At 52.3% G+C, this 56,654-nt stretch carries 49 protein-coding genes and 1 pseudogene; 12 read left to right on the forward strand and 38 right to left on the reverse strand.

Features of this window, described 5'->3' with window-relative positions; genetic code table 11:
* Positions 1-988: 988 nt before the first annotated feature.
* A pseudogene (locus tag ABD892_RS24050) lies at positions 989-1,150 on the forward strand (IS3 family transposase); the annotation flags it as partial.
* Between the two features lie 130 nt (positions 1,151-1,280).
* Here the strand turns inward: ABD892_RS24050 and rplT are convergent.
* The 5 genes from rplT to ABD892_RS24075 form a co-directional block, all read right to left on the reverse strand.
* Positions 1,281-1,637 carry a 50S ribosomal protein L20 gene (gene rplT, locus ABD892_RS24055; RefSeq protein WP_345198805.1) on the reverse strand — a complete coding sequence of 119 codons (357 nt, stop codon included), beginning with the start codon at positions 1,635-1,637 and terminating at the stop codon, positions 1,281-1,283.
* 42 nt (positions 1,638-1,679) lie between these two features.
* Complete coding sequence (gene rpmI / locus ABD892_RS24060) at positions 1,680-1,871, reverse strand: 50S ribosomal protein L35 (protein ID WP_211824155.1); 192 nt, start codon at positions 1,869-1,871, stop codon at positions 1,680-1,682.
* A 142-nt stretch (positions 1,872-2,013) separates the two neighbouring features.
* Entirely contained in the window at positions 2,014-2,565 is a 552-nt protein-coding gene (gene infC, locus ABD892_RS24065; protein ID WP_425559350.1) for a translation initiation factor IF-3, read from the reverse strand.
* Positions 2,566-2,574: 9 nt separating this feature from the next.
* On the reverse strand, positions 2,575-4,509 hold the full coding sequence (gene thrS, locus ABD892_RS24070) for a threonine--tRNA ligase (protein ID WP_345198807.1): 1,935 nt from the start codon (positions 4,507-4,509) through the stop codon (positions 2,575-2,577).
* 264 nt (positions 4,510-4,773) lie between these two features.
* Positions 4,774-5,709, reverse strand: a complete 936-nt coding sequence (locus tag ABD892_RS24075; RefSeq protein ID WP_345198808.1) for a substrate-binding domain-containing protein — start codon at positions 5,707-5,709, stop codon at positions 4,774-4,776.
* Positions 5,710-5,977: 268 nt separating this feature from the next.
* Here ABD892_RS24075 and mnmH point away from each other — a divergent pair, with 268 nt between their 5' ends.
* Positions 5,978-7,093: a tRNA 2-selenouridine(34) synthase MnmH gene (mnmH, locus tag ABD892_RS24080; RefSeq protein ID WP_345198809.1), complete on the forward strand. Its 1,116-nt coding sequence runs from the start codon at positions 5,978-5,980 to the stop codon at positions 7,091-7,093.
* 73 nt (positions 7,094-7,166) lie between these two features.
* Here mnmH and ABD892_RS24085 read toward each other — a convergent pair whose 3' ends face one another.
* The 3 genes from ABD892_RS24085 to ABD892_RS24095 form a co-directional block, all read right to left on the reverse strand.
* Positions 7,167-7,499: a DMT family transporter gene (locus tag ABD892_RS24085; RefSeq protein ID WP_345198811.1), complete on the reverse strand. Its 333-nt coding sequence runs from the start codon at positions 7,497-7,499 to the stop codon at positions 7,167-7,169.
* Positions 7,499-7,909, reverse strand: coding sequence for a DMT family transporter (locus ABD892_RS24090; RefSeq protein WP_345198812.1), 411 nt, complete (start codon positions 7,907-7,909; stop codon positions 7,499-7,501). The genes ABD892_RS24085 and ABD892_RS24090 overlap by 1 nt, the downstream gene beginning before the upstream one ends.
* Before the next feature lie 275 nt (positions 7,910-8,184).
* Positions 8,185-10,593, reverse strand: a complete 2,409-nt coding sequence (locus ABD892_RS24095) for a CRTAC1 family protein (RefSeq protein WP_345198813.1) — start codon at positions 10,591-10,593, stop codon at positions 8,185-8,187.
* 153 nt (positions 10,594-10,746) lie between these two features.
* Here ABD892_RS24095 and ABD892_RS24100 point away from each other — a divergent pair, with 153 nt between their 5' ends.
* The 3 genes from ABD892_RS24100 (at position 10,747) to ABD892_RS24110 (ending at position 13,768) form a co-directional block, all read left to right on the forward strand.
* Entirely contained in the window at positions 10,747-11,898 is a 1,152-nt protein-coding gene (locus ABD892_RS24100; RefSeq protein WP_345198814.1) for a MalY/PatB family protein, read from the forward strand.
* 80 nt (positions 11,899-11,978) lie between these two features.
* Complete coding sequence (tsaA, locus tag ABD892_RS24105) at positions 11,979-12,722, forward strand: tRNA (N6-threonylcarbamoyladenosine(37)-N6)-methyltransferase TrmO (RefSeq protein ID WP_345198815.1); 744 nt, start codon at positions 11,979-11,981, stop codon at positions 12,720-12,722.
* Positions 12,723-12,856: 134 nt separating this feature from the next.
* Positions 12,857-13,768: a hypothetical protein gene (locus tag ABD892_RS24110; protein ID WP_345198817.1), complete on the forward strand. Its 912-nt coding sequence runs from the start codon at positions 12,857-12,859 to the stop codon at positions 13,766-13,768.
* 14 nt (positions 13,769-13,782) lie between these two features.
* On the opposite strand, the gene ABD892_RS24115 is transcribed toward ABD892_RS24110, so the two are convergent.
* The 6 genes from ABD892_RS24115 to rbsD all read right to left on the reverse strand — a co-directional run bounded on the left by ABD892_RS24115 (position 13,783) and on the right by rbsD (position 19,787).
* Complete coding sequence (locus ABD892_RS24115) at positions 13,783-14,799, reverse strand: substrate-binding domain-containing protein (protein WP_345198819.1); 1,017 nt, start codon at positions 14,797-14,799, stop codon at positions 13,783-13,785.
* Between the two features lies 1 nt (position 14,800).
* Positions 14,801-15,730 carry a ribokinase gene (gene rbsK / locus ABD892_RS24120; RefSeq protein WP_345198820.1) on the reverse strand — a complete coding sequence of 310 codons (930 nt, stop codon included), beginning with the start codon at positions 15,728-15,730 and terminating at the stop codon, positions 14,801-14,803.
* Between the two features lie 80 nt (positions 15,731-15,810).
* A complete protein-coding gene (rbsB, locus tag ABD892_RS24125) occupies positions 15,811-16,722 on the reverse strand; it encodes a ribose ABC transporter substrate-binding protein RbsB (protein WP_345198822.1) in 912 nt (303 codons plus the stop codon).
* Between the two features lie 106 nt (positions 16,723-16,828).
* A complete protein-coding gene (rbsC, locus tag ABD892_RS24130; protein ID WP_345198823.1) occupies positions 16,829-17,839 on the reverse strand; it encodes a ribose ABC transporter permease in 1,011 nt (336 codons plus the stop codon).
* A 14-nt stretch (positions 17,840-17,853) separates the two neighbouring features.
* Positions 17,854-19,368, reverse strand: a complete 1,515-nt coding sequence (rbsA, locus tag ABD892_RS24135; protein ID WP_345198824.1) for a ribose ABC transporter ATP-binding protein RbsA — start codon at positions 19,366-19,368, stop codon at positions 17,854-17,856.
* Positions 19,368-19,787 carry a D-ribose pyranase gene (gene rbsD, locus ABD892_RS24140; protein ID WP_345198826.1) on the reverse strand — a complete coding sequence of 140 codons (420 nt, stop codon included), beginning with the start codon at positions 19,785-19,787 and terminating at the stop codon, positions 19,368-19,370. The genes rbsA and rbsD overlap by 1 nt, the downstream gene beginning before the upstream one ends.
* Before the next feature lie 164 nt (positions 19,788-19,951).
* Between rbsD and ABD892_RS24145 the strand changes: the two genes are divergently transcribed.
* The 4 genes from ABD892_RS24145 (at position 19,952) to ABD892_RS24160 (ending at position 22,713) form a co-directional block, all read left to right on the forward strand.
* Entirely contained in the window at positions 19,952-20,254 is a 303-nt protein-coding gene (locus ABD892_RS24145; protein ID WP_345198827.1) for a YheU family protein, read from the forward strand.
* Between the two features lie 2 nt (positions 20,255-20,256).
* Positions 20,257-20,679, forward strand: a complete 423-nt coding sequence (locus tag ABD892_RS24150) for a cereblon family protein (RefSeq protein WP_345198829.1) — start codon at positions 20,257-20,259, stop codon at positions 20,677-20,679.
* 173 nt (positions 20,680-20,852) lie between these two features.
* Positions 20,853-21,989, forward strand: a complete 1,137-nt coding sequence (gene iadA / locus ABD892_RS24155) for a beta-aspartyl-peptidase (protein ID WP_345198830.1) — start codon at positions 20,853-20,855, stop codon at positions 21,987-21,989.
* Positions 21,990-22,176: 187 nt separating this feature from the next.
* Complete coding sequence (locus ABD892_RS24160) at positions 22,177-22,713, forward strand: hypothetical protein (RefSeq protein WP_345198831.1); 537 nt, start codon at positions 22,177-22,179, stop codon at positions 22,711-22,713.
* Positions 22,714-22,786: 73 nt separating this feature from the next.
* On the opposite strand, the gene ABD892_RS24165 is transcribed toward ABD892_RS24160, so the two are convergent.
* The 23 genes from ABD892_RS24165 to ABD892_RS24275 form a co-directional block, all read right to left on the reverse strand.
* Entirely contained in the window at positions 22,787-23,365 is a 579-nt protein-coding gene (locus tag ABD892_RS24165) for a transglycosylase SLT domain-containing protein (RefSeq protein ID WP_345198832.1), read from the reverse strand.
* Positions 23,362-25,398, reverse strand: a complete 2,037-nt coding sequence (gene ligA, locus ABD892_RS24170) for an NAD-dependent DNA ligase LigA (protein ID WP_345198833.1) — start codon at positions 25,396-25,398, stop codon at positions 23,362-23,364. The genes ABD892_RS24165 and ligA overlap by 4 nt, the downstream gene beginning before the upstream one ends.
* Positions 25,399-25,511: 113 nt before the next feature.
* On the reverse strand, positions 25,512-26,588 hold the full coding sequence (zipA, locus tag ABD892_RS24175; protein WP_345198834.1) for a cell division protein ZipA: 1,077 nt from the start codon (positions 26,586-26,588) through the stop codon (positions 25,512-25,514).
* Between the two features lie 242 nt (positions 26,589-26,830).
* Entirely contained in the window at positions 26,831-30,343 is a 3,513-nt protein-coding gene (smc, locus tag ABD892_RS24180) for a chromosome segregation protein SMC (RefSeq protein ID WP_345198835.1), read from the reverse strand.
* Between the two features lie 345 nt (positions 30,344-30,688).
* Entirely contained in the window at positions 30,689-31,756 is a 1,068-nt protein-coding gene (rfaF, locus tag ABD892_RS24185) for an ADP-heptose--LPS heptosyltransferase RfaF (RefSeq protein WP_345198836.1), read from the reverse strand.
* A 44-nt stretch (positions 31,757-31,800) separates the two neighbouring features.
* The gene (gene ccmI, locus ABD892_RS24190; protein WP_345198837.1) at positions 31,801-33,018 is read right to left on the reverse strand and encodes a c-type cytochrome biogenesis protein CcmI; all 1,218 of its coding nucleotides are present in this window, start codon (positions 33,016-33,018) and stop codon (positions 31,801-31,803) included.
* The gene (locus ABD892_RS24195) at positions 33,015-33,497 is read right to left on the reverse strand and encodes a cytochrome c-type biogenesis protein (RefSeq protein ID WP_345198838.1); all 483 of its coding nucleotides are present in this window, start codon (positions 33,495-33,497) and stop codon (positions 33,015-33,017) included. The genes ccmI and ABD892_RS24195 overlap by 4 nt, the downstream gene beginning before the upstream one ends.
* Positions 33,494-34,036: a DsbE family thiol:disulfide interchange protein gene (locus tag ABD892_RS24200; protein ID WP_345198839.1), complete on the reverse strand. Its 543-nt coding sequence runs from the start codon at positions 34,034-34,036 to the stop codon at positions 33,494-33,496. The genes ABD892_RS24195 and ABD892_RS24200 overlap by 4 nt, the downstream gene beginning before the upstream one ends.
* Before the next feature lie 7 nt (positions 34,037-34,043).
* On the reverse strand, positions 34,044-36,035 hold the full coding sequence (locus ABD892_RS24205; RefSeq protein ID WP_345198840.1) for a heme lyase CcmF/NrfE family subunit: 1,992 nt from the start codon (positions 36,033-36,035) through the stop codon (positions 34,044-34,046).
* Positions 36,032-36,499, reverse strand: a complete 468-nt coding sequence (gene ccmE / locus ABD892_RS24210) for a cytochrome c maturation protein CcmE (RefSeq protein ID WP_345198841.1) — start codon at positions 36,497-36,499, stop codon at positions 36,032-36,034. Before ccmE ends, ABD892_RS24205 begins: the two co-directional genes overlap by 4 nt.
* Positions 36,496-36,672, reverse strand: a complete 177-nt coding sequence (ccmD, locus tag ABD892_RS24215) for a heme exporter protein CcmD (RefSeq protein WP_211824212.1) — start codon at positions 36,670-36,672, stop codon at positions 36,496-36,498. The genes ccmE and ccmD overlap by 4 nt, the downstream gene beginning before the upstream one ends.
* 55 nt (positions 36,673-36,727) lie before the next feature.
* Entirely contained in the window at positions 36,728-37,465 is a 738-nt protein-coding gene (locus tag ABD892_RS24220; RefSeq protein WP_345198843.1) for a heme ABC transporter permease, read from the reverse strand.
* A 128-nt stretch (positions 37,466-37,593) separates the two neighbouring features.
* The gene (gene ccmB, locus ABD892_RS24225) at positions 37,594-38,289 is read right to left on the reverse strand and encodes a heme exporter protein CcmB (RefSeq protein ID WP_425559347.1); all 696 of its coding nucleotides are present in this window, start codon (positions 38,287-38,289) and stop codon (positions 37,594-37,596) included.
* The gene (gene ccmA, locus ABD892_RS24230) at positions 38,289-38,972 is read right to left on the reverse strand and encodes a cytochrome c biogenesis heme-transporting ATPase CcmA (RefSeq protein WP_345198844.1); all 684 of its coding nucleotides are present in this window, start codon (positions 38,970-38,972) and stop codon (positions 38,289-38,291) included. The genes ccmB and ccmA overlap by 1 nt, the downstream gene beginning before the upstream one ends.
* Positions 38,973-39,133: 161 nt before the next feature.
* Positions 39,134-39,568 (reverse strand): rhodanese-like domain-containing protein, encoded by a 435-nt coding sequence (locus tag ABD892_RS24235; protein WP_345198845.1) that lies wholly within the window; start codon positions 39,566-39,568, stop codon positions 39,134-39,136.
* A gap of 93 nt (positions 39,569-39,661) precedes the next feature.
* A complete protein-coding gene (locus ABD892_RS24240) occupies positions 39,662-40,390 on the reverse strand; it encodes an RNA polymerase sigma factor FliA (protein WP_345198847.1) in 729 nt (242 codons plus the stop codon).
* 2 nt (positions 40,391-40,392) lie between these two features.
* Complete coding sequence (locus ABD892_RS24245) at positions 40,393-41,211, reverse strand: P-loop NTPase (RefSeq protein WP_345198848.1); 819 nt, start codon at positions 41,209-41,211, stop codon at positions 40,393-40,395.
* 350 nt (positions 41,212-41,561) lie between these two features.
* The gene (gene fliO, locus ABD892_RS24250) at positions 41,562-41,996 is read right to left on the reverse strand and encodes a flagellar biosynthetic protein FliO (protein WP_345198849.1); all 435 of its coding nucleotides are present in this window, start codon (positions 41,994-41,996) and stop codon (positions 41,562-41,564) included.
* A complete protein-coding gene (locus tag ABD892_RS24255) occupies positions 41,977-43,431 on the reverse strand; it encodes a sigma-54 dependent transcriptional regulator (protein WP_345198851.1) in 1,455 nt (484 codons plus the stop codon). Before ABD892_RS24255 ends, fliO begins: the two co-directional genes overlap by 20 nt.
* Before the next feature lie 292 nt (positions 43,432-43,723).
* Positions 43,724-44,974: an OprD family outer membrane porin gene (locus tag ABD892_RS24260; RefSeq protein ID WP_345198852.1), complete on the reverse strand. Its 1,251-nt coding sequence runs from the start codon at positions 44,972-44,974 to the stop codon at positions 43,724-43,726.
* 281 nt (positions 44,975-45,255) lie between these two features.
* Positions 45,256-46,377 (reverse strand): beta-ketoacyl-ACP synthase III, encoded by a 1,122-nt coding sequence (locus ABD892_RS24265; RefSeq protein ID WP_345198854.1) that lies wholly within the window; start codon positions 46,375-46,377, stop codon positions 45,256-45,258.
* A gap of 93 nt (positions 46,378-46,470) precedes the next feature.
* Positions 46,471-50,364 (reverse strand): ATP-dependent RNA helicase HrpA, encoded by a 3,894-nt coding sequence (hrpA, locus tag ABD892_RS24270; protein ID WP_345198856.1) that lies wholly within the window; start codon positions 50,362-50,364, stop codon positions 46,471-46,473.
* Between the two features lie 103 nt (positions 50,365-50,467).
* Positions 50,468-52,165 carry an AMP-binding protein gene (locus tag ABD892_RS24275; RefSeq protein ID WP_345198857.1) on the reverse strand — a complete coding sequence of 566 codons (1,698 nt, stop codon included), beginning with the start codon at positions 52,163-52,165 and terminating at the stop codon, positions 50,468-50,470.
* Between the two features lie 191 nt (positions 52,166-52,356).
* Between ABD892_RS24275 and ABD892_RS24280 the strand changes: the two genes are divergently transcribed.
* The gene (locus tag ABD892_RS24280) at positions 52,357-53,370 is read left to right on the forward strand and encodes an alpha/beta hydrolase (protein ID WP_345198858.1); all 1,014 of its coding nucleotides are present in this window, start codon (positions 52,357-52,359) and stop codon (positions 53,368-53,370) included.
* Entirely contained in the window at positions 53,291-53,800 is a 510-nt protein-coding gene (locus ABD892_RS24285; protein WP_345198859.1) for a MaoC family dehydratase, read from the forward strand. The genes ABD892_RS24280 and ABD892_RS24285 overlap by 80 nt, the downstream gene beginning before the upstream one ends.
* 22 nt (positions 53,801-53,822) lie before the next feature.
* Here the strand turns inward: ABD892_RS24285 and ABD892_RS24290 are convergent, their stop codons facing one another.
* A complete protein-coding gene (locus tag ABD892_RS24290) occupies positions 53,823-54,008 on the reverse strand; it encodes a Fe-S-cluster oxidoreductase (protein WP_425559349.1) in 186 nt (61 codons plus the stop codon).
* Between the two features lie 325 nt (positions 54,009-54,333).
* Between ABD892_RS24290 and ABD892_RS24295 the strand changes: the two genes are divergently transcribed.
* Positions 54,334-56,577, forward strand: coding sequence for a hypothetical protein (locus tag ABD892_RS24295; protein ID WP_345198861.1), 2,244 nt, complete (start codon positions 54,334-54,336; stop codon positions 56,575-56,577).
* The last annotated feature ends 77 nt before the right edge of the window (positions 56,578-56,654 follow it).

Consider the following 56,654-nt stretch of genomic DNA (forward strand, 5'->3'; position numbering starts at 1 on the left):
AAATCAGGCTCGCCAATACGTAAGGTGACGGGGGTGTTCAAGTAGACCAGAATCGGTGTTCAAGTAAACCAGAATATGCAAATACGTCTCTTGATGCTATCCATGGCCGACCTCTTCCATCAGCCCTGACAGATAGTGGTGGAATAAAGGGCTCAATATAGTCCCATTGGCTATCGGTAAGATCAGTAGACATAAACATACAAGCTCAAATTAACTTGCATTATAGGCGACCATATTAATCTTTTATGAGATGGCTTCTATCATTCGCCGAAATTCCAAGCCCTGAATCTGACATAGGAAACCAGTATCCCGTCAGCAACCAAGAAGTTGGGATTCCGGGAGTCCCAGCTCTACGCATGGCAATCCGCAGCACCAGGCTAGAATAACTACAGCTGAGGAGCATGAAATGCTAAAAAAGGCGACCACCAAACTTCGCGAAGAACCTAAAATAGAGCGATTCCGCTTTATGCTCAGGAACAGGAGTCGGCTTTCTCTGGTCAGGATGTCTTCTGTTCTACGAGTCTCGCGAAGTGTGTACAACCGCGGGAAGAATCCGTCATAAATCCAGTCATCGCGCTGCCAAACAGCAGCTCCGTGACGGGTTGATTCTAGGCGCTTTCCGGCAGATTAAGTCCCGTGCTGGTGCTCGCCGTATTCAGAAAGAACTCGTGGATGCTGGGAAGTCTTGCTGTATCAAAACCATTCAGGACAGCATAAAACGACAGAGCCTGGCTCCCAAAGCGGCTCTTACGATGGACAGCAAGCACACATTGCCTGTTGCGCCTAACTTGCTCAAGCGAGACTTTTCAGCCTTATCCACATGAAGAGTGATCCTCGAACTCACCTGTATGTTACGAAAAGAACTGCAGAAGGTCGTCGTACAAAACGGGAAATTCAGCGCTGCCTGAAACGGTATATCGATCGAGAAGTGCTCCCGATAATCCTGCAAGACCTGAAGTCCATTTCGTCAGCCTGACATAGGAGCGTCAACGCTTGCATAGAGAGTTTTTTCCACTCATTGAAAGTTGAGGCTATACATCATAAGCCAATGATGAATCGGGCACGGATGCGGAAGGTTGTGTTTGAATACATTAAAGTCGATTACAACCGAGCCCGCCGACACAGTTCATTGGGATATATAACTTCCTGAAATTCGAGTTGGCAAAAGCAGCTTATGCGGATGACCATTTTTACAGCTTTAGATCAGAAAGCTTATGACAATAAAAAAGGGAGAGCTGGCGGACTCTCCCTTTTTCGTGTGCTGACGTAACCGTGTGCCGTTAGGCCAGGGCGCCCTTGGCGCGCTCTACGATCTGAGTGAATGCACCCTTCTCGTGAACAGCCAGATCAGCCAGAACCTTACGGTCGATTTCGATGTTGGCCTTCTTCAGCCCCGCAATCATGCGGCTGTAGGTCAGACCGTTTGCACGGGCGCCGGCGTTGATACGGGCGATCCACAGTGCGCGGAACTGACGCTTGCGCTGACGACGGTCACGGTAGGCATACTGGCCAGCCTTGGTAACCGCCTGCTTGGCTACGCGAAATACTCGTGAACGAGCGCCGTAGTAACCTTTGGCCTGCTTCAGAACTTTCTTGTGACGACGACGGGCGACGACACCACGTTTAACACGTGCCATAGCTTAACTCTCCAAAAACCTTAAAACTGAACAAAAAGACAATTAGACGCGAAGCATCCGCTCAACCAGCGGCTTGTCCGCAGGGCACACCAGATTGGTGCCACGCAGCTGACGCTTACGCTTGGTGGTCATCTTGGTCAGGATGTGGCTCTTGAAGGCTGACTTACGCTTGAAACCGCTGGCGGTTTTCTTGAAGCGCTTGGCAGCTCCGCTTTTGGTCTTCATCTTAGGCATTGCTAAAACTCCGCATTTGGGCGATCGGTCACACTTCCGGGGAAGGGTTAACCCGATGCCGATTTGAGTAAAAAAACAAAGTTTTCCGGAAAAAGGAAACCTGCCCGACCGTGAGACCGGACAGGTTTACCGGTTTACCGAATTACTTTTTCTTTCGGGGTCCAAGGATCATGATCAGTTGACGGCCTTCCATCTTCGGACGCTGTTCCACGACACCCACTTCTTCCAGGTCCTTTTCAACCCGGTTGAGGAGTTCCATGCCCAGCTCCTGGTGAGCCATCTCCCGACCGCGGTATCGCAGCGATACCTTGGCCTTGTTGCCCTCTTCAAGGAAACGTATCAGGTTGCGCAGTTTTACCTGATAATCCCCTTCTTCAGTCCCTGGACGGAATTTAACTTCCTTCACCTGGGTCTGCTGCTGCTTCTTCTTGGCAATTGCTTTCTGTTTCTTTGTTTCGTACAGATGCTTGCCATAATCCATGATTTTACAGACCGGTGGCTCGCTGGTCGCGTTGATTTCCACCAGGTCCAGTCCAGCACTAACGGCCTGCTCAAGAGCGTCACGGAATGCGACTATGCCGACCTGCTGGCCATCAGCGCCTATCAGACGTACTTCTTTTGCACGAATATTCTGATTAATCGGTGCAGCAGGTGCCTGCCGCCGATCCCGTGGGTTAGGACGTTTAATTGCTATATCTCCTGTTTATGCGTCGGAAGCCGTCGCTACACGGCCACGTCTGGCAATCTCTGCCGCCAGCATTCCCTGGAATGCTTCGATCGTCATGGAACCGAGATCTTCCCCGGAGCGCGTACGGACGGCGACAGTGCCGGATTCTACTTCCTTATCCCCTACAACAACGAGATAAGGTACACGTTCAATCGTGTGCTGGCGGATTTTAAAGCCGATCTTCTCATTTCTCAAGTCCGCTTTTACCCGGAAACCCTGTTCTTTAAGGGTTTTTTCCAGCTCAGTGACATAACCGGCCTGTGCATCCGTGATGTTCAGTACCGCGACCTGCACGGGCGCCAGCCAAACCGGGAACCGGCCTTCATAGTGTTCAATCAAGATACCGATGAAGCGCTCAAAGGAACCCAGGATTGCACGGTGCAGCATGACAGGGGTCTTGCGCTCACCATCTTCATCGACGTACTCAGCGCCCAGTCGGCCCGGCATGGAGAAATCCACCTGCACGGTACCGCACTGCCAGACACGACCCAGGCAATCCTTCAGGGAGAACTCAATCTTAGGACCGTAGAACGCACCTTCACCGGGCAGTTCTTCCCAGGGCAAACCTTTCGCATCCAGCGCTTCGGCCAGTGCTTTTTCTGCCTTATCCCAGCTTTCATCGGAACCAACCCGTTTCTCCGGGCGGGTAGAAAGCTTGTAGATCAGGTTCTCAAAGCCAAAGTCATCGTAGACTTCATGCAGGAAGTCGATGAAATCAGACACTTCGTTCTGGATCTGGTCTTCAGTCACGAAGATATGCGCATCATCCTGAACAAAACCACGTACACGCATTATGCCGTGCAACGCACCGGACGGCTCATTACGGTGACAGGAACCGAATTCCGCCAGACGCAACGGCAGATCACGGTAGCTGCGCAGCCCCTGATTGAACACCTGCACGTGGCAGGGGCAGTTCATCGGCTTGATGGCAAAGTCGTGGTTTTCGGAACTCGTTGTGAACATATCGTCCTTGAACTTGTCCCAGTGCCCGGACTTTTCCCACAGACTGCGATCAACAACCTGCGGCGTCTTGATCTCCAGGTAACCGTGATCACGCTGCTTCTGGCGCATGTACTGCTCCAGCACCTGATAGATGGTCCAGCCGTTCGGATGCCAGAACACCATGCCCGGCGCTTCTTCCTGCAGGTGGAACAGATCCAGTTTCTTCGCCAGCTTACGGTGATCCCGTTTTTCCGCTTCTTCAATGCGCTTGATGTACGCCTTCAGGTCTTTCTTGTCACCCCAGGCAGTACCGTAGATACGGGTCAACATCTTGTTCTTATTGTCGCCCCGCCAATAAGCACCGGCCAGCTTGGTCAGTTTGAACGCTTTAAGGAAACGGGTGTTGGGCACGTGGGGACCACGGCACATATCCACGTATTCTTCATGGTGGTAGAGACCGACCTGCTCAACGGAATCATCCATCTCGTCGATGATTTCCATCTTGTAGGATTCACCACGCGCTTCAAAAATACGGCGGGCTTCTGCCTTCGGTGTCCACTTCTTGATCACGTCGTAGCTTTTGCTGATCAGATCCTGCATCCGCTTTTCCAGCACCTGCAGGTCTTCCGGCGTGAAAGGCTCATCGGTATCGATGTCGTAATAGAAACCTTCCTCAATCACAGGGCCGATCGCCATTTTAGCATTCGGGCGCAGCTGCTTGATCGCATGGCCAATCAGGTGGGCACAGGAATGGCGAATAATCTCCAGACCTTCCGGATCACGCGGGGTGATGATTGCGAGCTCAGCATCGTCGCTGATGGTTTCACAGGCATCCATCAACTGGCCGTTCACACGGCCGGCCAGGGTGGACTTGGCCAGGCCGGGACCGATATCGGCAGCCACGTCCATGATGGTCAGAGGATTATCGTATTGGCGCTTGCTACCGTCAGGAAGGGTAATTACGGGCATCAGGAGTCCTTACTGTTATCAGTGGCGACCCGTACCAAGGGCCGCATGAGGCTCAACGTTTTGCCTGCCGATATAATAACTGTTACCTGAAGCATCACACTCACAGGCCACAAAATAATAAAAACAATTCAATCAGACAGGCAGGCATTCAAAAGAAGTTGTTATACGGGCTGCAGATAAATTGTCAACCACAAACCCGCGAATCGGAAATAGTACCACGACCTTCTGCCATGTGCCCTGCAAAAAAAAACGGTTGGGGCACCGCTACCAGAAGTAACGCACCTTTCGGCTCATGCCCGGCGATGGATAGCGATCCATATTCTCAACGGTCACCAGTGCTACCGGCGTGTACTGGTTGCCCTTGCAATTACCCATGACTTTATTGATACCGTAGATACCCTGCTTCTCAGGGAACCATTCCACGGTCGCCAACAGCTGACCATTGCGCAACCAGGGGCGCGCTGACGCCAGGTTATCAAAACCCGTCACCACAATACGGTTTTGCCGACCTGCCGCCTCAATGGCCATCAGGGCACCAACCGCCATATTGTCTCCGGCGGCAGCGATTCCTTTCAGGTTCGGGTATTTTTTCAACCACCCAGCAACGATCGCTTCTGCCCGGTCCTGCTGCCAGCCCGCAGCCTCTATGGCGACCACTTTCAACCCTGCCGTTTTGAGGGCATGCCGAAACCCCGTCACTCGCTCAAAGGAACTGGTATCCCCCGGCCGTCCCGCCAGTATGGCCACCTGATCGCCCTTTGATAGACGACCAGCCAGTAATTCTGCCACGTCTTTTGCAGCCGCCCGGTTATCCGGACCCACCCAGGGAATGACCAGCTGCTTATTGCCCATCAACCGGGTATCCAGACGACTGCCGATATTGACGACACACACACCCTGCTTCCTGGCCTGGAGCAGTTCAGGCAATAATGCCTGACCATCGGCGGGCGCCAGAACGATACCCGACACATGGCCAGCCAGTAATTGCCGTAAGAAAGCGCGCTGCACGGCAACATCTCCTTCCTGCAAAGCACCACCGGCATTGAGACGAAAAGGTGGCTGGCCAGACTGCTGGTAAGTTCTCGCCGTATTTTCTACCGATTGGTAGAACTGACCATCCAGACCATGCAAAACCAACCCGATCACCGGTTGCGGTTCGACGTTTTTCCCTGCGGATGGCTGTCCATGATCGACAGCCATGGCTTCAGCGCTGCAATAAAGACATATAGCCAGCGTGTACCTGCTGATGAACCTCATCACTTTCTCACACCAGGCTTGCTCAGGAGCTTACAGTGTAGCCTGCAAATCAACAGACAAGCCGCTAACACGCGTTGACTGTCGTATTAAACCGTTGGAAGTCATGCCCCTGAACACGTGTTTTCTAAACTGCCGCTGCCTTTTGTCCGTATAGTGTATTATCCCGCTACTGATACAATGCCCACACCATGATCATTGCTGACCTGAATAAATGAGCCAAAAACGCCCGAACACTGACAATTACCTGGATATTTTCCTGAACGACCGCCCTCTCATGGACGTCCGTGCACCGGTGGAATTCAGCAAAGGTGCGTTTGCCCATTCAACCAACCTGCCATTGATCAATGACCGGGAACGGGAACAGGTTGGCATCCGCTACAAACACGAAGGACAGGCCGCCGCCATTGCCCTGGGCAATGAACTGGTATGCGGCAAGGAACGTGATGCACGAATAGAAGGTTGGATGCAGCATGTCCAGACTAATCCGGAGGGCTACCTCTATTGTTTCCGTGGCGGGTTGCGCTCGCATACCGTGCAGGCCTGGCTTCGGGAACAGGGTATCGACTATCCGCTGGTCACAGGCGGTTACAAAGCCCTGCGCCGATTCCTGATTGATGAAATGGAAAAGTCCATCAGTCAGTGTCGTTTTTTCATCCTGAGCGGTAAAACCGGCACAGGTAAAACAAGACTACTGATAACCCTTCCTGGCCATGTCGACCTGGAAGGCATAGCCAACCACCGGGGATCCAGCTTCGGACGCCGCATTGGTGGCCAGCCCAACCAGATTGATTTTGAAAACGCCCTCTCTGTCGCGCTGCTGAAAGAACGGCACTTCAGAACGGGCACAGTCATCCTGGAAGATGAAAGCAAGCTGATTGGCCGTTGCAGCCTCAGCCAGGAATTCCGGGAAAAGATGCAGCTCGCACCCATTCTGCTTTTGGAAGAAGATCTTGAGTACCGCGTGCAGATTACCCTTGAAGAATACGTAGAAGAAAATCTCAAAGAGAATATTGCGGCTTATGGGGAAGAAGGCTTCGAGCGTTATGCCGAGGCGCTACTGGCCAGCCTGGACAGGATTCGCAAGCGCCTGGGCGGTGCCCGGCACCAGGAGCTACGCGCCATCATGGAACAGGCGCTGACAGAACAGCGTAATGGTTCCATTGAGCGTCACAGGGAGTGGATTCGCACCCTGCTGGCAGACTATTACGACCCCATGTACGAGTATCAGCTAGACAACAAGCAAGGCGAAGTCGTACTGAAAGGCGATCGTCATACCATTCATGAGTGGGTGATGCAGAACCTGCCCCATCAAAACGCAGCCGCATAAGCGACGAAAGACGTACTGCGTCACTTGCGCAGTACGTCTCTACAGAACACCGTTCAGATCATTATCATCCGATCTAGATGGCCAGCTTCATGGCCACCAGCCCTCCCAGCGTAAACGCAATACCCAGCACTTTCACCGGGTGCAAGGTCTCATTGAAAAACAACCGACCAATGATCGCTGTTGCAATAATTCCGAGCCCACCCCAGACCGCATAGGCAACACTGAGATCAATATGGCGTATGGCGAGAGCCAAAAAACCAAACGCTGCAATCTGAACCACCATCACAGCTACTGCCAGCAGCTTGTGACGGAATCCGTCAGAAAGTTTGGTCATGACATTGCCCAATACATCACACGCTGAGGCTGCGACAACCAGCATCAAGGCAATAACAGGCACATTATTCATTATGCAGCCCCCTCCATGCGCATGGCTGACGTAGGCATGTCTCTGGAATGCCTACCCAATGAGCTACTGTTGTCGTCAGACGTTTCCGCCAACTTTTCCCCAAGGTTCATTAACACCAGTCCGGTCAGCAAACAGCCGATGGCAACCAGCTTCCATACTGAAAAGGTTTCGTGAAAGAACAGCCAGGAGATTCCACTGATCAACAACAGCCCAACCCCTTCCCACATGGTGTAAGCCAGCGCCAGGGGGATTTTTCGCACCGCCTGCGCCAAACAGTAATAAGAGAGTGAAATAAGAACCGCCATGGCGCCATAACCCAGCCAGGGATTCTGTTCCGCCGCAAGCTTCATAAACGAGGTGCTGGCCACTTCGGTCACAATCGCCGCCAGCAGCATAAGCCAGTAATACATGATGACACCTGCGTCACACAGTGGTTAATTGTTTTGAGCGAATAAAAGAAACGGCAGGTAAGCCTGCAAGGCTTATCCACCCGGTGAGCAGGCGGTGAGCTAAAGTTCTGAGCGCCAGTAGCGTTCAGCTTTGTGAAAGGCGAGAAGATTGTACATCCAACACATACTCAATCAGTGAATGGGTAACCCCATTGATGCAGAGCCTAACCGCTCCGATCAAACACTGCAATGGCGGGGAATACGGTAAAAACACCCGCCTTGATTGCCATGAAAGATCAACGTCGTTTACCCACCTGCAGAATAGCCGGAGGCTTAGCCCACAGCACCCGGTATTTGCCTGTGCGTTGTGAAACCTCGATTTCCTGGTTCGCATCGAGGTTTTCTATCACCGTTTCCTGCAGTTTCCGGTTAGGCCAGCGAATAACGATTTTATCCACCGCTGAGTGCTTGGCCAGCCCAAAGTGCAGCACGAGGGAATTCGTTGCACCAAACTGTCCGCCGGACTGCACTTCCTTCACCTGCAACATATCATCGGCATAGAGCGTTACCCTCGCACCGACCGCCATGGCATTGGTATCCGGCAGTTCCGCCTTCAGCTTGATTCTCAACCAGTGATTATCATTACCCTTGTTGCGCAATAACAGGCTGGGCCAGAGATCCCCGGGCGCTGCGCCACCATTATTGGTCGCCACATCCAGGAAACCATCATGGTCAAAATCGGTAAACGCGGAACCATGGCCTTTGCCAAACAGCGACAACATCTCAAACGGCGTAATGTTGGTGAAGGTATCGTCACCATTGTTTTCATAAAACAGGAAAGGCTCTGCCTGCTGCATGTAGGGCCCACCGGCGCCAAACAACAAATCTTCATAGCCGTCATTATTCCAGTCACCATGATTGGAACCCATCATGCCTAACGGGATAAACCGGGAAGATTCAGCAATATTGGTAAATGTGCCGTCACCGTTATTTTTGAAGATCGTGGTGGCTGAACGCCATTCCCGCTCAGAATACCCTTCATCCGCCAGTAAGTTGCTGCACGTGCAGATAGGACCAAATCCCCACTTCTCATCAGACGACACCACATACTGCCCGGCAAACAGATCCATATGGCCGTCATTGTTGTAATCGAACATAAAGGACATATAACCTTTCTGGCCTAACTGCTCGCCTAAACCGGCCTCTTCGCTGACATCAGTGAAGGTCCCATCCCGGTTATTGCGGTAGAGCCACTTCGCATCCCACCCCTGGGCCCAGATATCCGGCCAGCCATCATTGTCATAATCACCGAAACTGATGCCTACTGTCGCTTTTGTCCTGAGACCGGCACGGACAGTGGTGTTTTCATACGTACCATCGCCCCGATTCCGGTACAGACGATTCGGCCCCCAGTTATCGGCAATGACGATGTCGAGATAACCGTCGAGATCATAGTCTGACCAGGCCACCACCATACCGGAACCTTCGTTATGAGCGAGTCCTGATGACTTCGTGACATCTTTAAAGGTCAGGCTACCCATGTTTTTGAGTACCTGGGTCGGGCCGGGGCCATCGTAGTTGCAACAATGCCTGAACAGATCCGGTCGTCCATCGTTATCCATATCACCCGCACTGAAAATGATCGGGCTGCCAAGGTTGGCCACAAGGTCTTCTGCCGGTATCTTGCGAAAGGCTTTTCCCTGCAGGTTCTTATAAACTTGGGGCGGCATGTATTTGCGTTCCCAGACCAGCTCATCCCAGTTGTCATTATCCAGATCAATGAACGAGATGGACCCAGTGCCTCCCCAGCGATCAATACCCATCGCCTCCGTAACATCTTCAAACGGAAATGACTCCCAATCCCGGTAGGGAAAGAGGGAGCGAATAGAGGATTTTTCGAAAATACCGGAATCGGGTTCATCCAGAAAACGCCGTCCCTGTAATCCCAGTTCAATCAACATCACATGCCAGCGCGTATCCAACACTGAGTCGGTCAATAAACGGTTGGCACGTACGCCATAGGGATACGCTTCCCGATATTGTCCCAGCCGGAAATAGGCCTGACTGATAGCAAAAATGATTGAGCCGTTCTGTTCTGCTACCGGGCTGTACTGACCTGATGGTCCATACAATGCCAGTACTGTCTTGAACTCCCCAAGGTACATCAGCAACCAAACATAATTTTCCAGAGCCTTAACCTGATCAGTGTTGGGTAACTGTTCAATGTACGCTGCAATTTTCTTCTGCAGGACATCGCGCCGTGCATAGTAATCCGCCTCATGCATGAAGCAGATAATGCCCGGGAAAGGCTCATCCCGGACAACAATCTTACTGATGATCGTGCGGATATAATATGCATCAGCATTCCCCCCCTCGGCACTGGCCGCTTTACAGTCATCGTAGAGTTCCGTCGGGAAAAAATTCAGTGATTTCGGCGTCCTGGGGAGATCCGCAGTATTGACAGTGGCAACCGTACCAATCAGAAAAGGATCATCCCAGTCGTTATGATTGACCACAGGGGCAACTATCGATTCGGACGGATTGAGAAAACCATCACCCGACGACACGGTGGTACTACCCGACTCTACCTCGACATGCGCATGATCTTCATGCGCCCTGACTTCAGGAGTCACGCACAGCACTGATAACAGACAACCGACAATAAATAAAAGGCAGCGACGACCGGCCACAGGGTAATCATCCATGAACACACCTTATCCTTGGAGCATTGAGTATCAATGTTATTAAAGCAGTCTACGGGTAAAGGGGCATACCTATAACATTCGTGACCCTGTCCCCGCTGCAGGGTTAGAATCCCAGCCAACAACAAAACCGCCCGCATCAGGATCACGGCAATCATGACAACACTATTCGATCAGGTGGTGGATCGCACCCAGACCAACAGCTTGAAATGGGATCGTTACCATGGGCAGGATATCCTGCCCATGTGGGTGGCCGATATGGACTTTCGTTCACCACCGGAAATCATCGCGGCACTCCACGAACGTATTGAGCATGGCGTATTCGGCTACACCCATGCCAGTGAAACACTGATACAACGGGTGGTAGACCGGCTGCAGAACCTGTACGACTGGCGAATCGAACCGGACTGGCTGGTCTGGTTACCCGGTACAGTCTGCGGCCTGAACATTGCCGTACGCGCCGTCGCCGCAGAAGGTGAGACAGTAGCCACACCTGTACCGGTGTATTACCCCTTTCTACTGGCACCACCGCAAGGCGGTCGTCGCATGATCAGCGTTAACTGGCGCCAGGGAGATAATGGCTGGTACCTGGATCTGGATGAACTGGAAGGTCGGATTACCAGTGACACCCGCCTGTTCATGCTCTGCAACCCCCAGAACCCCAATGGCCGTGTCCTGACCCGGGAAGAATTGCAGGCTATTGAAGTGTTCTGTCGTCGACACGACCTGGTAGTCTGTTCCGACGAAATCCACTGCGACCTGATACTGGACCGGCAACGAGAGCACATCCCCTATGCCAGCCTGAGCGATTTCAGCTCGGAACGTTCCATCACACTGATGGCACCGTCCAAAACATTCAATATTGCCGGTCTGGCCTGCGCCTTTGCCGTGATTCCCGATCCTGAACTCCGTAAGCAGTTCAGCAAGACGAAAGCCGGTATCGTTCCTTCTGCCGACGGTATGATCACCGGGTATACGGCTGCAGAAGCGGCTTATACCCACGGCGAGCCCTGGCGCCTGGCGCTGCTGGATTACCTTCGCGACAATCACGACTACCTGATGCAAACCATCAACGAGATGCCAGGCCTGTCCATGCAACCGCTGGAAGCAACCTACCTGGCCTGGATCAACGTAGCCGAACTGGGACTGAAAGATCCGAAAGGATTCTTTGAGCAGCACGGCGTCGGTTTGTCGCCCGGTGCACAGTTCGGTGATCCCGACTACCTGCGCCTGAATTTCGGCTGCCCGAGAAGTCAACTGGAGCAAGCCCTGGAACGCATGCATGCGGCAGTGACGAAACACAGGTAGGACTGTCTCGTAGTGTCCCGGCCCTGCTTTCACAGTATGCTGGGATATTCTTTTGTATTCATGCTGGTAGCAGGATAGCCGTGCAACAACCTTCGTCTTCCCTTTACACCCTTGAACCCATTGGCATCATCCATTCCTGCTATCGGGAAAAATTTGGCATTCCGCGTCAACCCGGGCTTGCGACCGCTGCAACCGCCTGCATTGAACTGCTACCGCCGTTCAACCGACCAGAAGCGGTTCAGGGGCTGGAAGGCTTTTCCCATCTCTGGTTACAGTTCATTTTCCACCAGACACTGGCGGAAGGCTGGCGACCCACCATCCGTCCTCCACGGCTGGGGGGTGAAACCCGGGTCGGCGTTTTTGCCAGTCGCTCGACCCATCGCCCCAATGGCCTGGGACTCTCGGTCGTCAGGCTCAAGGGCATTGATACGCAAAACGGCAAGGTCATCCTTGAACTGGAAGGCAGCGATCTGCTCAATGGCACACCGATTGTCGATATCAAACCTTACCTGCCCTGGGCGGATGCCGTGGCTGAGGCTGAGTGCGGATTTGCACCTGAGCCACCGCAGATCCGGGAAGTCCGCTTTACACCGGAAGCCACACTCGACTGCGAGGCATACGAGAAGCTCACGGGTCGCCCCCTAGCAACGCTCGTCACACAAGTGCTTTCACAAGACCCACGTCCGGCCTACCTTCAGCGTCGACCGGGCCGCAACCACGGCATACAACTCTGGGACCAAAACATTCGCTGGCAGGCCAATGACGACCACTTCCTGGTTACGGCCATTGAATCCGTCGAGTTATTGCACGAAAGTACGGCATAATCTTTCGACCTGTGGCTGGATAAGGTACAGTTAGCGAAACCTGTCACTGACGAAGCAGATCGGTTGTGTCTAATCCTGACCGTCAGTGACTGACAATAATAAGAAACCTGTCTTGAGACAGGTCGGATTTGACTATGAAAGAAGCCATACTCTCAACCCTGCTCGTTGTCACTGCCGGACTCAGTGGCTGTGCCTCGGTTAACTCCTCATCAACAACAGCCTCAATGCAAACACCCGCAGCTTCAGAAGCCCATGCTGAAGAGGAACTGAAAGATTTCGCTTATTACTCGCGACCTGCGCGAAATAGCCTGAAAGCGGTTGGCCGCTCCATCTACTGGCTCTTTGACAGCTCCGCCAGCCTGATTGGTAGTGGACTGAGCGCCACCCGTGATGCGATTCCTGAAACCGTCCGGACGACAGTCTCCGATGGCACCGCCAAGACAACAGAATTGACCAAAGACGGCGCGCTTTATGCCCTGTCCCTGATGCCGGATGATATCCATCCGTTACTGCCGGATGAAGTGGTCCGCAGCATCCCCGCCCCTTCAGAACCCGAAAAAGCCAATCCAACAACGTTGCCGGAGCAGGGACAGGCAATGGTCTACGTGATTCGCCCCCACTTCACCGGCGTGCTGAACCATTTCGAGGTTTACCTCAACGGCAAGGATGAAGAAGACCGGATAGGCTATACCCAGCATTATGAATACCTGGCATTTCCTGTTGAGCCCGGCCGTCACACGATCTATTCCAAAGGAGAAAACTGGTCTGATATCGGTATTCAGCTGCGCGAGGGGGAGTTTATCTTCCTGGAACAGAGAGCCAGCCGTGGACTTTTCCTCAGTAATCAAACCCTGGAAAGTCTGCCTCTGGATAAAGCGCGTACCTACCTGGCCTTTACGGAACCCGGCACACTGGTGAGTGGTGAGACGATGCCGGACTATCGGCGTAATGCGTTACACCTGTTCGCTACGGCCACGGAACGAACAGGTAAACGCCTGGACGAGGCGACTGCAGCCATTACTGAAACACTGTCATTCAACGAATGAATAACGGAAGTTTTTCAGTGGGAACGCTGCTCGCTGACAGGCACCGTTCCCCGCTTCACCAACTCTGGTTCAATAACCACTGAACACTCACACCCACCGCTTCCGGCAATTGCCGTGATTAATGTCTCTGCCGCTACCTGTCCCATTTTTTCGCCTGATTGTCGAATGGTCGTCAACGGCGGACTGGTATAGGCGGTCAGGGCAATATCATCGTAACCCACCAGTGCGATATCGTCGGGGATACGCAAACCCTGCTCCTGGATAGCACGCATTGCCCCCATGGCCATCAGATCATTTGCGGCAATCACCGCATCCGGCCGTTCGGGCAGATCCAATAACTGACGCATGGCAGAATAGCCGGATTCGCAATCAAGATCCCCGTCGACAACCCAGCTGTCGGGTATGCCAACGCCCTGCTCCGCAACGGCATGCCTGACCCCCTTCAAGCGCTCCTCCGTCACGGGATGGCGGGCCGTATAACCAATGAAGCCAATCTCACGCCGCCCCTGCGCGAGCAGACAATGGGCCGCTTGATAACCGCCCTTAATGGAGTCCCCCTTGACACGTAACGCTTTAACGCCAGCGATATCGGTATCCAGCAGTAAGAGAGGCATCTCACTGAGCGTTGACAGCTGTTGCCGTAACAAGGGTGTATCGGCAATGGAAAGCAGAATCAGGCCATCGACACGACGCTCAACCAACGACTGCAGGCAAGCCAGCTGCCGCTGTTCATCATTCGCCGTATTACTGAGCAGCAACTGGTAACCCTGGCGATAACAGGCATCCTCAACACCCTGCACCACCTCCGCAAAAAACGGGTTGGCGCTCCGGGTCACCAGCATTCCCAGCGTACGGGTGCGACTCTGCTTGAGACTGCGTGCCACCGCGCTGGGCGCGTAGTGCAACCCAGCCACAGCAGACATTACCTTTTCCGCTGTATCCGGACTGACAAACCGTGTCCCATTCAGTACATGCGATACCGTGGAGATCGACACCCCCGCGACTTTCGCAACATCCTTGATCGTCGCCATATCAGCGCTTGGTGCCAGCGACGAGTTTTTCGACTTCGTCCCGGGAAGGGATAGAGGGTTGTGCACCGTGCCGAGTCACAGACAACGCGGCGGCGGCATTCGCAAAATTGGCCGCTTTGTCCAGGCTTTCCCCATGAGACAGGGCTACCAGCATGGCGCCATTGAACGTATCGCCTGCAGCCGTGGTATCCACTGGCGTGACAGAATAGCCTTCCACCAGACGACCATTGCCTTCTTCTGAAATCCAGACACCCTGGCTACCCAGGGTAATGACGACCGTCTCGATACCCATGGCATGCAGTTTACCCGCCGCTTCCGCAGCACCCACTACATCATTTACCGAAATACCGGTGAGTAATTCCGCTTCTGTCTGGTTTGGGGTAATCATATCAACGCGCGTCAACAGCTCATCTGGCAAGGCTTTGGCGGGTGCCGGATTCAGCACCACCTTTACGCCTGCGTTATGGGCAATTTCCACCGCTTCGAGCAAACCGTCCAGCGGCGTTTCGAGTTGCATCAGCAGGTAATCGCTGCCGGCAATTAACGCCTGCTGTGCCTGTACCCGACGGGTCGTCAGTTTGGCATTCGCACCCGGGGCAATCACAATGCAATTCTCTGCCTGGCTATCCACACAGATCAGCGCTACACCCGTCATTTGATCAGCTACCTGGCACACAGCCTGGGTATCGATACCATCTGCTTTGAAACGCTGGATCATCACCGCGCCAAAGGCATCATCACCAACACAGGCGATAAAGGCCGTCTGTCCACCCAGTCGTGCACAGGCCACCGCCTGGTTCGCCCCTTTGCCGCCGGGGATCACTTCGTAGTCCTTGCCGGCCACCGTTTCACCCGGCTTGGGCAAGCGCGGGACACGCACCAGATGGTCAGCATTCACACTGCCAAGGACCAGAATTTTCTTGCTGCTCATTGTTCCGTTTCCTGGATACAAAAAAGCCGGCGTCTGTCAGGAGTACACCCTGACCATCACCGGCCTGATATCAATGACAATCAGTTGGCAATCAGTTGCAATTCAACCGGTGTATAGGCGTTGACATTCTTACCATGCAGAACCTTGTCCGCTGTCGCGACAGCCACTTCACCAATCATGTCGGCCTGCTGAGCGACCGTTGCCGCCATCTCACCGCTGGCCACGGCCCGGACACCATCTTCGGTACCATCAAAACCGACCACCATGACATCCATTTGCTGCGCTTCCACCGCACGCAGTGCACCCAGCGCCATTTCGTCATTCTGGGCAAAAATTGCTTTCACATCAGGATTGGCTTCCAGCAGGTTTTCCGCCACATTCAGACCTTTGGTCCGGTCAAAGTCAGCGGGCTGACTGGCCACCACTTCTACAGACGTGCCACCCAGGGATTGCATGAAACCCTGACCGCGCTCACGGGCAGCGGAGGTACCGGGAATACCTTCCAGCTGTATGACTTTGCCGTTACTGCCAATTTTCTCCACAATATAACGGCCAGCCATTTCACCGCCGGCAGTATTGTCCGATGCCACGTGGGACGCCACCTTGCCGCCGGTCGCACCGCGGTCAAGGGTGATAACCGGCACATTACGGTTATTCGCCAACCGTACGGCACTGGTCGCAGCATCGGAATCCACCGGATTCAGCAACACCAGATCTACATTTTTCACCAGCAGGTCTTCAACATTGGTCATTTCCCGGCTGGAATCATTCTGTGAATCCAGCACCAGCAGTTGATAACCCAGCTCCTGCGCTTTCTTTTCCGCCCCTTCTTTCAAGGTGACAAAAAACGGGTTATTCAGGGTCGACACCACCAGTGCCAGGGTCTTGGGCTGATCTGCAGATTCAGCAGAAGCATTCTTGTCACTGTCCTGCTGGTTACAACCCGCCAGGATAAAGAGTGATGCCAGAACAACAGATAACAGTTTTTTCATCGTATCCAGAACAGCCCGGGGCTGTACTCCTCCGTCTAGTGAAAAGCCTTCAGAAACACATTCCTCCACCGCTCAGGTGACGGGAATGCGTATCAGTGATCCAGCGTCATGCCTTTTTACCCGTCCGGGTATCCACCAGGACGGCCAGCAGAATCACAGCCGCCTTGGCGATCATCTGGTAGTAAGACGACACGTTTAGCATATTCAGGGCGTTGTTGAGGATACCGATGATCAATGCCCCCACCAGCGTACCCATGATTCGTCCCCGACCTCCAGCCAGACTGGTGCCCCCCAATACCACGGCGGCAATAGCATCCAGTTCATAACTGGCGCCCGCCGTTGGCTGGGCAGAAGAGAGACGGGCTGTGACAATAACCCCCGCCAGTGCTGACAGGGCACCGCTGATGCCATATACCGCCAGCTTGATCCGGTTCACATTGATACCGGACAGACGGGTCGCCTCCTCATTGCCTCCCAATGCATAGACATAACGACCCAGACGGGTGTGATTCAACACATACCAGGCAACTGCAAAGACGATAGCGATCAGGTAAATAGGCAGCGGAATGCCAAGGAAATACCCGGTACCCAGCCAGGAAAACGCATCGGCTGTAGCCGAGAATCCTGTCGAAATCGGACGTCCATCGGTGTATACCATGGTCACGCCACGCAAGAGGGTCATGGTCACCAGCGTGGCAATAAACGGCTGCACACCGCCACGAGCCACTATCAGTCCGCTACCGCAGCCCAGCATCGCACCCAGCGCCAACGTTGCTGTCAACGCAAGGACGATATTCACGTCCATACCGATCAACGTCGCACAGACAGCACCACTGAGCGCCAACACTGAACCCACTGAGAGGTCGATACCGCTGGTCAGGATGACAAACGTCATACCCACGGCAATGATGGCATTAACCGACGTCTGTCGCAGGATATTCAGCAGGTTATCCACGGTAAAGAAGCTGGGACTGAACAGCGAGACCACCAGCATGAAAACCAGCAACGCGATCAACGACTTGTTGTCATACAGAAACTGACGACTGCAGACACGCTCACGCAGCCGTGTCACCAGGTTTTTTGAAGGGTCGGCCATCGCCATTGTTTTACTACTCATAATACTCTCGACATTCACAGCGCTTGCGTGCGACGGCCTACGGCGCACTGCATCAGTTTTTCCTGGTCTGCTTCGTGGTGATCAAATTCACCGGTCAGACTGCCATTGTGCATCACCAGAATCCGGTCGCTGATGCCCAGCACTTCGGGCAGATCAGACGACACAACTATGATGCTCATGCCCTTGCGCTTGAACTCATTAATCAGCTGGTAGATTTCCTTCCGGGCGCCTACATCCACGCCCCGGGTTGGTTCATCCAGAATCAGCACCCGTGGGTTATTCAACAGCCCCTTGGCAATCGCCACTTTCTGCTGATTGCCACCACTGAGGTTGCGGATCAACTGGCTGGACGACGGCGTTTTGATATTGAAGGAGCGAATGTAGTCGTTGACGCTGACCATTTCAGCGTCCAGATCAAGACGACGGGAACGACGGGTAAACTGCGCCAGTGATGAGAGGGTCATGTTCTCCCTGACGGGCAGATCCAGAACCAATCCATCGCCTTTGCGATCTTCAGAAACGTACACAATACCGTAGGACAGTGCATCAGCCGGACACCGGATAGACGCAGTCTTGCCCGCTACACGGACAACGCCCTCCGTATGCGGTCTGGCACCAAACAACGTGCGCATCAGCTCGGTTCGGCCCGCGCCCATCAGGCCGGAAATACCGAGTACTTCACCGGCACGTACGCCAAAATTGACATTATCCAAACCGGGACCATAGAGTCCCTCAACTTCCAGGACCCAATCACCGGCATCACACACCAGACGCGGGAACTGGTCCGTAATACTGCGTCCGACCATTTTTTCAATGATCATGTCTTCAGTCATATCCGTGACCGGTGCTTCACAGACAAACTCACCATCACGCAACACTGTGACATCGTCACAGATCTCAAAAATCTCTTTCAGGCGGTGGGAGATATACACAACCCCCCGCCCTTCTTCACGCAACTGACGGATCACCTTGAACAGACTTTCTGTTTCCGTATCGGTCAGTGCATCGGTCGGCTCATCCATGATGATGACCCGGGATTCCATGGAAAGCGCACGGGCAATCTCCACCATCTGCTGCACACCGATACTGAGCGTGCCCACAGGGGTGGTTGGATCAAGGCTCATATCGAGACGCTGCAGTAACGCAGCGGTATCCGCCAGCATTTTGCGACGGCTGATATGACCAAAGCGCCCGACAGGCTCACGACCCAGGAAGATATTTTCTGCAACAGACAATTCACCAATCAGGTTCAGTTCCTGGTGAATAATGGCAATGCCCTGATCCTGAGAGTCACGAGGGCCTTTGAAAACGGTTTCTTTACCCTGATAGGTCAGCGTGCCGGCATCCTTGCTGTAGATACCGGTCATGACCTTCATCAGGGTGGATTTACCTGCGCCATTTTCGCCGAGCAACGCCATCACGCGTCCGGGATAGACGCGCAGTGTCGCCTCATTCAGCGCCTTGACGCCGGGAAAGGTTTTCACGATTCCCGTCATTTCCAGGACAGGTTGCACACTTCTGACCGACATCAGAACACAACCCCGGATTTGAGGATGATGTTGGCATAAGGGGTGAATTCACCCGTGCGAACTATGCCCATCGACTCGTTGGTCGCTGCCTTGAAAGCCTCATGGGAGATTTTAAGCACCTCGACCAACTGTCCCTGATCAGAAGAAAGCTGACCGATACGGGACATCAGCGCCTGATACAACTCCGGACTGGTGCTTGCCATTTCTTCGGCAATGATGACGGATTCCACCTGCATTTCTGCCAGCAGAACCTCGAGGGTTTCCAGGAACCCCGGCACCCCTTCGGTAAGGGCCAGGTCGATACGGTGGCTGCCAGACGGAATCGGCAACCCGGCGTCGGCTACAGTCACAGACTGACCATGCCCCAGGGAGGCGATCAGCCCGGACAGTTCGGAATTGAGGAGTCTGCCTTTCTTCATGCGTTATCACGATACTGCAGTGATGAGAGAAAACGTTTACGCAAACGTTTTCCTGAATGGATGCGGACTATAAATCAGAGGCTTTTACTGCGCCATTGACGCAGATCAAAAAACAACAACACCAAACGCCAGCTAACGCGGTTACCAACAGATTCGAACAGCACATGAACACACAGGATAGTCGCTGCCTGACAGCCACGCCTTCTGATAGACTTCCCTTGTTATCACTCTATACAGACAGACTGACCATGATTATCCCGCCCAACATGCTGGAAGAAGCCACACTGAAAAGCCTGGTGGAGGAGTTCGTCACCCGTGATGGCACTGACAATGGCGATGATTCTTCGCTGCAGCAGCGGGTCAATGCGGTAATGAATCAACTCGCGCTGAAGCAGGTGTTGATCGTTTATGATGATATTACGGAAACAGCCAACATCGTTCCGGCAGACACCGTAGCAATGGCGTAAATATGGTATTGACCGGCAAACAGCATGTCCTTGAATGGATTAACCGGTTTCTCGACGGGGTAGAAGACGTCGTCAAGACACCGGTTAAAGACAGGGAAGAGGCATCAGAACAAGCAAAGAAACCACTGGTTTGCCGGTATTGCCTGAACCCAATCACAACAGAGGTCGCTGCCATCAGCATGGCCGGCCAGCATCGTCACAGCCAGTGCAATCCCCATGGCTACTTTTTTCACTTTGGCTGCTTCAGCGACGCACCGGGTTGCCGGATCATAGGTACCCCTGTCACCACGGACAGCTGGTTCAACGGCTACGCCTGGCAAATCGCTAACTGCGGTCATTGTCAGGTGCATCTGGGCTGGTACTTTTCCGGGCAGTCGCCAACGTTCTTCGGTTTATTGCATAACCGTTTAACACATACACCATAAACCCTTTCATATCCATAGCAGACCAACCGTCAATGACACACATCAGCACTTATGTACTTTGACATTGCCGGTTTGGCATCAACTCAATGGATTACGCACTTCCGTTCAGCCGATAGATCACAGATAGTCATAGCATCCGATAAAAAACATCCAGACTTGACGGGAAGCTGCCCATGTTCACGCTGTTGAAAAATGCCAATCTCTATGCACCGGAACCCATGGGAAAAAAGGATGTTCTGATCTGCCAGCATCTTATCGCCCATATCGCCGATGACATCGACAGCACAGGCCTGCCTGGCCCATGCGACATCATCGATCTGGAAGGCGCCATTCTCGCCCCCGGACTCATTGACCAGCATATCCACCTCATTGGCGGCGGCGGTGAGGGCGGATTCCACAGCCGTACACCTCAGGTCACCCTGTCCAAACTTGCCCAGGCCGGCATTACTACCGTAGTCGGCGTCATGGGAACGGATGGCACCACCCGCACGCAGCGGGATCTTTTTGCCAAAGCCAAGGCACTGGAAACCGAAGGCATTACCGCCTACATACACACCGGCTCGTATGAAGTGCCAACCCGAACCATCACCGGTGCGATCCGTGATGACCTGGTATTCCTCGATAATGTGCTAGGGGTCAAGATTGCACTCGCCGACCATCGCTGCTCATTTCCCACCACAGATGAACTGGCGCGCATTGTGTCCGACATCCGTATAGCCGGGATGATATCCGGCAAAAAAGGCCTGTTGCATATCCATATGGGTGAGCTGGAGCAGCCTTTCGCACAGATCAATGCCCTGCTTGATAAAGGCCTGGCTATCCAGCACTTCTCTCCAACCCATGTCAGCCGTGCACCGCATGTTTTTGATGAAGCGATCCAATTCGCCAAGCGTGGCGGCTTCATTGATATGACTCCGGATGCCAGTTATGCCGATCCTGTCGATTTGCTATATAAGGCGCTGGAGGCAGGTGTGCCCGCCAGCCAGATCACCTTTAGTTCTGATGGCAATGGCAGCATGCCGGTTTTTGATCAGTCAGGGACACTGACAGGCATCACGGCAGCTCCTGTAAACGCCTGCATCAAAACCCTGGAAAAGCTAAGGGATTCTGGCATGCCCTTTGAGAAAGCGATTCGTTTTTTTACTACACATGTCGCTTCCTCACTCGGTATCACCAAGGGAAGGATACAAAAAGGCTTTGATGCCGACGTTCTGGTAATGGACAACCATACAATGCCTATACACCTTTTCAGCAAAGGACAGCCCATGATTATCAATCAATCCCCCTGTAAAACAGGAACGTTTGAATAAATACACTTTTAATAATTTTATGTTATACATGGCGGCTGCACTGCAGTCGTCCAACCACATAAATATACTTAAAATTCAATAAGATAAAAGATATCCAGCCATAACATTAGATTGGGGAACTTAAAGGCTTCAAAGCTATCCAATAGAGTAAGAAAAGTTTAATTAAAAGCTGGAAGGAACCACCAAAATGGAAGCAACCCAAAGCACACCAGGCAGCAGCAATTATACAAACGGAATGGTTAATGGCGCACTTCTCGTCGTAGGCTCATACTTTGGCTTTCAAATCGCACCGTTTGCAACCGTGGCCCTCTTAACAGGGTTATATATTGGCGGAAACTCAAAATGTCAGGAAAAAATATCACGCACAGTGTCTGAGGTTTCCAGCAATGCCTACAACAAGGGCGCCGAACTTGTATCAGACACCGCAGAGAAGGCTTGGGAAAAGGGTAAAACAGCGGTATCTGACGCCACAACATACACCTGTGAAGCAGTATCCAGTATTGCCTCAAGTGCGATCAAACAAGGCTCCACAGCTCTGGCAAAAGCAGGTAATTCAGCAGCATCAGCCGCAACAAATGCCCTCAATTCAGCGATGAATAGTAGACAGGAACATTGCTGCGACCCTGAAACAATTGGCCTTCGTGAGACATCAGACTCTGACGGTTTTACTATTTATTACTTCTCAAATCAGGTGGCAAGAAATCTTCTAATGAGTATTACTTAACATCTTTTCTACAAATAGGCTGTTTCTGAAGCACCTGATCATTAGATATGATTACGACTTCAGAAACGCCACGTCATAGATTACAGCGCCTCAGCTGCTCTCCATACTCACTGGCTCGCCATTTCACCTTCTTAGCTACATTCATCAGCCAAGGCTTCTTCTTATAAGTCCCCCTGCGATAACCGGCCCAGCCCTCATGGTAATTGAGGTACTGCTTGTCAGCATGCCAGAGAGAAACACCGTTTTTTTTGCGAGTAGTATTGGTGTACCAACCAATAAAATCGATGGCATCCGCAAAATCTTCCCGACTCTGGAACCAACCACTGACTTCATTCGTGTACATATCCCAGGTACCGTCCTGTGCCTGTGCATAGCCATAGGCAGATGACCGGCGTGGCAACGGGATAAAGAGAAACCAGGGCCGTGGCGGACGCGCATCATGCCGGAACCTAGATTCCTGATGCATGATGGCCATCATCACCTGGATCGGGGTGCCCCAGCGCTCATTGGAACGTTTCGCCGCCTTATACCAGGACGACTTTTCCTTGAAAATCTTGCACAGATTATCAGGGCGTGCCGGCGGCGTGGTGGATGCGCAACCGGTCAGCAGCAATAACAGTCCCGTCAGTATGACGCCCGACAGGCGCCTCATGACATGACAACTCCATGATCCTGAAGAAATGCCATAAAAGCCTCCTCATCCATGACAGAAACGCCCAGACTCTGCGCCTTGGTCAGTTTGGAACCCGCTTTTTCACCCGCAACGACTTGCGTTGTTTTGGCAGAGACAGAACCGGCGACTTTTGCCCCCAGAGACTGCAGATAGGCTGCCCCCTCATCTCGGGTCATTGCCGTCAATGAACCAGTAAGAACCCACGTCTGGCCAGCCAATGGTAACTCACCAAACTGTTCCGCTTTCACAACCTTAGGCCAATTAATGCCTTGCTTGAGCAATGCCGTTATAACCTCCCGGTTATGCGCCTGCTGAAAAAACAACGATATATGCTGAGCCACAATGGGACCCACATCATCAACCGTCTGGAGTTCTTCTACGCTCGCCGCTTCAAGCGCTTCCAATGTATAGAAGTGGCTCGCTAACGTAGCCGCCGTCGCTTCACCCACTTCCCGAATACCCAGTGAGTAGATAAATCGCGCCAACGTCGTTGTTTTACTGGCCTTTAAAGCCACCACTAAATTGGCTGCTGACTTCGCCCCCATTCGCTCAAGAGGAATCAGCTGTTCTTCTGTCAGTCGGAACAGGTCAGCAATAGTGTTCACCAGCTCCTTATCAACCAGCTGCTCAATCAGTTTTTCACCCAATCCATCGATATCCATAGCCTTTCTGGAGCCAAAGTGCCGTATCGCTTCCTTACGCTGTGCTGAGCAGTACAAACCACCCGTACAGCGGGCAACTGTCTCTTCTTCACTGCGCTCAATATCAGAACCGCAGACCGGACAAACTTCAGGCAGAGACGGAGGCTGGGTGCTTTCCGGTCGTTTTTCCAGCACCACTTTCACGACCTGCGGAATTACATCGCCGGCCCGGCGGACAATAACCGTATCACCGATCCGTGCATCCAGCCGCGCCACCTCATCCATATTGTGCAGCGTGGCATTACTGACCGTAACCCCGCCAACAAATACAGGCTCCAATCGTGCAACAGGTGTAATCGCGCCAGTTCTGCCCACCTGAAATTCGATACTTTTCAATACCGTCATTTCTTCCTGAGCAGGAAATTTCCTGGAAATTGCCCAGCGAGGCCATCGAGCCACAAAACCCAGCTCTTGTTGAAGTTTCAGGCTGTTCACCTTGAACACGATGCCATCAATGTCATAGGGTAAGCTATCCCTTTTTATGACCAGACTCTCGTAATAGTCGGTACAGGCCTGAATACCAGTAACAATTCGCACTTCTGGATTAATTCTCAAACCCCAGTCCTGGAACAGCATCAGCACATCTCCCTGCTTCTCAGGTAACGTGCCACCTTCAACCAGACCTGCACTGTAGCAACACATTTCCAACGGCCTTCTGGCTGTAATCCGAGAATCCAGCTGCCGCAGACTACCAGCCGCAGCATTCCGGGGATTCACAAATGTTTTCTCGCCGGTTTTCATCGCCTTTTCATTCAAAGCCGCAAAGCCGGCGCGAGGCATATAGATTTCACCACGCACTTCCAGTCTGGTGGGCCAACCACTACCTAGCAGCTTTAATGGAATAGAAGGAACGGTTCTGACATTTAGCGTGATATCTTCTCCAATCTCGCCATCACCTCGGGTTGCTCCTCTAACCAGCAGGCCATCTTCATAGAGCAAGCTAACCGCAACCCCGTCCAGCTTGGGTTCACATGAATATTCAATGGCAGCAACGGAGTTAAGTCGATCATGAACACGTCGATCAAAATCCTGCAAATCTTCTTGACTAAAAGCATTATCGAGTGAAAGCATGGGGACATCATGTCGAACCTGACCAAACTTTGCCAGAGGCTTAGCCCCCACCCGCTGGGTAGGTGAATCTGCAGTGACCAGTTCTGGGTACTGAGATTCAAGCGCCTTAAGCTTCTGCATCAAGCGATCGTATTCACTGTCAGGTACAGAAGGATCATCCAGCACATAATAACGGTAGTTATGCTGGTTTATGGTTGTGCGTAACGCCTCAAGCTGCTGGCTGACTTCTTCTATCGACATGAAACTATCCGGGAACTTCAAATAAAACTGGCCATACCTGTAAGGATATGGCCAGATAAACTCGTCTTACAAACAGCGCCAAGTGAGCGCGCTGTTTTGAATGCCGTCGCGATTCAGACCCTGGCCCTGTTATTTCGCCGATGTGTCATCCTGCGACGCTCGAAATCGCTGATACGCTGACGGTAGTGCTCCAGTGTCTGTTGCGTCAACACACTGTGGCGTTCATCCTTCAGCACACCACCCAGTTCTTCAGCAATATGGTAAACCGCCTCCACCATAATACGGAACGCCTGCATGGATTCCGACCCGTCAGGTCCGGGTAATCCCATAAAGAAACTCAGCGCCGTTGTTGAGTCCTCTTCCATCGTTTTCAGATTGAAGGTTCCGGGTTCAACACCGTTTGCCACACTGAACAGGATATCGCCACGACCATCCGCCTGTATGTGCCGGTGGAAGATATTCATATCCCCAAAACGCAACCCTTCTGACATGAACAGCGTAAACAGATCACTGCCTGCAAAGGTTTCTCCCTTCCGCGCCATCAGGTTGATGATCAAGACCTCTTCAACCTGCCTCAACGCGCCATGGTGTGAATCCGAGATATCTGGGTCTATGGGTTCAGGATCCAGTGCAGAAAACGCTTCAGCCGTCTGCTTTGGTGAAGGATTATCCTTCACTGCCACCACGTCAGGCGGCTCATTAACGTCTAGGCACCGGTCATCAACATCCATCAATACGGGAACAGGCTGATCAAGATCAAGACTCTGCTGGCCTTTCTCTTTATTAGTTTGCTCTTCAGCAGGCAGCTCTGCGCGTACAACTCGAACCTCGGACGCTATCCCATCATCCTCATGAGACAGATCCACCGGTCGTTCAACAGGAATATCCTCGACAACCTTGCGGGGAGCGAGCTCAGAAAAATCGGATATAAACGGCTCTACACGTGTATCTTGCAGGACGTCAGACGCTGTGGGATTCTCTCGGCTATCCGGCTCGCCATGGTGGGCAGGTCGGGCGCCGCCATTCGGCAACTCACTGCTATATTCATCATCCTGCCACTTGATCTCTTCAAGCCCGAAATTCAGCTCATTGGCTCGACGGCGGTGAAGCCATACACGACGAAAGCCGTCTGCTATAATCAGTACGACAGCCAATACGCCAAGAATGATCAGCCAGTCACGAAAACTCATGCCTTTGGTTACCCGTTAACCCTGTAAATTGCGTTCCATTGCCTGGGACTGTTCATTTTCACGCTCAACTTACGCATCCCATGCAGTCACCGGTGGAATAGCAGAATTTAAACGCAATCGGTTGTCAATCACAATATCGCAAAACCGCATAAAACCACATAAAACAACCACTATGCGTCGTCTTTTCCAGTCTGGCAAAAAAGCGGGGCCATATCGACCCCTTTTGCACTTTTCTTACATGCTTACACTGCGGCCAGCACCGCCGCCTGTTCGATATCCACCGAAACCGGTCGGGATACGCCGGGCTCATGCATGGTCACACCGATCAACTGGTTTGCCGCTTCCATCGCAATCTTGTTGTGACTGATATAAATGAACTGCACCTTTTCCGACATTTCCGTCACCATCCGTGCATAGCGACCGACGTTGGCATCGTCCAGAGGCGCGTCGACCTCATCCAGCATACAGAAAGGCGATGGGTTCAACTGGAAAATGGCGAATACCAGTGCAATCGCCGTCAACGCTTTTTCACCACCGGAAAGCAGGTGAATCGTACTGTTCTTCTTGCCCGGTGGCTGCGCCATGATGGCAACCCCCGTATTGAGCAAGTCATCACCGGTCAGCTCCAGGTACGCACGTCCCCCACCGAAAACCTTGGGAAACAGTTCCTGCAGACCGCTGTTGACGCGCTCGAACGTGTGCTGAAAGCGATTGCGGGTCTCTTTATCAATCTTTCTGATCGCGCCTTCGAGCGTTGCAATGGCTTCAGCCAAGTCGTCATTCTGGGCATCCAGGTAACGTTTACGCTCAGACTGTTGCTCATACTCTTCAATCGCCGCCAGGTTGATGGCCCCCAGCCGCTGAATACGGGTTTCCAGACGCTCAAGTGCTTCTTCCCAGGCAGTCTCTGTGGCCTCATCCGGCATATTCGCCAGTACGGTTTCCAGGTCGAACTGGTCTTCTTCCAGCTGCTCCTGCAATGTCGTACGCCGTACCTGCAACGCCTGCCAGTCCATCCGCAGTTTTTCGAGGCGATCACGTAACAACTGCGCTTCGTGTTCTGCCTCCCCCCGATTTTTCTCGTAGTCGCGCATCTGGTGCTCAACGTCTTCCAGGAGGCGACGGGCTTCCATCATTTCTTCTTCGACTTCGACCCGCTGCGCCAGCAGCTCTTCCAACTCGATCTGCAGGTCTTCAACCGGATCATCGCTCTGGGCGAGATTTTCACGGAGCTGTCCAAGACGTTCATCCAGCCGCTCACCTTGAATTTTCAGCCGCTCAACCGCCTGCCGAGTGGAATCAATCTGGGCCGTCAACGATTGTTTACGCAACTCCAGCTGATGGGCCATATCCTTGCTGTGCCGGGCGGTCTGGCGAATACGATCCAGGTCAGATCGAATCTCATCCCGACGGGAAAGCAGTGTCTCACGACGCTCAGCATCCCCCTCCATACAATCCAGTGCTTCCTGAAGACGCAGGCGGGATTCCCCCATGGCTTCCTGCTCCAGCGCCCGCTGCTCTTCGATTTCGGAAATCTCTTCCTGCAGCCGGCTGTAACGGGTTAACAGCTGTTCAACTCTCACCTTGCGGGCGGTCAGATCTGACTGCAGCTCGCTTTCCTGACGATTCAATGTAGAAAGCTGACGCTGGCCATCTTCACGCGCCTGCTCCAACTGCTCCAGACGCTCACGGCTTTCCGTCAGGGATTCTGCCAGTGTCTGTTCCTGGTCATCCAGTTCAGCCAGCTCAAGCTCCAGTGATTCAATTTCCTGTTGACGCGCTAATATCCCTGTTCCGGTATCATTGTCGCGTATCACACGTAACCAGTTGGAACCAAGCCAGACGCCGTCCTGTGTCACCACGGACTCACCAGACGCCAGTTTGGGTCGCAGGGCCAGAGCTTCGTCTAGCGTAGTGGCACCGTAAACCCCATGAAGCAACGTTTCCGCCGCTTCCACCCCCTCAACACAATCGATCAGAGCTGTCGCCTTATCCATCCTTTGCCCACTGGACAACCCTACGGTATTGGCGGCAAGAAACGTCAGGTTGGCTTCCACCATGGAATCCAGCACCGTTGCAACCGTATCCACATCATCGACACAGACAGCCTGAAGATAATCGCCCAGCACGGTTTCAACAGCCGTTTCCCAGCCTGGTTTCACCTTGATCTGCTGACCGAGACGGGGCATTTCTGCCAGCCCCTGCCCAGCCAGCCATTCAATACCGCCATCGCTGTGCCCCAGAGCGGCCTGTTGAAGGGCCTGCAAGGAGGCAAACCGACCGCGTGCTTCATTTAGACGACGACTACAGTCATCTTTCTGCTGGGTAGCATCGGCTATCGCCTGTCTGACTGTATGAATCTGCTCGCCCGTTTCTTCCTGAGTGTGCTGCAACGTCTCAATCTGTAATTCCAGCTCAGTTAGCTGTTCGGTTAGCAGCTCAATCTCTTCTTCAACAGGCTCAGCCTGAAGCCCGGACATCTCTTCCTGATGTTTTCTGAGACGCTCTTCCAGACGATCCAACACCTGCTCCAGGTGCTGAATTTTGGACTGTTCTATTTCGGCCTCACGGCGCGACTCACTGGCAGAATGGTTAAACTCATCCCAGGCGTGCTGCCAGGTCTGCATGGATTCTTCCGCCTCCATCAGCGCCATGGCATGCTCTTCTTCACCGGCAAGGCTCAATTCCAGCTCGGGCTCAATGGACAGCACTTCCTCTTCCAGCTGCTCAAGCTTGAGCTGATCCGACTCCAGGTTTTCCCGGTTTTCCCGCCAGGCAGCTTCGGCTTCCTGAAGATCTCGACTTAACTGATCAGCACGCTCCCGGCGGTGGGCAATGGTCTGCTCGAGCTTGGTAATCTCATTACCAGTGCTGTAGTAACGGCTCTGCACCTTGTTGAAGCTGTCCGCATATTCCGTCTGGCTCTGGCGAAGTTTTTCAATGTCTGTATCGCTGGAACGCTGCTTGGCAATCGCCGCTTCCAGTCGAATCTCAAATTCCCGAATGGCACTTTCCTGGGACTTCGCACCACTGTCGACACCCTGCCAGCGCAGGGCATGCAGCTGGGCGCGCTTTAACCGTTCTTCCTGTTTGTACTGCTTATACTTCTCTGCGGCTTCGGCCTGACGTTTTAAATGCGATAACTGCCGTTCGAGTTCTTCACGCAGGTCCGTGAGGCGTTCCAGGTTCTCATTGGTTCGCCGCAACCGGTTTTCTGTTTCACGACGACGCTCTTTATAACGGGAAATACCCGCCGCTTCCTCAATGAATACCCGCAGCTCTTCAGGCTTGGATTCAATCAGGTTGGAGATGATGCCCTGACTGATAATGGCGTAACTTCTCGGCCCCAGACCGGTGCCAAGAAAGATATCCATAATATCTTTCCGCCGACACTTGTTGCCGTTGAGGAAGTAGGTGTTCTGAGCATCACTGGTGAGCTTACGCTTGACGGAGATTTCACTGTAAGCGGCATATTCGCCGGTGATCCGACCTTCGTTGTTATCAAACACCAGCTCCACATGGGCGTAGCTGGCGGGCTTCCGGCTGTTGGAGCCCTTGAAGATAACATCGGTCATGGAGTCGCCCCGCAGGTTCTTGGCGGAGGACTCCCCCATCACCCAGCGGACGGCATCAATAATATTGGACTTTCCGCAACCATTGGGGCCGACAACGCCACACATGTTGCTGGGAAAATATACGGTGGTCGGGTCTACAAACGACTTGAACCCGGACAATTTGATACATTTAAGACGCATGGAGTCCTGAAATCCTGTTCTGAGACAGCGTTGGGTCTATCTGGCTCAGGGCTGTTGTCGCACTCTTGTGTCATTTGCCTGGCAACGGCTGTCAGCGCCTATCCTTGACGCCAGGAACACCGGATTGCGGCCGCCGTTTGGTCACTGCTGGAGGCTGCATCCAGTAACGGGTACTACAGGCTGTAATGCCAAATGCACACATTCTGTGTAGTTTAACCACAAAAGTTATTAGAACAGGTTAGGCTTGGGAATTGCAACTGCGGCTACTAACAGGGTTGACAGGAATACTGTCAACCCTCTCTCAAACGGATTCCTTTTCAGGCTAAATGCGCTCGGCCTGCATGATCAAACAACGATTTCATGCTGACTGGTTTGCTTGGAGCCCAGCACGTCCTGCAGTGCTTCTATTGACATTTCAGGGGAAATATCAATCAGGCTCTGATGATACCCCTGCTCACTATCCCCTTTGCGGATTTTCAGATACCCCGTAATTAACCGGAGTACCTTGGCTTGATCACTCAACGGTGGGGTAAAGTCAGGACTGGAGGGGCCATAGAGTGCTACCAACGGCAACCCAACAGCTGCCGCAACATGCATGAGTCCTGAATCATTACTGATGGCCGCACTGCATTGCGAGAGGATTTCTACAGCCTGCCCCAGAGATGTTTTGCCTGCAAGATTAACGCATCCATCTCGATGCAAAGGTGCAATTGCCCCTACAATGGCGTCGCCGACCGGCCTGTCATTGTCAGAACCAAACAGGAATACCTGCCAGCCTTGAGCAATCATGGATTCAGCCACTTTGACATAATGATAGTCAGGCCAACACTTTGCGGGGCCAAACTCTGCACCTGGACAAAGTGCCAACGTGGGCAGCGCCATATTCAAGGAAAAGGATTGCAACGTCTGTCGTACATTTGCAGGATCGACAACCAGCCGAGGCTTTAATAAAGGTTCAGGAATCGCCTGTGATGATGTCATCGCCAGCTTATCAAATGCCAACGCCACATATCGCTGCACCATCAACGGGAATGCCTGTGCATCCAGCATACGGATATCATTCAACAATCCGTAGCGCATCTCGCCACGCCACCCAGTACGTTTTGGAATGCCGGCAAACCACGGTACCAGTGCAGATTTTAGTGAACCGGGCAAAACGATCGCTTGATCATAATGTCTGGATTTCAGGGATAGTCCCAGCTTTCGTCGTACACCAAGCTCCAGCTTGCCATGCCCCAACGGCATGGCAATTGCCTCATCCACTTCCGGCATACAGTCAAGCAGAGGGCGGCACCATGACGGCGCCATCACATCAATGATGGCGTCTGGATGGCGGGCTTTGAGTGTGCGATAGAGACTCTGCGACATCACCATGTCGCCAACCCAGGAGGGACCAATGACCAGAATCTTCACTCTCAATTCCTGAAGCGTCGTAGAAATATCAGGGCATTCTGACCTCAACCGGCGCCGCCATCAATCTCCAGCTCAACCGTTTTACGTGAAGAGACCTCAACACCTTTGACCAGGGCTTCATAGTCAGCGTTACGCACATCACCACTTTTAGAAATTCTGGCCACGACATCCACCTTATCAAAACCGGACAGCTTCAATTCCGGCATCATGGCCATGGCATCATTCAACAGAACCGTCTTTGGCAGTTCACCCACGGTGACCGGCGCAACCGCCAGCGGCATGGGCGGCCCGTCAGTAGCCCGTGCAAAAATGAATACCCGTGTTGTGGGTGGCAGTGCTTTCAATTGATCCGAGAGAACAACACGCACTTCCAATCCTGATACAGGCGATTGATCTTCCGGCCTGGCCGGCTCCTCCGGCGCACCACCTAGCATGACACGCGCCTGGGCTATACCGGATGTTAAGGCAGCCCGGGATTGAGGATCCTGAGTCACCGCCAGTAACGATTCCCAAGCCTTGATGGCATTGCGATACTGCTTATTCTCAAAGGATATAATACCTTTCAAACCAAGCGCCGTGACATTATCCGGCTGCACAGTCAGCGTACGATCGACCAGATCCTCAACCTGTGGCGTTACCCGACTATTCTGGGCCAGAAACAGTGCCTGGGCGAACTGCGACAAGGGTTCCGGGTCATCTCCCACCAATTTCACAACGCGCGCAAAAGCATCGACCGCATCCTGGAAGCGTCCCATGGTCATGTAGGAGCGTCCCAGCAGGTAATAACCCTGGTAATTATCAGGCTGACGATCCAGCACCCGTTCCAGTTTGCCCGTCAGCTGCTCTATTGATTGCTCCGGTGATGGCTGATTAAGCGCTGTCGCCAAACTCAGTTCATCACTGGCCCCCCAGCGCAAATACAGCATCACCGATACCACCGCCATAGACAGGCACAAGGCCAATGGCATGGCCCAACCTGCTTTGCTTGACAGTTGTACTGATTCCACAACGTCATCCACATCACCCAGCAACGTTGTTTCAGCTTCCTGTTTTAGCTGTTCAAAACGCTGCGTATCAATATCACCACGCTGCAGCTGTTCATCCAGTTCACTCAAACGTTCGCGGTATAATCCCAGGTTGGCCTCTTCACGACTTTGAAGCTCATCTACGGGCGGGCGTTTACGCCAGATCAGTAACGGTACGAGAATAAAGCACGCCGCCAACAGCAGCAGTGTAACGACCAGTCCCCAAAATACCGTCATGATGACTCCCGTCCTTCCAGTAACTGCTTCAGCCGGTCTTTTTCTGCCGCCGTCAGATGATCAGCCTGCGGGCTTGCCAGGCGATTTCGGCGGATAATCACAAACAAGGTCACACCACCCGCCACCAGGAACAATAGCGGGCCGAACCACAGCAACAACGTGCCTGCAGAAAGGCGTGGTTTGTAGAGGACAAAATCACCGTAACGGTCCAGCATGAAATCGACAATCTGCTCGTCATTCTGACCGGTCTGTAACATCCGATAGACTTCTGCCCGCAGGTCATTGGCGATCGGGGCATTGGAATCCGCGATATTCTGATTTTGACATTTGGGGCAGCGTAGCTCTTCCGTCAGCATCTTGTAACGGTCGAACTGGGCTTGATCGTCAAACTCCCAGGTATCAATGGAGGCGCTTGCGCCCAGTGGGAGCAGCAAACAGAAAGCGATGACTGAACGCCGGATAAAAACCGATATATTCATTGCCCAGCCTCCTCCTCTCTCAGCATTTCAACCCGAGGTTTCAGGATATCCTGCCAGACCCGACCATCGACGACGCCAACATGTTTGTAGCGGATCACGCCACGGGCATCAATCAAATAGGTTTCCGGCGCGCCATAGACACCAAGATCAAGTCCGAGACGCCCCTTTTCATCCATCACACTGAAGCGGTAAGGGTCGCCCAGCTCTTTCAACCAGCGACGGGCATCTTCAGGATTATCCTTGTAATTCACCCCGTAGACCGGAATACCCTGATCCGCAATCTTCAGCAGCCAGGGATGCTCGGCACGGCAGGAAATACACCATGTCGCCCAGACATTGACCAGTGCAATCTCCCCCTTGAGAGCCTGCTCAGTCACTGGTTTGTCGGGACCTTTCAATGTCACCAGGCTGAATGCCGGAAACGGTTCATCCAGCAAAGGGGACGGCAGATTTTCCTTGTCCAGAAAGAGACCAACAAACAGGAAACCAGCCAGCAGTACAAAGACTGCCAGCGGTAAAAACAATTTCAGTCGCTGCATAACACCCTCATACCGCAGCTGACAAGCCATCACCGGCCTGTGCTCCCGGAGCCATAACCCGCTGACGCGCCTTCACCCGATAACGGCGATCAAGCGCAGCCAGGCAGCCCCCCAATGCCATGAACAATGAACCCAGCCAGATCCAGCGAACAAACGCTTTTACCTGTATGCGAACAGCCCAGGCCCCCTCTTCCAGGGAGTCACCCAGCGCAATATAAAGATCCCGGGTCAAGCCGGCATCAATGCCCGCTTCGCTCATGACACTACCCTGCACCTGGTAAAGACGCTTTTCAGGGTGAAGAGTCGTCAGCACACGTCCATCACGGATAACCTGTAAAGTACCGTAGTCAGACAGGTAATTCGGCCCTCGACGTCGTTCGACTCCATCAAACCGGAAGGTATAACCCGCCAGTTCTACGGTCTGCCCTGGTGCCATGCGCAGATCCCGCTCGCCACTGTAAAACGACACCATGGCAACACCCACCATGGACACCGCAAGACCAATATGCACCAGATGCATGCCCCAGACACTGCGTCGTATTGACTGCAAACCTGCGATCAATGAAGGCTTGTTACGACAACGGTTCAGGATGTCCTTGATAGCGGTCAGCACAATCCAGCAAACCAGTATCATGGATAGCGCTACGGCCAGCTCGAAGCTTGTCCCTTGAAACAGGCTAATAGCCAGACCAAGCACTATTGACGCCAGCAACACCCAGCGCAGCTGACTGATCAGCCAGCTACCTTCGGTGTCCTTCCAGCGGGAAAGGATACCAATGCCCATCGTCAATGCGATGAGGAACGTCAGCGGCACAAACAGGGTATTAAAATAGGGAGGTCCTACCGATATTTTACCCAGACCCAGTGCGTCAAAGATCAAGGGGAACAGCGTTCCCAGCAATACCATCGCACAACTGGTCACAAGCAGAATATTATTCAGCAGCAGGAAGGTTTCCATGGACAGCAGTCCGAAACCGGCGCGACTTTTGACGACAGGTGCACGCAGTGCATACAACGTCAGGGAACCACCGACCACCAGCAACAGGAACATCAGGATAAAGCTGCCGCGTGCCGGATCCGTGGCAAACGCATGGACCGAGGTCAATACCCCGGAGCGCACCAGAAACGTACCCAGCAGACTCAGGGAAAAGGTCAGAATCGCCAACAACACTGTCCAGCTTTTAAACATGCCCCGCTTTTCAGACACGGCCAGCGAATGAATCAACGCAGTACCTGCTAACCATGGCATGAAGGAGGCATTTTCAACAGGGTCCCAGAACCACCAGCCACCCCAGCCAAGTTCGTAGTATGCCCACCAACTGCCAAGAGAAATACCGAGTGTTAAAAAGACCCAGGCAATAATAGTCCAGGGCCGGCTCCAGCGGGCCCAGGCTGCATCCAGCTTCCCGCCCAGCAGGGACGCAATGGCAAAGGCAAACACCACGGAGAAACCGACGTAACCCATATACAGCATCGGCGGATGAATGATCAGGCCGAAATCCTGTAGCAGCGGATTCAAGTCGGCGCCATCAGCCGGCGGATACAACAGCAGCCGCTCAAACGGGTTGGAGGTGACAATCATGAACAGCAGGAAACCGACGCTGACCATTCCCATGACAGACAATACCCGCGCCAGCATGATCGTTGGCAGGGAGCGGGAGAAAATGCTCACCGCAAACATCCAGCCGGCCAGTATCAGCGCCCATAGCAGGAGTGAACCCTCATGCGCACCCCAGACCGCACTGACTTTAAAGGGCAATGGCAGCAGGGTGTTCGAATTCCGCGCCACATAAGCCACGGTGAAATCATCCGCCACAAAGGCTTCAACCAGAATCAGGAAGGCAACCAGCAGGAAAAAGAACTGTCCCCAGCTCAGGGGTTTGGCCAACGCCTGCCAGGTTCGATGCCCCGTATAAGTGCCCACAAGCGGTACAACGGAGAGGATAACGGCAAAGCATAGCGCGATAATTAACGACAACTGCCCCAGTTCTGGAATCATGCGCCGGACTCCCTGTAAGTCACGGTTTTTTCGGGCTGCCCGTGCGCTTTGTCTATCGCATCCTGAACTTCCGGCGGCATGTAGGTGGAATCATGCTTGGCCAGCACCTCATCCGCATAAAAAACGCCGTCACTGCCAAGTTTACCGGTACCCACAATACCCTGACCTTCCGCAAACAGGTCCGGCAGGATACCGGTATATTTTACCGTCACTGTTCCAGCACCATCGGTAATATCAAAGGCGACATCCAGACTTTCCGGGTCACGAACCACTGAACCGGCCACCACCAGGCCACCACCACGGATCTGCACGTCAATGGGGGCTTCCTTTCCAATTATCTGGGCCGGGGAATAATACAGATTGATATTCTTCTGCAGGGCCATCAACACCAGCCCCACAGCAATACCAGCACCGACGAGAATGAAAAGCAGCAGAAAAAGGCGTTGTTTACGAATCGCTTTCATGCCCTCTCCTCCCGACGGATACGGCGACGGATGGCGTCCATCGCCCGCTTACGTGCGCGCAACGGGCTGACCAGGTTGTAACCCACCACCAGCAGCGCGATCAGATAACATGTCCAGACGTAAGGACCGTGTCCCCCCATTTGAACCAGGCTGTCAAACGTTTCAAAATACATCTATCGTCCTTCTATGCCCGTCTTAGTCTTGTATTCGAATTCATACCGATGTCTTTCACGACGCCAGCAGCTGTTTAACCCAGCGCGTTCGTTGTTCCCGCTCCAGTATTTCGGCACGCAGTCGCAGCAGAAATACGAACAGGCAGAAAAGGTAAAAACCGGCAATGGAAATGAGCAAGGGTGTCAACATTTCCGGCGCCATAGTAGTTTCACCGGTGACCTTTATGGATGGTCCCTGATGCAACGTATTCCACCATTCCACGGAATACTTGATGATCGGAAGATTCACCAGACCAACAAGAGAGAGAACAGCACAGGCGCGAGCAGCAGAATCCTGACTGTTCATGGCTTCACGCAACGCGATCAACCCAAGATAGAGAAACATCAGGATCAAAACTGAAGTCAGGCGGGCATCCCATACCCACCATGTACCCCACGTAGGCTTCCCCCAGATCGCCCCGGTGAGCAGCGCCAGCGCACAAAAGGACGCCCCAATAGGTGCAAGGCATTTTACCGCCATATCCGCCAGCTTGATTTTCCAGATAAAGCCAATACCGGCAATGATTGCCATCCCGGCATACACCGACATCGCCAGTGAAGCAGACGGCACATGAATAAAGATGATGCGGTAACTGTTACCCTGCAGGTAATCCGGCGGCGTCCAGAATAGCCCCCAGCCAACACCCGTCAGGATCAGCGCAGACGCCAGCAAGCCGATCCACGGCAAAAACCGGCCACTGATATCATAGAACCACTTGGGTGAGGCAAACTTGTGAAAAAATGTCCAGCGCATACTTATAGTAACTTTCTGTTCTGTCGCGCCATATTATGGGTATTTACCGTAAATACCACATAAACCGTTCCCCTCATGGCGCTTCGTTGATCTGGCGCAATACTACCATGACTGCGCCATTTACTCACTCAACCACTGATACTGATCCGTAATCCCGCACTGATGGCGAAGGGCGCAAACGTCACCCCCAACATGAGCATGGCGCCCAGCCAGAGCAGGTAGCCGCTCCAGGCCAGCCCATTCACAGCCGCATCAATACAGCCCGTTCCCAGGATCAACACCGGGATATAGAGCGGCAAAATCAGTAGCGACATCAATACGCCTCCCTTTTTTAAACCGACCGTCAAAGCGGAACCAATCGCCCCCAACAGGCTCAACAGCGGCGTACCCAGCATCAAGGTCGCGAGCAGCGCAGGAAAGGCAGATGTGGGCAAATGAAACATCACGGCCAGCACCGGTGACAGGATCACCAGTAACAAACCACTTACCAACCAATGAGCCAGCACTTTCGCCATCACCAGCACATAGAGCGGTTGTGGGCTGAGCATGATCTGCTCAAGCGAACCATCATCAAAATCAGACCGAAACAGGCTATCCAAGGACAACAGTGTCGCCAACAGGGCGGCCACCCAAATGATACCGCTGCCAATCTGGGTCAGCATTTTGGATTCTGGCCCAACCCCTAACGGAAACAGGCTGGCCACCAGGATAAAAAACACCAGCGGATTCATCAGGTCGCCACGCTGACGGAAATGCAGCCTGAGATCCCGGGCCAAAACCTGACAAAACGCGTGAAAAACAGAAGGGGCTGTCGATTCCATCATTACACGGCCTCTACTGCGAATGGATGATCAGAAGCTGACAGCAACTCAGCAAGATCAAGCCGTTTTAAGCCCTGATACTGAATGCCCAATTCATGGTGAGTCGTCAACATCACCATCCCACCCCGTTGGGCGTGACAGATTAACAACGATTCCAGCGCCTTGACACCAGCACGATCAATCGCGGTAAACGGCTCATCGAGTATCCATAATCGCTGCCGACTGAGATGCAGACGCGCCAGGGCTACCCGTCGTTGCTGGCCCGCTGACAGCTGATAGCAGGGCACATCCTCGAAGCCATAGAGATCAACTCTACTGAGCGCATCATGAATATCCTCTTTCTTAAACTGCCCATGCATCCCCATAACAGCCCGGAGATTCTCCTCCGGCGTCAAGGCCGCCTTGATTCCCACCTGGTGACCGATAAATAACAGATCCTGCTGGTAGGCCAACCGGTTTTGCTCAACCGCAATACCGGACCATACGATCTCGCCCTCAAAATCGAGCGATAAACCCGACACAATGCGCAACAGCGTGGTCTTGCCAGAACCGTTCGGCCCCGTCACCTGAACGATTTCACCCGGTGCCAGATCCAGCGCCAGTTCAGAAAACAGTACGCGATCATCCCGAATGCAACGCAGTTGCCTGAGCATCAACAGAGGATCGTTAGGTGTGGCGACAGTCATGCAAATGCGTTAAAACCAGCAGTTATAGTGAGCTGACTTTATATAGAAAGAGGCAGGATTTTGCAAAAACAGAACGTGGTTATGATGTATTTGCGGGGTTGCGATAACCAATCGGTTCGCAACCCGTCAACTTGTCAACTTGTCAACTTGTCAACTTGTCACTACGGTTTGTCGCTGCGCATGACGACAGGCAAGTCAAACGCCAACCAGGAAAAATACCCTTCCCGGAAATAGAAGACCTTCTCATAGCCCCACAAGACGGCCAGATACGATGCAAAAGCCGCACGAATCCGGTGAGTACCACTGCCATAAATCACCACCGGCGTTTTTCGATCCATGAAGCCATCATGGTAAAGCAAGGCAAACGTTGACTTAAGTCCCAGGTGGTGTGCACCTTCCACATGCCCCCAGTTCCACTCCCGACGTGTGCGAATGTCGATAAACATGGCGCCCAGCTCATGAAGACGCATAGCCTGTGCCGTATTGACCGTTGTCGCCCCCTTGACATGCTCTGGCGCTTCACCCGCTACCGCCTGCCCCCAAAGTACTGCCAAAGACAGCACCATACCTCTGAATACGCTTATTATGTGTTGCATCCGATACGTCCTTGTATGACTGCTTACCACACGGTCTTCCTGACCGCTTACGGCAAGACATTGCCCAGAAACCACCTGACCGCAGCGGGCAACTTACACCCAGCTCTGCAACCGGGCCCTCAGTCTTAATGCCGCCTGGCTGTGGATCTGGCTGACCCGCGACTCACTGACCCCCAGCACCTTGCCAATCTCCTTGAGATTGAGTTCTTTTTCGTAATAGAGGTTCAACACCAGCTGCTCACGCTCTGACAAGGTCTCAATCGCAGAACCCAGGGCCTTGCGAAACTTCTCCGTTTGCAGATCCATTTCCGGGGCATTGTTTTCCGACCGGCGCTGCAACCGGGACTCCTCGCTATCAAACATGTCCTCGAAACTGAACAACCGGCAGCCGCGCAAGTCCTGCAGAATGTTGAAGTATTCTTCCAGCGAGACATCCATCTCAGCCGCCACTTCAGCATCTCGGGAGTCTCTTCCCAACCGGGCCTCTACCGCACGAATCGCTTCGCTGACCCGCCGGCTGTTACGGTAGACTGAACGCGGCCCCCAGTCTCCACGGCGTATTTCATCCAGCATGGCGCCACGAATCCGGATGCCGGCAAAGGTTTCAAAGCTGGCCCCCTTATCGACATCAAACTTACGCGCAGCCTCCAGCAAGCCGACCATGCCCGCCTGCACCAGGTCATCGAGCTGGACACTTGCCGGCATCCTGGCTGAGAGGTGGCGGGCAATCCGCTTGACCAGCGGTGCGTGCCGATCAACCAGTTCCGCATAGGTTCTCCGGCTGGCGCGTTTCTCCGCGGTTTCCCGAATCAACGCTTCCATGGCTAACACCCCCCTGCGAGAACCTGGTTCTCGAAGAAGAACGTCATCCCGCCTCTCGGGTAATACACGCGCGACTGCTGATTCATGCCATCGGCAATGGAACGCATGCCGCGACAGACCTTGGAATCGGGGCTGGTCTGGAAAAGCGTCATGGCACGATCGCTGGCCTTACGCACGGCGGGATCATACGGGAGGGTGCCGGCATGGCGGATCACAAGGTCATGATCAAAGCCAATCTGCGACTGAAGCGCCTGAATCAACTGGGATCCTTCCCGTTGACTCCGTACCATGTTGGTCACGACATTGAAATGCTGAACACCATATTGCAGGCGCAACATGCGGATATAGTCCGCCGTATCCGCGATGGTGACCTTGTCCGGTGTCACCAGCACCATGACATCCGATGCGGCAGCCACCAGGCGCATATCCCGCTCGCGTAAACCGCCGGCCGTGTCCAACAGCAGGATATCGACCTCACCGGCAATATCGTCAACGGACTGAATCAGGGATAACAGGCTTGTTCCATCAATACCGGCAAGATCGCCCCCCCCTCTGACACCGGGCACAACCTTGACGTCAGCAGGCCCTGGCAGGAAGGTGTCCTCAATGGAACACCGCCCCGCGATCACATCAGCGATGGTTTGCTCCGGCGTCTGCCCGAGCATCAAGTGCACATTGGCAAGATTAAAATCAGCATCCATTAACAAGACACGGTTGCCGGCACGGCTTAACGCTTCGGCCAGGTTAATGGAAAAACTGGTTTTCCCTACACCACCTTTGCCGCTGGCTATCGCAGCGACTCTCACTGGTTTAACGTCCATAGTTCCTTTACGGTCCGTTAGTTATTGGGATAGATATCAGCCAACACCATTCCTTGGCGTCGGCAAAGTAACTATTGCAATAGCTATGCCAGAAACGAATCCACCACCAAAAAAAACACCTATCCAATTGTTTTTATTAACTTTTTATTTTTTTACAACCGAAGAAACGACGACTCTAATCCATTATTCGATCGAAAATAAGTATGTTTTTTTGACTATTCAAAAAACAGGCGACGGATTCCCGCCATTAAGCATCAGCACCATAGACAGAAAACCACGACTTGAGCCTATGCCTTTGCGACAGTAAGGCGCCTTATCGGTTTAATTGGATGGTGAAAGAAGTGGAACTATCAGGATCGACGAAGCAGTTGGCGGAATTTTTCTTCAACCGGAGTACCGGAAGATTCAGTATCAATCACGGGCTCGTCAAATGATTCAACCAGCATGACACGTCCTGGCGAAACCCCCAGCAGCAACTGTTTACTGCCAGCTTCGACCAATACCAGTCGATCTCGCCCGCCCAGCGACAACGCGCCGATGATTTTCATACCATGGCCGCTTTGAGACATCGCGGGATTGAAACGTTTGAGCAACCAGGCTGTACCGAAAATCAGTACTGTCACCAGTATCAAAGAAAATAGCGCCTGAAAAACAGCGTATCCACCAAGGGAAGGGGTTTCTACCGCCTCGTCGGCTGCTGTTGCCAGTGACAGCAACAGCAGTAATATCGACGAGAGAAAACGGGCAGGAAAAAACCTGGCAACGTTAAGACGTTTCTGAATCATCAGTCTGTGCATAACGATTCAGTTCATACTTCCGCATTTTTTCCACCAGCGTGGTACGACGGATCTGCAACTTGTCCGCTGCGCGGGCAACGACGTTGTTGCAGTCATCCAGCGCCTGGCGAATCAGTTTCTTCTCCAGCCGACCCAGGAAATCTTTCAGATTCAGGCCATTGACCGGGAGGATAGCCAACTCATCCAGACCGGAAGAACCCGGCGGCTGGATTGTATTGGGAAACATCTCAGCAACCCGGCTGTCCCTGACCTCCTGCCCTGCCAGCTTCTGGAACTTGTCTGGCAATTCTTCCACCCCAATAACACCCATTGGGTAGATGATAGAAAGGCGCTCCACAAGGTTCGCCAGCTCCCGGACATTCCCAGGCCAGTCATATTTACACAGCAACATAATGGCTGCAGAACTGAACCGGACGGAGCCTCGCTGATCCCGCTCCATACGGGTAATCAAGTCATTAAGAATCAGCGGAAGATCTTCAGTGCGATCCCTTAAGGCCGGCATATCAATAGGGAACACATTGAGGCGATAATAGAGGTCATCACGGAACTTCCCGGAAGCGACCATTTCTTCCAGGTTTTTGTGCGTCGCCGCGATAATTCTGACATTGACATGAATCGGCGCGGATCCGCCCACCCTTTCAAAGCAGCGCTCCTGCAATACCCTTAGCAGCTTAACCTGCATATTCAGAGGCATATCGCCAATTTCATCAAGGAATAATGTTCCGCCATCCGCCAGTTCAAAGCGGCCTTTACGGGTAGCTATGGCACCAGTGAAAGCCCCCTTCTCATGGCCAAACAACTCACTTTCGAGCAACTCAGCCGGAATAGCACCACAATTGACGGGTACAAACGGACGCCCCTGTCGCCCGGAGTGTTCATGCAAATTCCTGGCAACCACTTCTTTTCCGGTGCCCGATTCCCCGGTAATCAGTACATTGACGTCCTTCTTCATTACCTGGCTCATCAGGGAACGCACCTGGCGAATAGGGCGGCTGCTACCCACCAGATTTTTGAAGACCTGAACATCGTGATAACCGGAAGCCATTTGGCCATGACGGCAATGCGCGCGGTAAATCTGCGACATATGCAGACTTTCCAGCATCTGGCTGTGAGTCAACGGTGGACGAAGCTCTGCCACCACTTGCCGGCGCATGCTGCCCTGCAACTGCCCGGGACGTGATTGCCCACAGAGAATCACGGGAAGACCGGCATGGTGACGATTCAGAAACTTAAGCGCTTCATCACTCTGGCCCCGCAAGCCAAGCACCACGGCATTAAAGTTCTGGTCATGGCCAAGCCTCTCCTGGAAACGCTGCGTGGAGGCATATTCGGTTTCGCAACCCATGAACTCAAGAATCGTGTTCAACACCTGGCGTTGCTGTTGATCATCATCAATGATTAATATCCGACTTCTGTTACCCATGCTACTGATCATCCTTGTCAGTAAGGACTCTATCGGGTCACACTGCAGCGCTGATAGAGGCGGGATAAATGAAAAAAATCTCTATGAGACACCATCAATATCCAGTTAAGGCAGAAGATTTCGGTTCGTCAAATGACCGCCTTCATCAATAGCTGACAATGAGTAAAGGAAGCTTTCACCAACCCTAAAATAAAAAACCCCGCGGGGGAGTGCGGGGAAAAACAGAGCAAGTACAACACGGGTAGCAAGGCAGCACCCATTAGCTCAGGCACTGCCCCGAAAACAAAGTCTGTCAGAAAACAGAAAGGCTGTAGTTCACATAGAAACGGTTATCATCGGTATTGGAATCACCCCCGTGTCCACGGTTGGTATAGTTCTCCCAGGCCAGATCCAGCCCTTTGAGGTCACCACCAAACTTGTAAGTCAGGATAGTGCCACGCTCCCAGCGAGACTCGTCCACTCCACTCTGGTCGATTTCACCACGAGCATAATAGGTATTGATCTCAAGTCCCTCGACACCCATGGCAGCAAAATCATAGCTCACACCGACAAGCCAGGTTTTCTCATCCTCATCCGCAAAATCTTCATGCAAAGAGACGGAAGAGCTCCACTTACCATGATCCTCATCGAAATAGACTGTGTCCCAATCACCATCAGTGACTTTGTTATAACCGGCATAGAGCGTTGTCGCACCCATTTCCAACGCAGCATTCAGGTTAACGAATTTGGACTCATGTTGGCTGCCATAAAGATCACCATCATCTTCCTGCTTGCCGTAACGAACATCCAGCCCCAGCGTCATGCCATCATTGAGGTCGATGTCATAACCAAGCTGAGCGTAACGCTGTTGGAGGTAATCCTTGGAAGCCCCCTGCTCCACCTGAAACTTAACCCCGGCCAGCTTGCCTTTAAGGCCATAGATTCGCAGGTTATTAATCTTCTCAGTGCCGTTAGTGAGATCATCCTTGAAATAACTCTGGTTACGCGGCGAGAAACCGGTGATTTGGGCCGCATAAAGATCAACATCATGAATACTCAAAACGCCTTCACCACCGAACGTCGCGGCAGGCAGTGCCCGTGAACCGGAGTCACTGTAGGTCTTGAACTTACGCTTCTTCTTGCCGTAGTTACCGGAAAATTCCACGTTATCCAGACCAAACTTGAACTTGGCATAGGCCTGGTGGATGCCTCCGATATCGTTCAGGTCACACTTCGTCTTGTCACCACCATCAAGCGGCAGGTTGGAGTTTTTACAGTTATTCTTCTCACCATCCATGTCGTTGGCGAGCCCCATTGCACCACCGGCAGACAGATCAAAACCGATGACATCGGCAAAATAGCCTGATTTAAAATCGGCAATAATCGCTTGCACCCACTCCCGGCGATCCTTGGTATTTGCATCACTCCGGCCCATTTCATTGAAGTAGACATTTCTGAATTTGATCTTCAGGCTGCTGTCTTCAATAAAATCACCAGCACTGGCCATACTCGCCAGACCGGCAGCAACAACAGCTACGGATGCTGCAAGCGGTTTCAATTTCATTAATAACACTCCTCGGTGTGCATTACGTTTATTGTTTTTTGTCTTCGCGAGGTAGTTTGGTATTTGAATGTGACAGACGAGTTAAATATATATTAACGTTTTATTTAGGTTTCTTTACTTGATCAATACCTTCGCATTACAAAGAACAACCATAAGCGACATCAACCGTCAGGCTGCTATCTGAGCTTCACTGAGAAGCAACTCAACGCCAGAAAAGAGGGAAGCTGCTTATCAATATTGATAAGCAGCTAAACAATGATCGGATATAATGCTGTTAATTATCAGCAGGTTTCCAATAAAACGCTGCCAATTGAGTAGCCTGCCCCAAAGGAACAAATCACTCCACGCTCGCCGGAGACCAGATCACCGCGATACTTATGAAATGCGATAATAGAGCCTGCTGAGCTGGTATTTGCATATTCATCAAGAATAACCGGCGCCTCACTACGGTCTGCATCGCGCCCCAGCACCCGGCGTGCCACCAGCTGATTCATGTTCAGATTGGCCTGGTGCAACCACATCCGTTTCAGTTCAGACACCGGCATATTCAGGCTATCTAGATGTTCGGTAATATGCCGAGCCACCTGAGGACAGACTTCTTTAAATACTTTCCGGCCATTCTGAACAAACAACTTATCCAGCTTACCAATACCCTGCTCATCCCCTCGATTTAAAAAACCGAAGTTATTGCGAATATTATTGGAAAACTGTGTCCAGAGTTTTGTGCCTAATACACGATAACGATTTTCCGACCTGGCAAGGCTTTCGTCTTCAAGAATCACAGCCGTACAGGCATCACCAAAAATAAAGTGGCTGTCACGGTCCCTGAAATTAAGGTGGCCGGAACAAATTTCCGGATTCACCATCAATACCCGTCGCGCACTGCCGGAACGGATCGCATTGACGGCAGCCTGTATCCCGAAAGTCGCGGATGAGCAGGCCACATTCATGTCATACCCAAAACCCTGAATGCCCAGGTAATGCTGAATTTCTACGGCCATGGCCGGATAAGGTCGCTGCATGTTGGAACAGGCGACAATCACAAAATCCAGATCGGTTGCACTCAAGCCCGCATCCGTCAACGCAGATTTTGCCGCAGCCAACGCCATTTCACATTGCACCGAAGGTTCATAATTGCTGCGCTCGGGAATGCGGGGCGCCAGACGTTCAGGATCCAGGATTCCATCCCGATCAACGACATACCGACTGCGAATACCGGACGCTTTTTCGATAAATTCGCTGTTACTTTCCTGAAGGGGGTCTATTTCACCGGCAGCAATTGCCTGCCGGTTGTCATCATTGGATTGCCTGACCCAGGCATTGAAAGCCGCCACCAGTTCGTCATTGCTGATGGCGTAAGGGGGCGTATACAGCCCGGTGCCACTGATTACTACCTCTGTCACGTCCTGTCCTCAGGTCACTGCCCCGGAAGGCTTTTTTTCTTTCAGTCAGACGTTTGATCTTATAGGAGCTGTCATGGTTTTGAAACAACCGTATCAAGACTGCGCGATCTCATCCCAAACCTTGCGTAAGCGCTTCTCAGAGACCGGCATCCGGGTTTTCAGGGTCTGTGCAAAGACGGAGACACGGTATTCCTCCAGCATCCAGCGATACAACCAGAGGCTCTCATCAACCACGTGCTGCTTATCCAATGCCGCTCTTCGGGCTTCCCAGGCTTCGCGCCAACCCTGCAATCGATCTGTTTCAAGCCTATCACGGCTGCTGTTAGCAACCAGCTTCTCCAGCCGCATTTCTATCGCTGTGAGGTAACGGGAATATTGCTGCAACCATTCCCAAGGGGTGTGGGACAGAAAGCCACGGTAGATCAACCCACTCAACTGCTGCTTGATGTCCGCCATGGAAAGCGCCAGCTGGAACGAGATTTTCCCTTTCAACTGACGACTGATTGCATTGAATTTCTCAAAGATCGCCAGCAACATGCGCTCTATCTCTTCCGCAACCGACACCAATTCCGAACGTCCCTGATCAACCAGTTTGTCGAACGACGCCTTATCACGCGGCCAAACGGCTGGATCCTGAAGGTAAACCTGATTGATCACCGCCAGTTGAATATCATCCATCAGACTGTTCTTGTCGACAGCATTGACCGCCAGCAGCGTGATTCGGTTGAAATGCTTCAACTGCTTCGCCATGAACTTCATTTGTTCCGGCAATGCCATTTGAATCAGGCGAGCCAGCCCCAAACGGGTTTTCTGCTGCGCCAATTGCGGATTATCAAACAGACGCAGGGCAACCGAAGCCTTCTCATCCACCAGGCCCGGATAGGATCGAAACAACAAACCACCACGCTGGCGCTGCATTTCTTCAGGTAGATCACCAAAGCTCCATGATGTCAGCCCCTCACGCTCCATATCACGATCCGTCTTGTCCCGTAATCCTTCCCGGGCCTGGTCTGCAAACTGTTCACGCAATTTGGACAGATCACGCCCCTGCCCCAGCATTTTTCCATCGTCGTCCAGCACCCGGATGTTCATCCGGAAATGATCATCCAGCTTGCTCACACCCCAGGCATCTTCGGGAATGCGGTTACCAGTCATGCGAAACAGTTTCTCACCCAGCAATAACGTCAGTGGTTCATCACAGGGATTCAGTGCCTCCAGTGCCGCACGGGCATAATCCGGCACAGGGACAAAGTGTTTGCGAACCTGCTTGGGTAATGACCGAATCAAGGCAATGACTTTGTCGGGCAGTATGCCGGGCACCAGCCATTCCAGTCGATCACGAGGCAACTGGGGCAACAATGACACCGGTACAGACACAGTGACCCCGTCGTCGGTTTCACCAGGGGCAAAGTGGTATGAAAGCGGCAACGCCAACCCCTGCCATTTCAGCCGATCCGGATACTGGGCTTCAGTAATATGCGCGGCATCATGCTGCATCAGGTAGTCTTTGGTGAGATAGAGCAGCTGTGCATTATCCCGTTCAACGGTCTTACGCCATTTTTCAAAGCTACTGCCGTTACAAATGCCTTCAGGAATACGCTCATCATAAAAGGCAAACAGGGTTTCCGGATCAACCAGGATATCCTGTCGTCGAGACTTGGCTTCGAGATCCTCAACCTCGGCAATCAGACTGTTGTTGTGGGCATAAAAACCGGCCTGACTTTCATAGCCGCCTTCCACCAGCCCCTGTCGGATAAACAGCTCACGGGAAATAACGGGATCAATAGCGCCATAATTGACCTTACGCCGCGCCACAACCACCAGGCCGTATAACGTGACCTGCTCATAAGCGACAACCTGCGCCCGTTTTTTCTCCCAATGGGGTTCAAAGTAGTTTCGCTTGACCAGACTGCCTGCCAGAGGCTCAATCCATTCCGGCTCCACTTTGGCGACACTGCGTGCATAGAGGCGGGAAGTTTCCACCAGCTCTGCCGCCATCACCCACTTCGGCTTACGCTTGAACAGGGCAGAACCCGGAAATACCCAGAATTTTCGATTCCGTGCGCCAAGATAATCCGCTTCTTCATGGCGATTACCCAGGTGGCTTAACAAACCGGCAAGCAGCGCCTTGTGAATAGCACCATAACTGGCTTCATCAGTATTCACAGTTAACCGGAGATCTTTGCAGCTCAGCATTAACTGGCGATGCATATCCCGCCATTCCCGCATCCGCATAAAACTCAGGAATTGTTGTTTACAGAGCTTGCGAAGCTGGGATTGCGACAGATCCTGTCGCTGCTCTTCATACCATTTCCACAGATTCAGCAGTGACAGAAAATCGGAATTGTCATCATAAAACTCACGATGCTTCTGATCCGCAGCCTGCTTTTTCTCTGCCGGTCGCTCCCGTGGATCCTGAATACTCAATGCACTGGCAATCACCAGTACTTCCTGAACAGCACCGGTATCATGGGCAGCCACCAACATGCGTCCAATACGCGGATCAATCGGCAATACCGCTAGCTGGCGGCCAATGCGAGTAATTTGATTGCTGCCGTCTACCGCACCCAGTTCCTGCAATAGCTTGAAGCCGTCGTTGATAGCCTTGTTGTCAGGCCGATCAACAAAGGGGAAGCGGGCAACATCGCCCAGCCCCATTTTCAGCATTTGCAGAATAACGGCGGCAAGATTGGTCCGCAGAATCTCGGCATCCGTAAATTCAGGACGATTCAGGAAATCCTGCTCATCGTAAAGACGAATACAAATACCGTCGGCAATACGACCACAACGTCCCTTACGCTGGTTCGCCGATGCTTGGGATACCGCCTCAATCGGCAGACGCTGCACCTTGGAGCGCACACTGTAACGGCTAATCCGGGCAAACCCCGGATCAATCACATAGTGGATACCGGGCACCGTCAAAGACGTTTCGGCGACATTGGTCGACAGAATAATGCGACGTCCACTATGGGACTGGAAAATGCGGCTCTGCTCTGCTGCACTCAGGCGGGCGTAAAGTGGCAGAATTTCCGTATGGGCCAGCTTGGCATCGCGCAGACACTTGGCCGCTTCCCGGATTTCCCGCTCCCCACTCAGAAATACGAGCACATCACCGAGCCTGCGTCCTTTACCACTGCGCTCGAGAGCCTCGATTTCCCGGACTGCCGAGAGAATCCCCTGGTATTGCAGCTGATCGCCATCCTCGTCGATATCCAGGTCTTCCAGCGGACGATACAAGACCTCCACCGGATAGGTCCGACCAGAAACCTCAATCACCGGCGCATTATCAAAATGACGAGAGAAACGTTCCACATCAATGGTGGCGGACGTAATGATTAATTTCAGATCAGGCCGCTTCGGCAGGAGTAACTTCAGGTAGCCCAGCAGAAAATCAATATTGAGGCTGCGTTCATGAGCCTCATCAATAATCAGCGTATCGTACTGATTCAGAAATCGGTCATTCTGGATTTCAGCCAGCAGAATACCATCCGTCATCAGCTTGATCTGGGTCTGGTCACTGATTCGATCGGCAAAGCGCACCTGGTAGCCAACCTGTGAACCCGGTTCAACCTGCAATTCTTCCGCAATGCGGGAAGCCACAGAACGGGCTGCCAGGCGACGGGGCTGTGTATGGCCGATCGTACCAAAGACACCGCGACCCAGTTCCAGGCAAATTTTCGGCAGCTGCGTCGTTTTACCGGAGCCGGTTTCACCGGCTACGATGACGACCTGATGATCCCGAATCAGTTCAGCAATAGCATCTTTTTTCTGTACGACGGGCAGCGCATCGTCATACATGACGTTGGGCGTATTCTTACATCGCTGTTCGGCACGCTGCATGGACGCCTCAACGGCCTGCTGCAGTCGTGTACGCTTCGCGTCATCGCCACCGCGCAGAGAACGCCACTGCCGACGAAACCGGTGACGATCTTTCATCATGCACAGATTGACGGCTTTACGAAAATCAAAGGAAGCTTCTCTGGTCACGCGCGGTTCTCAGTCAAACAGTTCAAAAACACATTGCTTTGGGCAAAGTCACCATAAAAAAAGCCGGGCACGCCCAAGCGTCCCGGCCTTCTTCTAGTGGCGATTATTCTGCAGCCTTGGCCTGTTTCAACTTGGCCAGTTCTTCGTCACGAAGTTCACGGCGCAGTATCTTGCCTACGTTGGTGACCGGCAGCTCATCCCGGAATTCAATCTGACGTGGCACCTTGTAGCCAGTCACACTGGCACGAATAAAGGCGATGACGGCCTCCTGGGTCAGCTCCGGATTGGACGACACGGCAAACATCTTGATGCTTTCACCGGTCTTGCTGTTCGGCACACCAATAGCGGCACACTGGACAATATCGGGATGCGCCGACAACACATCTTCCAGCTCATTGGGATAGACGTTAAAACCGGAAACCACAATCATATCTTTCTTACGGTCAACGATTTTCACATAACCGTCGTCCATAATAGTGGCGATATCACCGGTCTTCAGCCAGCCATCCTCGGTCAATGTGTTAGCCGTTTCGTCAGGACGTTCCCAGTAACCTTTCATTACCTGGGGACCACGGACACACAGTTCGCCGATTTCACCGATGGGCAGTTCTGCCCCATTGTCATCAATTAATTTCAACTCGGTAGACGGCAGAGGCATCCCAATAGTGCCCACCTTGTTGGCGCCCAGCGGGTTGACAGTGACAACCGGTGAAGCTTCAGTCATCCCATAGCCTTCATTGATCTCGCAACCGGTGATTTCCTCCCAGCGGTTCGCCGTATCAGACTGCAGCGCCATACCACCAGAAAGGGTCAGTTTAAGAGGCTTGAAATCCAGCTGCAGGAAATCCGGGTTTTTCATCAAGCCCACAAACAAGGTGTTCAAACCCACGAACACCGAGAAGCGGACTTTCTGGAGCTCTTTGACGAATGCCGGCAAATCACGGGGATTCGTGATCAGCAGGTTATGCTGCCCGGTGATCATTCCGATCATGCAATGGAAGGTGAACGAATAAATATGGTAAAGCGGCAGTGGCGCCACCATGAGTTCCTGACCATCCACCAGGTTATGGGCCATCAGTACCTTGGCCTGCATCATATTGGCCAAGATATTGTGGTGCGTCAGCATCGCCCCCTTCGCCACTCCGGTCGTGCCTCCGGTATACTGCAGGATGGCGACATCCTGTGAATCACCTTGGTGATCTTTGACCGAGTAACGGCTGCCTGCTGACAGAACTTCATTGAAACCCAGTGCGCCGGTAATGTTCCAGGAAGGCACCATTTTCTTCACATAGCGCACAACACTGTTGACCAGTATCCGTTTGGGCAGTGTCAACATATCACCGACTTGTGTGACCACGACATGGCGAATGCCGGTACGTGGCACCACCTTCTCTGCCATATGGGCCATATTGGCCAGAATCACCAGTGCCTTTGCGCCAGAATCATTGAACTGGTGCTCCATTTCCCGCTCGGTATACAGCGGGTTGGTGTTAACAACGACCAGTCCCGCCCGCAGCGCACCAAAGACGGCAACAGGAAACTGGATCAGGTTAGGCATCTGTACGGCAATCCGGTCACCGGGGTGCAGGTCGGTCTCATTCTGGAGCCATGCGGCAAACCGGCCGCTCAGCTCATACAGCTCACCGTAGGTAATGGTTTTGCCCAGGTTGGAGAAGGCGGGCTTGTGAGCGAACTTCTGCCGGGATTCCTCCAGCACATCGAGGATGGAACGGTAGGGTTCGATGCCTATATCAGAGGGGATCCCTTCGGGATATTTATCCTTCCAGAAGTTCTCACTCATACTGTCTTGCTCCTGATCATGCGTTGCACTATATGCCGTTGTCGTCCGTTGAACGGTTCTCTTTGGCCGACCGCTTTGCGGCCGGAAGGGTACCATTTTTGATAGGATTCGGGTAGCGGTGGGATTGTCTTCCTTTGCAACTGCTGTAACCATACAAACCATTGCTGAACAATAAAAAGGTTTACCGCAACATGCAGGCTCAGATTCTCGCCCTACCGGCACAGGACGGTCGCCCCATCAATACCTGTTACTGGCACCTGGATACCCCGAAAGGATTTGTCATCATCAACCATGGCATGGGCGAATATGCGGCTCGTTACGACCACCTGGCACAGACACTTAACGACGCCGGCTACACGGTCATCGCCCACGATCACCGCGGCCACGGCCCGGAAACCTCCACAGACGACATTGGCCATTACGCAGACAGCAGCGGCTGGGACCGTGTGCTGAGCGATGTCCAGACGATCTACAGCTTCATCCGTGAACGCAGCCAGGGCCGCCCGGTGTTCATGCTGGGCCATAGCATGGGCAGCTTCATCACCCAGGCGTTTCTGATTGGCTACCGTCCGCAGCTGTCAGGCTGTATACTCTCGGCCTCCAACTATGCGCCGCGCCCCCTGCTGCATGCGGGTCGCCTGGTGGCTCGTTTTGAAGCCATTCGCCAGGGTCCCCGGGGCGCCAGCCCGCTGATCAACGCCCTGACGTTCGGCGCATACAACCGGTCCTTTGCACCAACGCGTACCGATTTTGACTGGCTCAGCAGGAACACAGACGAAGTGGATGCTTACATCCGTGACCCGCTCTGTGGCTTCTCCTGTACCAACCAGCTCTGGCTTGACCTGTTTGACGGACTCCTGTCGATCAATTCGGTTTCTGCCCTGAAAAAACTGGATTCCGGTCTACCCTTCTATGTGCTGGGCGGCGATCGCGATCCTGTGGGTGCTGCCGGCAAAGGACTGAAAAGGCTGTGTCATAAACTGAAGACTGCCGGCATCCAGGACGTCGAACTGGCGCTGTACCCCGGTGGCCGACACGAAATGTTTAACGAAACCAATAGCAAAGAAGTCCAGCAGCAACTGATTGCCTGGCTGGATGGCCGTTTGCAACAAGGAGCCCGAGGCGATGACTCTGCAGAGCTCGAATCCAGAGCCAAACCAGACCCTGCGGAACACCCCGTACGACCAGCTGAAGATCGGCGATAAGGCCACCTACCAGCGTACACTGACCGAGCGAGACCTGGTGTTGTTCGCCACGGTCTCCGGTGACTACAACCCCGTTCACCTGGATGAAACCTTTGCCGCCGGTACCCAGTTCGGCGAGCGTATCGCCCACGGCATGTGGACCGGCTCCCTGATCTCCGCTGCGCTGGCCATGGTGATGCCTGGCCCTGGCGGTATTTATGGTGGCCAGGAACTGAAATTCCTGCGCCCGGTCAAGCTGGGCGATACCCTGACGGTAGAGCTGGAAGTGCTAGAGAAAAATGAACGCCGTAAAAAGGCGCTGATCCGGACTGACGTCATCAACCAGCACGGCAAAGCAGTCGTTAAAGGGACTGCTGAAGTCATGCCTGCAACAGAGGATGTGTGTGTAGAGCGGGCTCACCTCCCCAATGTCACCATAGAAGGCATGTAACCTTCTGATAAAAGCTGACAGCTCAGGCTGTCAGCTGTTCAAGATCAATCAACGTCGCCATTGCCTCTCCATCCGACTTGCCACACACAGCTGCCTCAGGGGCAAATTGACCACAAACCGGCGGGCGCTCAGGTTTACCAAATAGAAGGCAAGCATTCTGCTCATCCAGCTGGATGCATCGTACACCCGCAGGCTTGCCCTTTGGCATACCAGGAATAGCAGTTGAAATAGATGGTGCAATGCAGCAGGCACCGCATCCGATTCGACATATCATGATGAATTCGACCTCAAAAACCGGTCAATTATCAAAAATCCATAACCCCCAGGTCAAGTCGTTGTCAGACAAAGCAGAATCTGGAACAAAAGCTCCATTTTTTAGCAGTAATCTGCAGTCGAATCATACCCATAACTTTTAAAATTCGAATATAAAAAACCATTTAAATAGCAGATTCAGTGTTCAGCCTAAATCAAAGATTATTCAGCATATGGAATTGCTAGACTTTTTATATTGTGCGCACAGGGATATTAATCACATGAGCCTAATAAAAACCGGCGTCAGATTCTTTGAAAAACTCATTCAAAAGCCAAAAACGCAACAAAAACAAGATAAAACAAAAGCAAGACTTACAATTGCAGATATTTCCAGGCAAATGCCTGAAGACACCAACACCCCTAAAACAACAAAACCAATAGCTGATCGATCCATTCAGACACAACAACCAACAGCCAGCCTACAGCACGAAGAAAAAACGCTTGACCCAAGAATAAAGTGGGGACGAGAAAACAGCGCGAACTGGAAAGAGATGGATAATCTATTATTCGACAAAGATGGTTCCATTTCTGAGAGCGGCTTTCGAAAACTACTCGGCAATCTAGAAACGTTTGACCTTGGCAATAAAGATAAATGCCAGCATTGGGCATTTTATGCTGCCGACAAATATCAGACACAACAATTTGACCATGAAAAAATGGCAATATTCATGGATAAATTCATGGAATGCTACGTAGAAGCCATATCTAAAGAGCAAGTAGGAAAAGCCCTGTGTGAAATAAATAGTAAACCTGATATCCCTTCCTTATTCCTTACAGCGGAGCTCATCGTTCTTTCACAAGATCGAACAACTAAAGAGACCAGCCATACGTCAAATATTAAGACCTATATTCCCGTCGCGAATTTTGGATGGGAGGGGCTAGACCACCAGAAACATGGAAACAAAATCGATGAACTTTTTTCACAAAAATTGCAAAATGCACTTCAAGTAAAATGCAAAAAAATAAAAGTAAGCGAGAAGAAAAAAAGAAAACTAAACAAGGAAATTGAAAAACAGACATTAAAACACCTAAACAGAAAACTCTATGAACAAGACAAAAAAATATTAAATACCATCGCAAGTGGCAAACCAACAAAAGAAATCCGAGAACAAATAAAAAATGAAGTTATCGATAGACAGAATGATATTATAAAAGCACTGCGTGAAGCTGAGATAGATATCCCACCCCAAACCCCCAAAGAGCACCAAAATCTTACTAAAGCAATGGATAAAATAATAGAAAGAAGACTGAAAGAAAAAAACGGTTACGATGTTAAAAGAGAAAAAGACCTTGACCAAAGCAATCAACAAGACACTGTAAAAGTAACAAGTGCAATTCCAGCTACTCCCCCAGAAATCAAACAACACAGTAGCGAAATACCAAACCTTGCTCCACCCATGAAACATCAACAGGCTGCCTCTGACACCAGTAATGTTCCTTTGCCTAAAGCATCTGGAGTAATAGGCACCTTAGATCAACGCAATACAGACGCCCCTGAGTTACACGACTCATCCAAGGATGAGTCCTCCGCGACAACTCACCTTCCACATTCCATTTTGAAAGAGCTAGCAGATGAATCATCAACAAAAGCTCAGGCATGGAGAACATCAGGAAGGTTCAGTAAACTTGAATCTGATACAAATGAAATTGCAGAGCAGGCAGATGTGGCCAACAAAGCCACTGCAAATGAACAGAAAAATACTGAATCGTTAGATCAGCAAACCACTACAGCAAAATCTGAAAAACCGGCTCCAAATCCAAGACCGGAAGGACTAACACTCATAAGGCATACAAAACCACAGACCACAACCAAAACAGAATCTCTGCAGGATCAACCTTCAGACAAAGCAAACGCTGAACGTCTAAAAAAATCGGATGAATCAACACATCAGAGCAATATAAAAAACCAAGAAGCCCAAATACAAAATACGCATCCGCCCAAACCAGCACTTAAACCTAAACCTGCACCTAAACCTGCGTTAAAGCCTAAACCTACACTTAAACCCGTATTGACGAAACAACCTAAAGAACCATTAAACCTAAACACGTCAAAAGCACAAGAGCCCCAAAAACCAGACACTCATCAGGCTGAACCTGAATTCAAATCAAATCCTGCACCCAATAAGATGTTGGATGAACCAGTACATCAAAGCACTGTAATAACAGAAAAAAACCAGAGAACAGCATCCCAGCGGCCTAACTCCCAGCTCAAGTTAAACCCTGTAACGCCAGAAAAGCTGAAATGGCCAGCACGCGAAAGTTCAAAAGAAACAACCATGACAACTCAGGCAAACGATGGCATTAGCAACCCCTCACCCAATAGCAAACCACCAGCGCCCAAAAAGCCTGATAGGCTGATCCAGAAAAAGCCTAAGAAACCAAACATACCTCCCAAGCCATCAAAAGAAACATTGCTTAATTCTCAACGCAAAGCGTTTTCCAAAAATACTGCGAATGCTCCGTAAGTACTCAAAAACCGGTACATAAGGCGATTTCACGTTCTGCCGCCTAAGCTCATCCCCATGTTCCCATTACCGCCTGA

The sequence above is a fragment of the Kistimonas scapharcae genome, assembly GCF_039540975.1.
GTDB classification, from domain to species: Bacteria; Pseudomonadota; Gammaproteobacteria; order Pseudomonadales; family Endozoicomonadaceae; genus Kistimonas; species Kistimonas scapharcae.

Coding starts and splice junctions, on each gene's coding strand:
- rplT (WP_345198805.1), bottom strand. CDS start 1,637: ATGGCACGTGTTAAACGTGGTGTCGTCGCCCGTCGTCGTCACAAGAAA.
- rpmI (WP_211824155.1), bottom strand. CDS start 1,871: ATGCCTAAGATGAAGACCAAAAGCGGAGCTGCCAAGCGCTTCAAGAAA.
- thrS (WP_345198807.1), bottom strand. CDS start 4,509: ATGCCCGTAATTACCCTTCCTGACGGTAGCAAGCGCCAATACGATAAT.
- ABD892_RS24075 (WP_345198808.1), bottom strand. CDS start 5,709: ATGGCTGTCGATCATGGACAGCCATCCGCAGGGAAAAACGTCGAACCG.
- mnmH (WP_345198809.1), top strand. CDS start 5,978: ATGAGCCAAAAACGCCCGAACACTGACAATTACCTGGATATTTTCCTG.
- ABD892_RS24085 (WP_345198811.1), bottom strand. CDS start 7,499: ATGAATAATGTGCCTGTTATTGCCTTGATGCTGGTTGTCGCAGCCTCA.
- ABD892_RS24090 (WP_345198812.1), bottom strand. CDS start 7,909: ATGTATTACTGGCTTATGCTGCTGGCGGCGATTGTGACCGAAGTGGCC.
- ABD892_RS24095 (WP_345198813.1), bottom strand. CDS start 10,593: ATGGATGATTACCCTGTGGCCGGTCGTCGCTGCCTTTTATTTATTGTC.
- ABD892_RS24100 (WP_345198814.1), top strand. CDS start 10,747: ATGACAACACTATTCGATCAGGTGGTGGATCGCACCCAGACCAACAGC.
- ABD892_RS24110 (WP_345198817.1), top strand. CDS start 12,857: ATGAAAGAAGCCATACTCTCAACCCTGCTCGTTGTCACTGCCGGACTC.
- ABD892_RS24115 (WP_345198819.1), bottom strand. CDS start 14,799: ATGGCGACGATCAAGGATGTTGCGAAAGTCGCGGGGGTGTCGATCTCC.
- rbsK (WP_345198820.1), bottom strand. CDS start 15,730: ATGAGCAGCAAGAAAATTCTGGTCCTTGGCAGTGTGAATGCTGACCAT.
- rbsB (WP_345198822.1), bottom strand. CDS start 16,722: ATGAAAAAACTGTTATCTGTTGTTCTGGCATCACTCTTTATCCTGGCG.
- rbsC (WP_345198823.1), bottom strand. CDS start 17,839: ATGAGTAGTAAAACAATGGCGATGGCCGACCCTTCAAAAAACCTGGTG.
- rbsA (WP_345198824.1), bottom strand. CDS start 19,368: ATGTCGGTCAGAAGTGTGCAACCTGTCCTGGAAATGACGGGAATCGTG.
- rbsD (WP_345198826.1), bottom strand. CDS start 19,787: ATGAAGAAAGGCAGACTCCTCAATTCCGAACTGTCCGGGCTGATCGCC.
- ABD892_RS24145 (WP_345198827.1), top strand. CDS start 19,952: ATGAACACACAGGATAGTCGCTGCCTGACAGCCACGCCTTCTGATAGA.
- ABD892_RS24150 (WP_345198829.1), top strand. CDS start 20,257: ATGGTATTGACCGGCAAACAGCATGTCCTTGAATGGATTAACCGGTTT.
- iadA (WP_345198830.1), top strand. CDS start 20,853: ATGTTCACGCTGTTGAAAAATGCCAATCTCTATGCACCGGAACCCATG.
- ABD892_RS24160 (WP_345198831.1), top strand. CDS start 22,177: ATGGAAGCAACCCAAAGCACACCAGGCAGCAGCAATTATACAAACGGA.
- ABD892_RS24165 (WP_345198832.1), bottom strand. CDS start 23,365: ATGAGGCGCCTGTCGGGCGTCATACTGACGGGACTGTTATTGCTGCTG.
- ligA (WP_345198833.1), bottom strand. CDS start 25,398: ATGTCGATAGAAGAAGTCAGCCAGCAGCTTGAGGCGTTACGCACAACC.
- zipA (WP_345198834.1), bottom strand. CDS start 26,588: ATGAGTTTTCGTGACTGGCTGATCATTCTTGGCGTATTGGCTGTCGTA.
- smc (WP_345198835.1), bottom strand. CDS start 30,343: ATGCGTCTTAAATGTATCAAATTGTCCGGGTTCAAGTCGTTTGTAGAC.
- ccmI (WP_345198837.1), bottom strand. CDS start 33,018: ATGACGGTATTTTGGGGACTGGTCGTTACACTGCTGCTGTTGGCGGCG.
- ABD892_RS24195 (WP_345198838.1), bottom strand. CDS start 33,497: ATGAATATATCGGTTTTTATCCGGCGTTCAGTCATCGCTTTCTGTTTG.
- ABD892_RS24200 (WP_345198839.1), bottom strand. CDS start 34,036: ATGCAGCGACTGAAATTGTTTTTACCGCTGGCAGTCTTTGTACTGCTG.
- ABD892_RS24205 (WP_345198840.1), bottom strand. CDS start 36,035: ATGATTCCAGAACTGGGGCAGTTGTCGTTAATTATCGCGCTATGCTTT.
- ccmE (WP_345198841.1), bottom strand. CDS start 36,499: ATGAAAGCGATTCGTAAACAACGCCTTTTTCTGCTGCTTTTCATTCTC.
- ccmD (WP_211824212.1), bottom strand. CDS start 36,672: ATGTATTTTGAAACGTTTGACAGCCTGGTTCAAATGGGGGGACACGGT.
- ABD892_RS24220 (WP_345198843.1), bottom strand. CDS start 37,465: ATGCGCTGGACATTTTTTCACAAGTTTGCCTCACCCAAGTGGTTCTAT.
- ccmB (WP_425559347.1), bottom strand. CDS start 38,289: ATGATGGAATCGACAGCCCCTTCTGTTTTTCACGCGTTTTGTCAGGTT.
- ccmA (WP_345198844.1), bottom strand. CDS start 38,972: ATGACTGTCGCCACACCTAACGATCCTCTGTTGATGCTCAGGCAACTG.
- ABD892_RS24235 (WP_345198845.1), bottom strand. CDS start 39,568: ATGCAACACATAATAAGCGTATTCAGAGGTATGGTGCTGTCTTTGGCA.
- ABD892_RS24240 (WP_345198847.1), bottom strand. CDS start 40,390: ATGGAAGCGTTGATTCGGGAAACCGCGGAGAAACGCGCCAGCCGGAGA.
- ABD892_RS24245 (WP_345198848.1), bottom strand. CDS start 41,211: ATGGACGTTAAACCAGTGAGAGTCGCTGCGATAGCCAGCGGCAAAGGT.
- fliO (WP_345198849.1), bottom strand. CDS start 41,996: ATGATTCAGAAACGTCTTAACGTTGCCAGGTTTTTTCCTGCCCGTTTT.
- ABD892_RS24255 (WP_345198851.1), bottom strand. CDS start 43,431: ATGGGTAACAGAAGTCGGATATTAATCATTGATGATGATCAACAGCAA.
- ABD892_RS24260 (WP_345198852.1), bottom strand. CDS start 44,974: ATGAAATTGAAACCGCTTGCAGCATCCGTAGCTGTTGTTGCTGCCGGT.
- ABD892_RS24275 (WP_345198857.1), bottom strand. CDS start 52,165: ATGAGTGAGAACTTCTGGAAGGATAAATATCCCGAAGGGATCCCCTCT.
- ABD892_RS24280 (WP_345198858.1), top strand. CDS start 52,357: ATGCAGGCTCAGATTCTCGCCCTACCGGCACAGGACGGTCGCCCCATC.
- ABD892_RS24285 (WP_345198859.1), top strand. CDS start 53,291: ATGACTCTGCAGAGCTCGAATCCAGAGCCAAACCAGACCCTGCGGAAC.
- ABD892_RS24290 (WP_425559349.1), bottom strand. CDS start 54,008: ATGCCAAAGGGCAAGCCTGCGGGTGTACGATGCATCCAGCTGGATGAG.
- ABD892_RS24295 (WP_345198861.1), top strand. CDS start 54,334: ATGAGCCTAATAAAAACCGGCGTCAGATTCTTTGAAAAACTCATTCAA.